This window comes from Enterobacter oligotrophicus, from assembly GCF_009176645.1.
In the GTDB taxonomy this organism is placed as follows: domain Bacteria; phylum Pseudomonadota; class Gammaproteobacteria; order Enterobacterales; family Enterobacteriaceae; genus Enterobacter; species Enterobacter oligotrophicus.
Genome location: NZ_AP019007.1, coordinates 1,999,684 through 2,051,708 on the forward strand (window position 1 = coordinate 1,999,684; position 52,025 = coordinate 2,051,708).

Here is a 52,025-nt window from a genome sequence, read left to right on the forward strand (position 1 = left end):
GTGGCTATTGCCCGTTCACTGTGCATGAAACCTAAAATTATGCTTTTTGATGAGCCGACATCAGCGCTGGACCCGGAAATGGTAAAAGAGGTGCTGGATACGATGATTGGGTTGGCACAATCCGGGATGACAATGCTGTGCGTGACACATGAGATGGGGTTTGCCAGAACGGTAGCTGACCGGGTGATATTTATGGATCGCGGAGAAATTGTCGAACAGGCTCCACCGGATGAGTTCTTTGCGCATCCGAAGTCAGAACGTACGCGGGTCTTTTTATCGCAGGTGATCCATTAGTCGTTTGCTCTTGCCGGGTGAGGGCTTCGCCTTACCCGGCCTACCGTTTATGCAGCTTGTGCGGCGTAGAAACGCAAAAAGGCCATCCTTTCGGATGGCCTTCTCACTTATTTGATGTCTGGCAGTTCCCTACTCTCACATGGGGAGACCCCACACTACCATCGGCGCTACGGCGTTTCACTTCTGAGTTCGGCATGGGGTCAGGTGGGACCACCGCGCTAAAGCCGCCAGACAAATTCTTTTACTTCTTGCCGAACTTTAACCTAAGTATAAAGTGGTGCTGATACCCAGAGTCGAACTGGGGACCTCACCCTTACCAAGGGTGCGCTCTACCAACTGAGCCATATCAGCACACTAAATTTGATGCCTGGCAGTTCCCTACTCTCACATGGGGAGACCCCACACTACCATCGGCGCTACGGCGTTTCACTTCTGAGTTCGGCATGGGGTCAGGTGGGACCACCGCGCTACAGCCGCCAGGCAAATTCTGTTATCTGTATCAGGCTGAAAATATCGTCTCTCACCGCCAAAACACCTTCGGCGTTGTAAGGTTAAGCCTCACGGTTCATTAGTATCGGTTAGCTCAACGCATCGCTGCGCTTATACACCCGACCTATCAACGTCGTCGTCTTCAACGTTCCTTCAGGACTCTCAAGGAGTCAGGGAGAACTCATCTCGGGGCAAGTTTCGTGCTTAGATGCTTTCAGCACTTATCTCTTCCGCATTTAGCTACCGGGCAGTGCCATTGGCATGACAACCCGAACACCAGTGATGCGTCCACTCCGGTCCTCTCGTACTAGGAGCAGCCCCCCTCAGTTCTCCAGCGCCCACGGCAGATAGGGACCGAACTGTCTCACGACGTTCTAAACCCAGCTCGCGTACCACTTTAAATGGCGAACAGCCATACCCTTGGGACCTACTTCAGCCCCAGGATGTGATGAGCCGACATCGAGGTGCCAAACACCGCCGTCGATATGAACTCTTGGGCGGTATCAGCCTGTTATCCCCGGAGTACCTTTTATCCGTTGAGCGATGGCCCTTCCATTCAGAACCACCGGATCACTATGACCTGCTTTCGCACCTGCTCGCGCCGTCACGCTCGCAGTCAAGCCAGCTTATGCCATTGCACTAACCTCCTGATGTCCGACCAGGATTAGCTGACCTTCGTGCTCCTCCGTTACTCTTTGGGAGGAGACCGCCCCAGTCAAACTACCCACCAGACACTGTCCGCAACCCGGATTACGGGTCCACGTTAGAACACCAGCCATTAAAGGGTGGTATTTCAAGGGCGGCTCCACGCAGACTGGCGTCCACGCTTCAAAGCCTCCCACCTATCCTACACATCAAGGACCAGTGTTCAGTGTCAAGCTATAGTAAAGGTTCACGGGGTCTTTCCGTCTTGCCGCGGGTACACTGCATCTTCACAGCGAGTTCAATTTCACTGAGTCTCGGGTGGAGACAGCCTGGCCATCATTACGCCATTCGTGCAGGTCGGAACTTACCCGACAAGGAATTTCGCTACCTTAGGACCGTTATAGTTACGGCCGCCGTTTACCGGGGCTTCGATCAAGAGCTTCGCCTTACGGCTGACCCCATCAATTAACCTTCCGGCACCGGGCAGGCGTCACACCGTATACGTCCACTTTCGTGTTTGCACAGTGCTGTGTTTTTAATAAACAGTTGCAGCCAGCTGGTATCTTCGACTGATTTCAGCTCCACCCGCAGGGGCTTCACCTACATATCAGCGTGCCTTCTCCCGAAGTTACGGCACCATTTTGCCTAGTTCCTTCACCCGAGTTCTCTCAAGCGCCTTGGTATTCTCTACCTGACCACCTGTGTCGGTTTGGGGTACGATTTCGTGTTACCTGATGCTTAGAGGCTTTTCCTGGAAGCAGGGCATTTGTTACTTCAGCACCGTAGTGCCTCGTCATCACACCTCAGCGTTAAAAGGTACCGGATTTACCTGGAACCTCCGCCTACATGCTTAAACCGGGACAACCGTCGCCCGGCTAACATAGCCTTCTCCGTCCCCCCTTCGCAGTAACACCAAGTACAGGAATATTAACCTGTTTCCCATCGACTACGCCTTTCGGCCTCGCCTTAGGGGTCGACTCACCCTGCCCCGATTAACGTTGGACAGGAACCCTTGGTCTTCCGGCGAGCGGGCTTTTCACCCGCTTTATCGTTACTTATGTCAGCATTCGCACTTCTGATACCTCCAGCAACCCTCACAGGCCACCTTCAACGGCTTACAGAACGCTCCCCTACCCAACAACGCCTAAGCGTCGCTGCCGCAGCTTCGGTGCATGGTTTAGCCCCGTTACATCTTCCGCGCAGGCCGACTCGACCAGTGAGCTATTACGCTTTCTTTAAATGATGGCTGCTTCTAAGCCAACATCCTGGCTGTCTGTGCCTTCCCACATCGTTTCCCACTTAACCATGACTTTGGGACCTTAGCTGGCGGTCTGGGTTGTTTCCCTCTTCACGACGGACGTTAGCACCCGCCGTGTGTCTCCCGTGATAACATTCTCCGGTATTCGCAGTTTGCATCGGGTTGGTAAGCCGGGATGGCCCCCTAGCCGAAACAGTGCTCTACCCCCGGAGATGAGTTCACGAGGCGCTACCTAAATAGCTTTCGGGGAGAACCAGCTATCTCCCGGTTTGATTGGCCTTTCACCCCCAGCCACAGGTCATCCGCTAATTTTTCAACATTAGTCGGTTCGGTCCTCCAGTTAGTGTTACCCAACCTTCAACCTGCCCATGGCTAGATCACCGGGTTTCGGGTCTATACCCTGCAACTTAACGCCCAGTTAAGACTCGGTTTCCCTGCGGCTCCCCTATTCGGTTAACCTTGCTACAGAATATAAGTCGCTGACCCATTATACAAAAGGTACGCAGTCACCCCATAAAGAGGCTCCCACTGCTTGTACGTACACGGTTTCAGGTTCTTTTTCACTCCCCTCGCCGGGGTTCTTTTCGCCTTTCCCTCACGGTACTGGTTCACTATCGGTCAGTCAGGAGTATTTAGCCTTGGAGGATGGTCCCCCCATATTCAGACAGGATACCACGTGTCCCGCCCTACTCTTCGAGTTCACAGCATGTGCATTTTCGTGTACGGGACTATCACCCTGTACCGTCGGACTTTCCAGACCGTTCCACTAACACACAAACTGATTCAGACTCCGGGCTGCTCCCCGTTCGCTCGCCGCTACTGGGGGAATCTCGGTTGATTTCTTTTCCTCGGGGTACTTAGATGTTTCAGTTCCCCCGGTTCGCCTCGTTAACCTATGTATTCAGTTAACGATAGTGTGTCGGAACACACTGGGTTTCCCCATTCGGACATCGCCGGGTCAAAGGTTCATATCACCTCGCCGGCGCTTTTCGCAGATTAGCACGTCCTTCATCGCCTCTGACTGCCAGGGCATCCACCGTGTACGCTTGGTCGCTTAACCTCACAACCCGAAGATGTTTCACTTCTGATTGCGAAAATTTGAGAGACTCGAACACACATAACATGTGTGTCGTTTCAATTTTCAGCTTGATCCAGATTTTTAAAGAGCAAATATCTCAAACGTAACTCAGTGAGTCAGTTTTGAGATATCGGTTGGTTGTGTCTTTCACTCACACCCAGCAAGTGGCGTCCCCTAGGGGATTCGAACCCCTGTTGCCGCCGTGAAAGGGCGGAGTCCTAACCGCTAGACGAAGGGGACACGGAGTGTCTCGACTTCGCAGCCGTCTTGCTTCTCTACATTCATCAGACAATCTGTGTGAGCACTACAAAGGCAGGTTCTTTAAGGTAAGGAGGTGATCCAACCGCAGGTTCCCCTACGGTTACCTTGTTACGACTTCACCCCAGTCATGAATCACAAAGTGGTAAGCGCCCTCCCGAAGGTTAAGCTACCTACTTCTTTTGCAACCCACTCCCATGGTGTGACGGGCGGTGTGTACAAGGCCCGGGAACGTATTCACCGTGGCATTCTGATCCACGATTACTAGCGATTCCGACTTCATGGAGTCGAGTTGCAGACTCCAATCCGGACTACGACGCACTTTATGAGGTCCGCTTGCTCTCGCGAGGTCGCTTCTCTTTGTATGCGCCATTGTAGCACGTGTGTAGCCCTACTCGTAAGGGCCATGATGACTTGACGTCATCCCCACCTTCCTCCAGTTTATCACTGGCAGTCTCCTTTGAGTTCCCGGCCTAACCGCTGGCAACAAAGGATAAGGGTTGCGCTCGTTGCGGGACTTAACCCAACATTTCACAACACGAGCTGACGACAGCCATGCAGCACCTGTCTCAGAGTTCCCGAAGGCACCAAAGCATCTCTGCTAAGTTCTCTGGATGTCAAGAGTAGGTAAGGTTCTTCGCGTTGCATCGAATTAAACCACATGCTCCACCGCTTGTGCGGGCCCCCGTCAATTCATTTGAGTTTTAACCTTGCGGCCGTACTCCCCAGGCGGTCGACTTAACGCGTTAGCTCCGGAAGCCACGCCTCAAGGGCACAACCTCCAAGTCGACATCGTTTACGGCGTGGACTACCAGGGTATCTAATCCTGTTTGCTCCCCACGCTTTCGCACCTGAGCGTCAGTCTTTGTCCAGGGGGCCGCCTTCGCCACCGGTATTCCTCCAGATCTCTACGCATTTCACCGCTACACCTGGAATTCTACCCCCCTCTACAAGACTCCAGCCTGCCAGTTTCGAATGCAGTTCCCAGGTTGAGCCCGGGGATTTCACATCCGACTTGACAGACCGCCTGCGTGCGCTTTACGCCCAGTAATTCCGATTAACGCTTGCACCCTCCGTATTACCGCGGCTGCTGGCACGGAGTTAGCCGGTGCTTCTTCTGCGGGTAACGTCAATTGCTGCGGTTATTAACCACAACACCTTCCTCCCCGCTGAAAGTACTTTACAACCCGAAGGCCTTCTTCATACACGCGGCATGGCTGCATCAGGCTTGCGCCCATTGTGCAATATTCCCCACTGCTGCCTCCCGTAGGAGTCTGGACCGTGTCTCAGTTCCAGTGTGGCTGGTCATCCTCTCAGACCAGCTAGGGATCGTCGCCTAGGTGAGCCGTTACCCCACCTACTAGCTAATCCCATCTGGGCACATCTGATGGCAAGAGGCCCGAAGGTCCCCCTCTTTGGTCTTGCGACATTATGCGGTATTAGCTACCGTTTCCAGTAGTTATCCCCCTCCATCAGGCAGTTTCCCAGACATTACTCACCCGTCCGCCGCTCGCCGGCAAAGTAGCAAGCTACTTCCCGCTGCCGCTCGACTTGCATGTGTTAGGCCTGCCGCCAGCGTTCAATCTGAGCCATGATCAAACTCTTCAATTTAAGTTTGATGCTCGTGAATTAAACTTCGTAATGAATTACGTATGTTCACTCAGAGACTTGGTATTCATTTTTCGTCTTGCGACGTTAAGAATCCATGTCACTTTGAGTGCCCACACAGATTGTCTGATAAATTGTTAAAGAGCAGTTGCGACGCGCTTCAGCGCTCTGTCGCGAGGTGGCGTATATTACGCTTTCCTCTTTCAGAGTCAACCCTGATTTTCAGGATTTTTTCTCTTCAGCCGACCAGTCTGTCTGTGAAGTGATTCACATCCGCCGTGTCGATGGAGGCGCATTATAGGGGGCCGAATTTTTAGCACAAGCATTTTTTGGATCTTTTTTTCTGGTTGCTGATTTTCCGCGCTTTTCGCTGAAATCCCGCCCGATCTGCTCAAATATTGACGTATTTCACCTTGCCTCGATCCAATAATATGATCAAAGTCTTCTGTGTAGCGTTCATCTGTCGAGGTAGATATGTCTGCAGTATTACGTCCCTATAAAGATCTGTTCCCCCAAAAAGGCGATCGCGTGATGATCGACGCCAGCAGCGTGATCATTGGTGATGTCCGAATGGCCGATGATGTCAGTATCTGGCCACTCGTTGCGATCAGGGGAGATGTTAACTATGTGGCGATTGGTGCGCGCACCAATATTCAGGATGGTAGCGTTCTGCACGTCACCCACAAATCCTCATACAACCCGGAAGGTAATCCACTGATCATCGGAGAAGAGGTTACCGTCGGCCATAAAGTGATGCTTCACGGCTGCACAATTGGTAACAGGGTTCTTGTTGGTATGGGATCGATTTTGCTGGATGGCGTCGTAGTAGAAGATGACGTGATGATCGGCGCAGGCAGCCTTGTTCCACAAAACAAACGGCTTGAGAGCGGATATCTCTATTTAGGCAGCCCGGTGAAACAGATCCGCCCCTTAAAAGAGGCGGAAATTGCAGGGTTGAAATACTCGGCGAGCAACTACGTGAAATGGAAGAATGACTATCTGGATCAGGACAACCAGAGCCAGCCCTGATCGTCTTCCTGCTGATCGCGAATTAAATCGCTGGCTTCTTCTTCAAGATCCCAGCGATTCTCACAAAATACCTCTAGCGGATTTGAACCGCCAAAGCGACGCAGCAGCGTCTCCCCGCTAATCGCGCAGGTAAGTTGCATCCCGTGAACCAGCACCGGGAAACAGACCGCTTTCTTGCCCTCATCCCAGGTTTCTCTGTCCGGAAAATGTATCGCCTGGTTCATGCAGCGAGTTCCTGTTTCAGCTTTTCAATCACCGGTTCAACCGCCGGCAATACGCCGTGCCAGAGCAATACCGCATGTGCCGCCTGCCCCACCAGCATACCCAGACCATCGGCCAGATGTTTCGCACCGTGCTGCTCGCACCAGTTCAGGAAAGGCGTCTTCCCTTTCTGATAAAACATATCGTAGAAGTAGACGTGGGCACTCGCCAGAGAAGGCGGGATCGCAGGGATTTCACCATTAATGCCGCTGGAGGTAGCGTTAATGACAAGATCAAATTCATGATCCGCAAGATCATCAAGCGCTACCGCACTTACGCTGCCGGTGTGAGCGAACAATGCCGCAAGTTCTTCTGCTCTGGAGAAAGTGCGGTTGGTGATAGTAACTGCACAATCAAGAGACAAAAGTGGGAGCAATACACCGCGTGACGCTCCGCCCGCCCCAATGAGCAAGATCCGAAAGCCTGGTTTAATAAATAACAGTCTTTCCAGATCGCTGAGTAAACCAATCCCGTCTGTGTTGTCGCCCAGAAGGCGACCATCTTCAAGCCGCTTAAGCGTATTCACGGCACCGGCAAGAGAAGCACGCTCGGTCAGTTCATCCGCACGTTCGAAGGCTTCTTCTTTAAAAGGCACCGTCACATTGGCCCCTTTGCCGCCCGCAGCGAAGAAGGCATCCAGCGTTGGAATAAATGCATCAACCGGTGCCAGAACACGGCCATAGGGATGATTAATCTTCAGCTGTTCAGCGAACAGTTGATGGATCAACGGTGATTTACTGTGTGCTATAGGGTTACCGAAAACGGCATAAGTTTCCATCATACTACCCCTGGCGAAAACGTTCGCCGGTTAAGGCGTCGCGAATTTCCGACGGATTCAGGCGTCCCCCGGTTTCCCCTACTGCTACCGGGAAATCCTCACCAAACTGCGCCAGCACCTCTTCGGTTGTCCGGCAAGGAGGCAATCCGGACAGGTTAGCGCTGGTTGAGACCAGTGGTTTACCAAACGCCTGGCACAGTTTCACCACCAGCGGGTGATCGGTAACCCGAACTGCGAGAGAATCAAAACGCCCGGTTAACCAGCGCGGCGTTGTCGGCTGCGCCGGGAAAACAAAGGTCACAGGCCCAGGCCACGCAGAGAAAATCGTCTCCCGCTGCGCCGGTGTCAGCATCGAATCATCAATATAAGGTTTAAGCTGCTCATAACTGGCCGCAATCAAAATCAACCCTTTTTCGACGGGTCGCTGTTTGAGGGCAAGTAAACGACTCACAGCCGTTTCGCTGTCCGGGTCGCAACCGACTCCGAATACAGCTTCAGTTGGATAGGCGATGACTTCTTCATTTTTCAAAACGTCCACCACATGCGCGATGGAGTCTGATGGCAGGTTATTATTCACTGGTTTGATCCGCCGATACCGGCTTTCCACATTGTTTACTGGCGCAAAAGCGCTTTATGCCTTGCGCCGTTTTCTTCTCTATTAGCAGCGGATAATCGCAATGAGGGCAGACACCCGCTACCGGTTTGAAATTGATAACGAACTGACATTCAGGATAGCGATCGCAAGAATGGAAGGTCTTACCGTAACGTGAACGACGCTGCACCAGTTGGCCGCGCTGACATTGAGGGCAAGAAATTGCCGTTTCATCTGGCTTATCAATTTGTTCTGTATGTTCGCATTCCGGGTAACGGCTGCATCCGATAAACATACCGAAGCGCCCCTGCCGTAGTGCTAATTCGCCCCCGCAGAGAGGACAAAGCTGTCCCTCCAGAATTTTAACGATATGCCCGTCCGCCTGGCTTTTCAGGGGACGGACATAATCACATTCCGGATAGTGTGAACAACCGAGAAACGGACCGTGTTTCCCGGACCGAATAACAAGTTCAGCCCCGCACTGTGGGCAGGGCTCGTTTTTATGCACCGTGAACAGTGCTGATTTGGCCATAACAACTCTTGGTCCTGCACATTGAATTAGTGCAGCATACCTTCATTCACTTCAAAGAGTAATTCTTCCATTTGCTGATAGGCATTTTCACAGCCAGGAATATTGAACAGAACCATCAGAATCACCCATTTGAGATCTTCCAGTTCAAATTCTGCCGTATCCAGCGCCATGACGCGCTCTATCACCATTTCTCGCGTTTCGAGGTTTAGCACCTGAATCTGCTCAAGGAATAAAATAAAGCCCCGGCAGCTGGCATCCAGCCGTTCACACTCTTCAGCGGTATAGATGCGCACAGATAATGGATCAGAAGCAAGGAGCATCGGTTCGGCGAGGCCGTCCTGATAATCAGCCAGCTTATCCAGCCACATCAACGCATTATAAATATCTTCCCGCTCAAATCCTGCATCGGTAAGATCCCGTGTCAATTTGTCCTGATCCACGTGCATTTCTGCTTCGTTGTGGATGTAAGTTTCAAACAAATACATCAGTACGTCGAACATGGCTTGCCCTCCTTAATCGGACATAGCCGCCGGGTACAGCTGCGATCCATCCTGCTAACTCCAGTTCGAGTAGCTGTACTACCGTTACTGGCACAGGTTGGCCGGCACGTTCAGCGACAACGTCAACAGGTGTTACCTCATCTCCTACGTTAGCCAGGAGCTTGGGAAATGGCAATGCCACTGCCTTCTGATCTGATGAATAATGTCGCTTTTCGGGATCATCCGGCAACCAGTGCAACCCATATTGCAAATTTTCCAGAATGTCTTCTTTACATGTGACAGGTGTTGCTCCTTGCTTTATCAGCCAGTGCGGCCCTTCACATCCGGGATTTCCTATCGGGCCAGGCAGTGCAAATACCTCACGCCCCTGCTCCAGGGCACATCTTGCGGTAACAAGCGATCCGCTGCGTATGGCTGCCTCAACAACCAGCACTCCCTGGCTCAACCCACTAATGATGCGGTTACGGTGTGGAAAGTTGCCCGGCCTGGGCTGCATTGACAGGGAGAACTCAGAAACCACCGCGCCTCCGGCCGCTATAATCTGTTCAGCCAGAGCTTGATGTCGGCGCGGGTAAATACTAAACAAGCCGTTGCCCAACACAGCCACACTGCATCCTTTTACTGATAGCGCCGCGTTGTGGGCGACACCGTCAATACCACAGGCCAGCCCACTGGTTATGGTAAAACCGCATTGCGACAGCTGTTCACTCAGGATTTTCCCCCAACGTTCACCGTACCAGGAAGGTGCACGGCTGCCCACTACGGCAAGCTGCAGACTGTTAAGCGCATCGACATTCCCCCTCACAAAGAGCGCTCCGGGGTAATCAGGGACAGTACGTAATATTCGCGGGAAGCGTGGGTGATCGGCACGGAGAAGGTGATTCCCCGGCTGTTCCAGCCATTTCAGGCTCCGTTCAAGCTCACTTTCACTGAGCGAGAAGAACCTTGCGGCATGCTTCGCTGTAAGCCCTGCTTCTTTTACAGAATCGGTATCAACCGTTGTCTTACAAAGCAATTTTTGCGCGGCTTCCAGCATCACATCACCACATAATGAACCGATGTTGATAAGCCGTAACCATATCTCTGTGGACGTCATCCTTTTCCCTGCCATAAGCAGCCTCAGCAATCTTTGCGATTGGTCACTGATGCTGTCAATCGATGGGGGATTTGTCTAGAATAGAGATAATATTCTTATCAACTCCTGAACACGACTCTGGAAATTTATGGCAGTTTTGCAAGTGTTACATATTCCGGACGAGCGCCTTCGCATCGTCGCTGAACCGGTTAAAGAAGTGAATGCAGAAATTCAGCGTATCGTCGATGATATGTTCGATACCATGTATGCCGAAGAAGGCATTGGCCTCGCGGCAACACAGGTAGACATTCACAAGCGTATTATCGTGATCGACGTTTCTGAGAATCGCGATGACCGCCTGGTGCTGATCAACCCTGAACTGCTTGAGAAAAGTGGTGAGACTGGTATTGAGGAAGGCTGTCTGTCCATTCCAGAACAACGTGCGTTAGTGCCGCGCGCTGAAAAAGTGAAGATTCGCGCACTCGATCGTGACGGTAACCCGTTTGAACTGGAAGCAGACGACCTGCTGGCGATTTGTATTCAGCATGAGATGGATCACCTGGTCGGTAAACTGTTTATCGATTACCTCTCTCCGCTGAAACAGCAACGTATTCGTCAAAAAGTAGAGAAACTGGATCGTTTGCGCTCTCGCGCATAACATCCCCCCGGATACAAGGAACAACGTGTCTAAAACACTACGTATTATCTTCGCGGGTACTCCTGATTTTGCAGCGCGTCATCTTGACGCGCTGTTATCGTCTGGTCACCAGGTGGTTGGCGTGTTTACCCAGCCGGATCGTCCTGCTGGTCGCGGTAAAAAACTGATGCCGAGCCCGGTAAAAATAATGGCAGAAGAGCATGGTTTACCTGTTTTCCAGCCTGCGTCCCTGCGTCCTGAAGAAAACCAAAAATGGATTGCTGAGCTGAATGCCGACGTAATGGTGGTGGTGGCTTACGGTTTAATTTTGCCAAAAGCCGTGCTTGATATGCCGCGTCTGGGTTGTGTCAACGTGCATGGTTCACTTCTCCCACGCTGGCGCGGTGCTGCGCCGATCCAGCGCGCTTTGTGGGCGGGCGATGCTGAAACTGGCGTCACAATCATGAAGATGGACGTAGGTTTAGATACCGGTGACATGCTGTATAAACTGTCCTGCCCTATTACTGCAGACGATACCAGCGCCACGCTGTACGACAAGCTGGCTGGTCTTGGTCCGCAGGGTCTTATTGAGACATTAAAGCAGCTTGCCGATAACACCGCGAAACCTGAAGTCCAGGATGAAGAGCGGGTGACTTATGCCGAAAAGCTGAGTAAAGAAGAAGCCCAAATCGACTGGTCGCTGTCTGCGGTTCAGCTGGAACGTTGCATTCGCGCCTTTAACCCGTGGCCGATGAGCTGGATGATGATTGATGAGCAGCCAGTGAAAATCTGGAAAGCCTCCGTTATTGATGCTCCCGTGACTGCGGCTCCTGGCACGATCATTGATGCGAACAAACAGGGTATCCAGGTCGCCACCGCGGAAGGGATTTTGAATCTTGAATCCCTACAGCCCGCGGGTAAGAAAGCGATGAGCGCACAAGACCTGTTAAACTCCCGTCGCGAATGGTTTATCCCTGGCAACCGTCTTGCCTGAACCCATTGACTTTTAAGGCCCGGTGTTTCCGGGCATTTTTATTTTTACGGCTATGAAAAAACAAAATTTACGCAGTCTGGCGGCACAGGCCGTTGAAAAAGTGGTCGAGGAAGGTCAGTCCCTGAGCAATGTCCTGCCCCCACTGCAGCAAAAAGTGTCCGATAAAGATAAAGCACTGCTTCAGGAGCTGTGCTTCGGGGTACTTCGCACTCTGTCTCAGCTCGAATGGCTGATTAGTAAGCTGATGTCGCGCCCGATGACGGGCAAACAGCGTACTGTGCATTATTTGATTATGGTTGGCTTCTATCAGCTTCTTCATACCCGCATTCCACCTCACGCAGCGCTGGCAGAAACAGTGGAAGGTGCCGTTGCCATTAAACGTCCTCAACTCAAGGGCTTGATCAACGGAGTATTACGCCAGTTCCAGCGTCAGCAGGAGGAGCTTTTAGCTGAATTTGCTCAGACCGAAAAACGTTTTCTGCACCCGGAATGGCTGCTGAACCGCCTGAAAAAAGCCTGGCCACAGCAGTGGCAGGAAATTGCTGAAGCCAATAATCAGCGTCCGCCAATGTGGCTGCGCGTTAACCGTAATCATCATACCCGCGATGCGTGGCTGGCTCTGCTGGAAGAGGCTGGTATGAGTGGATTCACCCATGAAGCCTACCCTGATGCCGTGCGTTTAGCCTCTCCTGCCGCCGTGCATGCACTTCCAGGTTTTGAAGACGGCTGGGTGACAGTACAAGACGCCTCAGCACAAGGCTGTATGCAATGGCTTGAGCCGAAAAATGGCGAACAGATCCTTGACCTTTGCGCCGCGCCTGGCGGGAAAACGACGCATATTCTGGAAGTAGCTCCGCAGGCTAACGTGATGGCGGTTGATGTCGACGAGCAGCGCTTGTCTCGCGTTTACGATAACCTTAAACGTCTGGGAATGAAGGCGCAGGTCAAACAGGGCGATGGACGCAAACCTGCAGACTGGTGTGGCGAGACGCAGTTCGACCGTATTTTGCTGGATGCCCCATGCTCTGCAACCGGTGTAATTCGCCGCCACCCGGATATTAAGTGGCTGCGCCGCGATCGCGACATTAAAGAACTTGCCCAGTTGCAATCCGAGATCCTGGATGCCATTTGGCCGCACCTGAAACCTGGCGGCACGCTGGTCTATGCGACCTGCTCAGTTCTCCCGGAAGAGAACAGTCTGCAAATCGCGTCGTTCCTGAAACGAACACCCGATGCGTCATTGCATGATACCGGCACACCAGAATGTCCGGGCCAGCAAAACCTGCCTGGTGCCGAAGAGGGTGATGGCTTCTTTTACGCTAAGCTAATCAAAGCGTGATGTTGAAAACAGGTCACAAGAGATGAAGATTATCATTCTGGGTGCAGGACAGGTTGGCGGAACCCTGGCGGAAAATCTGGTCGGGGAAAACAACGACATCACCATTGTGGATACGAATGGCGATCGATTGCGTGTGTTACAGGACAAATTTGACCTTCGCGTCGTGCAGGGCCACGGTTCACATCCACGCGTGCTTCGTGAAGCGGGTGCCGATGATGCCGATATGCTGGTCGCAGTGACCAGCTCTGACGAGACCAATATGGTCGCATGTCAGGTTGCCTACTCGCTTTTCAACACGCCAAACCGTATTGCCCGTATCCGTTCCCCGGACTACGTCCGGGACGCAGAGAAACTGTTTAACTCTGAAGCGGTGCCTATCGATCACCTTATCGCGCCAGAACAACTGGTTATAGACAGTATTTACCGCCTGATTGAATACCCTGGAGCTTTGCAGGTGGTTAACTTTGCCGAAGGCAAAGTCAGCCTGGCCGTCGTGAAAGCCTATTACGGCGGACCATTGATCGGTAATGCCCTGTCCACAATGCGTGAGCACATGCCGCATATTGATACGCGCGTTGCAGCTATTTTTCGCCATGACAGACCTATCCGCCCTCAGGGATCAACGATTGTAGAAGCGGGCGATGAGGTATTCTTTATCGCGGCGTCACAGCATATTCGAGCTGTAATGAGTGAACTTCAGCGCCTCGAAAAGCCGTATAAACGCATCATGCTGGTTGGCGGGGGCAACATTGGCGCGGGGTTGGCACACCGACTGGAAAAAGACTACAGCGTGAAGTTGATCGAGCGCGATCAACAACGCGCGTCAGAACTGGCTGAAAAACTACAGAACACGATCGTCTTCTATGGCGACGCATCGGATCAAGAGTTACTGGCAGAAGAGCATATCGATCAAGTTGATCTCTTCATTGCTGTTACTAACGATGACGAAGCGAATATTATGTCCGCCATGCTCGCCAAGCGAATGGGGGCAAAAAAGGTGATGGTACTTATTCAGCGCCGTGCCTACGTTGACCTCGTTCAGGGCAGCGTAATCGATATCGCTATTTCACCTCAGCAAGCAACAATTTCTGCACTGCTAAGCCATGTTCGTAAAGCGGATATTGTTGGTGTTTCATCGTTACGCCGTGGTGTCGCTGAAGCCATTGAAGCGGTGGCACACGGCGATGAAACCACGTCACGCGTTGTTGGGCGGGCCATTGATGAAATAAAGCTACCACCGGGAACTATTATTGGCGCGGTGGTTCGCGGCAATGACGTCATGATTGCCAATGATAATTTGCGTATCGAGCAAGGTGACCACGTCATTATGTTCCTTACGGATAAAAAGTTTATTACCGACGTCGAACGTTTATTCCAGCCCAGCCCATTCTTCCTGTAATGATTTGGGTGCTCGTAAAGAGCGCCCAATTATTAACCCTTTAATTTTCATGCCTTTTATTTTTCATAACGATTATTTATCCCCAATGGCAATTAGCTAATCATTTGTTAAACTTATAGTCGTCAGCTGGCACAAGGAGAACATAATGAGTTTTATTAAAGAATTTCGCGAATTTGCGATGCGCGGGAATGTGGTGGATTTGGCAGTGGGTGTCATTATTGGTGCGGCGTTCGGTAAGATCGTATCATCATTAGTAGCCGACATTATCATGCCACCGTTAGGGCTATTAATTGGGGGCATTGATTTCAAACAATTCGCCTTCACGCTGCGTGAGGCTCAAGGGGATATCCCGGCGGTCGTCATGCATTATGGCGTATTCATTCAGAACGTATTTGATTTCGTGATTGTAGCGTTCGCTATTTTTATGGCTATTAAGCTCATCAACAAACTTAACCGTAAAAAAGAAGAGCCGGCTGCAGCGCCCGCACCGACTAAAGAAGAAGTCTTGCTGAGCGAAATTCGCGATCTGTTAAAAGAGCAGAATAATCGCTCTTAATCAGCCGTTGAAAGCAGGAAGGCCAGTGGTAAATAAGCGATTCGCTTGCTTGCCACTGGCCTCCCAGTTACCCCGTTTTGCATGTTTGCCTTTACGCAGATAACTTCCTTTCCCCTTTTTGCTTTTCTCAACGCGCTGTCTGAAAAGCGGGTCGTGAAGTAGAGCCTCAATGGCATTGTCCTTAATTTGTCCCTTCGTGTGCTGATAGCGACTCATAATATCTCCTGGGTTTAGTTTACGTCGTCGGAAGTCTAGACCTGGGCGGACTTAAAATCAACAGCCCCGGTTTTCACCACTGGCCCCCTGTTCAAGGGCTTCCAGAATAGAGCAGTAAATACTGCTATGTGCCGTTCCGCAACAGGCATCATTTAAGCGCTGCAGTGAGCGCTGCATCGTTTGAAGTTCCTGAATCCGCGCTTCCACTTCATCCAGCCTGGCCTGGACAATACTTTTGGACTCCTGGCAGGTATGGTGCTCTGGATCGATGCGGATCGATAATAGCTCACGGATCGAATCCAGCGTGAAGCCTAGCTGACGTGCATGGCGGATAAATCTCAGGCGCTGTAAATCATTGTCGGTATAGAGTCGGAACCCACCCTCGGTTCGTACCTCATGATCGATCATCGCCTGTTTTTCGTAGTAACGGATAGTATCCGGCGTTACGTTTGCCAGCTTTGCAAGTTCACCAATACGGTACATGGTTACTCCTCATTAATCTTCTGCATTAACCTTTCGCTGTACTCTCCACGCAGAAAGTCAGTATTCATACCCGCCTGCCGTAGCTTAAGCTCAACGAGCGCCAGGCGACGGCTAAGTTCTTTGTGTCGTGGATCATCTTCACGAATGCCTTTAAGCAGGTCTGCAAGTTCCACTGCTTCTTTGCGCTGTTCAAGTTCCGGTGGCAGGCAACCGGCATTTTTGAGTAAGCGATAACCCGCTCGTAGTTCAGGCGCGATAAAGGAGTCATCATCAAGCACTAATGGCTCGCCGCTACCCGGAAGGTTATCGAAATCGCCTTTTCGTTGGGCATCGCTGATATGGCGTTCTGCCCACTGGTCGAGCAACCACATGATGGACTCCAGGGGATGAACAGAAAAGATACAGATATTGTAGAGATGTAGGGATTCTGCGGATATAAAAAAACCCGCCGAAGCGGGTTTTTTTACGTTACTACAGATTACTCTGCAGCAGCTTCTGCTTTCTCTGAACGATCAACCAGCTCGATGTAAGCCATCGGCGCATTGTCGCCTGCACGGAAGCCACACTTCAGAATGCGAGTGTAACCACCGGCACGGCTCGCGAAACGCGGGCCCAGTTCGTTAAACAGTTTTGCCACGATCTCGTTATCACGAGTACGGGCGAATGCCAGACGACGATTAGCAACGCTGTCAGTCTTGGCAAGAGTAATCAGCGGCTCAACTACGCGACGCAGCTCTTTCGCTTTAGGCAGGGTCGTCTTGATGATCTCATGACGAACCAGTGAACCTGCCATGTTGCGGAACATAGCCTGGCGATGGCTGCTGTTGCGGTTCAGTTGACGACCACTCTTACGATGGCGCATGACCTTATCCTTCTCAGTAAAACCTTAACCTGTGATCCGGTTACTCGTCAGCAATGCTTGCTGGTGGCCAGTTTTCCAGGCGCATGCCCAGAGACAGACCACGTGAAGCCAGCACGTCTTTAATCTCGGTAAGAGATTTTTTACCCAGGTTCGGCGTTTTCAGCAACTCAACCTCGGTACGCTGTACCAGATCACCGATATAGTGGATAGCTTCTGCCTTGAGGCAGTTAGCAGAGCGGACAGTCAATTCCAGATCGTCAACAGGGCGCAGCAGGATCGGATCGAATTCTGGTTTCTCTTCTTTCACTTCCGGCTGACGTACATCACGTAAGTCAACGAAAGCTTCCAGTTGTTCTGCCAGGATGGTTGCCGCACGACGAATCGCCTCTTCAGGATCGATTGTGCCGTTGGTTTCCATTTCGATGACCAGCTTGTCCAGGTCGGTACGCTGTTCTACACGCGCTGCTTCAACATTGTAGGCAATACGCTCTACAGGGCTGTAGCATGCGTCGACCAGCAGACGGCCGATTGGGCGCTCATCTTCTTCCGAATGAATTCGGGCAGAAGCCGGCACATAACCACGACCGCGCTGAACTTTGATACGCATGCTAATAGCCGCGTTCTCATCGGTCAGGTGGCAGATCACGTGCTGCGGCTTGACGATTTCAACATCACCGTCGTGGGTGATGTCGGCTGCAGTCACAGGGCCAATGCCAGATTTATTCAGAGTAAGAATAACTTCATCTTTACCCTGAACTCTCACCGCCAGCCCTTTCAGGTTGAGCAGGATTTCAAGGATATCTTCCTGAACGCCTTCTTTGGTGCTGTACTCATGAAGTACACCATCAATCTCAACCTCGGTCACCGCGCAACCCGGCATCGATGAGAGCAGAATACGGCGCAGTGCGTTACCCAGAGTATGGCCAAAGCCACGCTCTAAAGGCTCAAGGGTCACCTTGGCGTGCGTCGAACTCACTTGCTCGATATCTACCAGGCGCGGTTTTAGAAACTCTGTCACAGAACCCTGCATTGTGTCCTCTCTTTGGTACTAAGCTTTACTTGGAGTAAAGCTCGACGATCAGGTGTTCGTTAATGTCCGCAGACAGATCAGAACGTTCTGGCTGACGCTTGAACGTACCTTCCATCTTGCCAGCATCAACTTCCAGCCAGGTTGGCTTTTCACGCTGCTCAGCCAGCTCCAGAGCGGCTTTCACGCGAGATTGCTTTTTCGCTTTCTCACGAATGCTAACAACGTCATTCGCTTTAACCTGATAAGAAGCGATGTTAACAACACGACCGTTTACCATGATTGCTTTATGGCTAACCAGCTGGCGTGATTCAGCACGAGTCGCGCCGAAGCCCATACGGTAAACAACGTTGTCCAGACGACCTTCCAGCAGGGCCAGCAGGTTTTCACCTGTGTTGCCTTTCAGACGTGCTGCTTCTTTATAATAGTTACGGAACTGACGCTCCAGCACACCGTACATACGGCGAACTTTTTGCTTTTCACGCAACTGCACACCATAGTCAGACAGACGCGGTTTACGCGCACCGTGCTGGCCAGGAGCTTGTTCAATTTTACACTTGGTATCGATCGCGCGAACGCCAGACTTAAGGAATAAGTCGGTGCCCTCACGACGGCTCAGCTTGAGCTTAGGACCCAAATATCTTGCCATTTTCTATCTCCAACTAACCTAAAAAACGAGCGTTATACGCGACGTTTTTTCGGCGGACGACAACCGTTATGAGGGATCGGAGTCACATCAGTAATATTCGTGATGCGGAAACCAGCGGCGTTCAGAGCGCGAACAGTAGATTCACGACCCGGACCCGGACCTTTAACCATAACTTCCAGATTCTTGATGCCGTATTCTTTTACGGCTTCAGCGCAACGCTCTGCTGCAACCTGAGCTGCAAACGGAGTGGATTTGCGAGAACCACGGAAACCGGAACCACCGGCTGTTGCCCAACCCAATGCGTTACCCTGACGATCAGTAATGGTAACGATGGTGTTGTTGAAAGAAGCATGGATATGAGCCACGCCGTCAGAGACTTGTTTTCTTACACGTTTACGTGCACGAATTGGTGCCTTTGCCATTATTCAATCACCCCGATTATTTCTTGATCGGTTTGCGCGGACCCTTACGGGTACGTGCGTTGGTCTTAGTACGCTGACCGCGCACTGGCAGACCACGACGATGACGCAAACCGCGATAGCAACCAAGATCCATCAGGCGCTTGATGCTCATGCTGATTTCACGGCGCAGATCACCTTCAACGACAAATTTGGCAACTTCGTCACGCAGCGTGTCGATTTGTCCTTCAGACAGCTCACTGATCTTAACATCTTCAGCGATACCCGCTGCAGCCAGGATGGCTTTAGAACGGGTCTTGCCGATGCCGTAGATCGAAGTTAATGCGATCACAGCATGTTTCTGATCAGGAATGTTAATGCCTGCTATACGGGCCACTATGCACTCCTACTATTTAATATGTACGCACCATGCTGAAAAGCCCGTTTTCAGGATACTCAAATGGAAACGTACAGACATACAAAAGATTGGCTGGCTAATCTAGCCAGCTCAACCCAACTTTGCAAGAAAAATATGCGAAATAATCAGCCTTGGCGCTGTTTATGCTTCGGCTCGGCACTGCAAATCACACGGATGACACCATCACGCTTAACGATTTTGCAGTTACGGCATAATTTCTTGACGGAAGCACGAACTTTCATTTTTACTCTCCGTAACTTCTCAGGCGACCAATTAGCGGCCGTAGCCTTTCAGGTTCGCCTTCTTCAATGCAGACTCATACTGACTGGACATCATCAGAGTTTGCACTTGAGCCATAAAGTCCATAATCACGACAACAACGATAAGCAGTGAGGTCCCACCGAAGTAGAACGGTACTTTCATTGCATCACGCATGAACTCCGGGATCAGGCAGATAAAAGTAATATAAAGCGCACCAACCAAAGTCAGGCGTGTCATTACTTTATCGATATACTTCGCCGTTTGCTCTCCCGGACGAATTCCTGGTACAAATGCACCGGACTTCTTCAGGTTATCTGCTGTTTCACGCGGGTTGAAAACCAACGCCGTGTAGAAGAAACAGAAGAAGATGATCGCAGACGCATAGAGTAACACATAAAGTGGTTGCCCAGGCTGCAAATACAGCGAAATTGTTGTCAGCCAGTTCCAACCAGTACCGCCCCCGAACCATGACGCGATGGTTGCCGGGAACAGAATAATACTGGAAGCGAAGATAGCCGGGATAACCCCCGCCATGTTCACTTTCAGCGGTAAATGTGTGCTCTGTGCAGCATAGACACGACGACCTTGCTGACGTTTGGCGTAGTTCACCACAATGCGGCGTTGACCACGTTCAACAAAGACAACAAAGAACGTCACTGCAAATACTAATACTGCAACCAACAGCAACAGGAGGAAGTGCAGGTCGCCTTGACGCGCTTGCTCGATAGTGTGGGCGATGGCTGGCGGGAGACCCGCAACAATACCGGCGAAAATAATGATTGAGATACCGTTACCGATACCACGTTCAGTAATCTGTTCGCCGAGCCACATCAGGAACATCGTCCCTGTGACCAGACTTACAACAGCGGTGAAATAGAATGCAAAGCCTGGATTAAGAACCAGGCCCTGCATACCAGGCATATTCGGAAGACCGGTAGCAATACCGATCGACTGGAATATTGCCAGCACCAGAGTGCCGTAACGGGTGTACTGGCTAATCTTACGACGTCCAGATTCCCCTTCTTTCTTCAGTTCTGCCAGGGCCGGATGAACGACCGTCAGCAGCTGGATAATAATCGAAGCCGAAATGTACGGCATGATACCCAGCGCGAAGATAGAAGCACGGCTGAGAGCACCACCAGAGAACATGTTAAACATCTCAATGATGGTGCCTCGCTGTTGCTCAAGCAGTTTGGCAAGTACAGCGGCATCGATACCAGGGATCGGAATAAAAGAGCCAATACGGAACACAATCAGCGCGCCGATAACAAACAGCAGTCTGCGTTTCAGCTCGCCAAATCCACCTTTGGCACTTTGAAAATCTAATCCCGGTTGCTTAGCCATCTGCTACTTATTCCTCAATTTTACCGCCAGCAGCTTCGATAGCAGCACGAGCACCTTTAGTAACACGCAGGCCACGAACAGTTACCGGAGTAGAAACTTCACCAGACAGGATCACTTTCGCGAACTCGATCTGGATACCGATAATGTTAGCTGCTTTCAGCGTGTTCAGGTCTACAACGCCGCCTTCAACTTTCGCCAGGTCAGACAGACGGACTTCCGCTGTGATCGCTGCTTTGCGAGAGGTGAAGCCGAACTTCGGCAGACGACGGTACAGTGGCATCTGGCCACCCTCGAAACCGCGACGTACGCCACCGCCAGAACGAGAGTTCTGACCTTTGTGACCACGACCACCGGTTTTGCCGAGGCCAGAACCGATACCACGACCCAGGCGTTTACCCGCCTTTTTAGAGCCTTCGGCCGGAGACAGAGTATTTAAACGCATCTCTTACTCCTCAACTTTAACCATGAAGTAAACCGCGTTGACCATACCACGAACAGCAGGAGTATCCTCGCGCTCAACGGTATGACCAATACGACGCAGACCCAGGCCAAGCAGCGTTGCCTTGTGTTTCGGCAGACGACCGATTGCACTGCGGGTTTGAGTGATTTTAATAGTCTTTGCCATGGTCAATTACCCCAGAATTTCTTCAACGGATTTACCACGCTTGGCAGCGACCATTTCTGGAGAATTCATATTTTCCAGGCCATCAATAGTTGCACGAACCACGTTGATCGGGTTGGTGGAACCATATGCTTTAGCCAGAACGTTATGAACCCCAGCAACTTCCAGAACGGCGCGCATTGCACCACCGGCGATGATACCGGTACCTTCTGAAGCTGGCTGCATGAATACACGAGAACCCGTGTGAACACCTTTAACCGGGTGTTGCAGGGTGCCGTTGTTCAGCGCGACGTTAATCATATTGCGACGGGCTTTTTCCATCGCTTTCTGGATCGCTGCTGGAACTTCACGCGCTTTACCGTAACCAAAACCAACGCGACCGTTACCATCGCCAACAACAGTCAGAGCTGTGAAGGAGAAAATACGACCACCTTTAACGGTTTTAGATACGCGGTTTACCGCGATCAGCTTTTCCTGCAGTTCGCCAGCCTGTTTTTCGATGTGAGCCATCTTACACCTCTACCTTAGAACTGAAGGCCAGCTTCACGGGCAGCATCTGCCAGTGCCTGGACACGACCATGATATTGGAACCCGGAACGGTCAAAGGAAACATTGCTGATGCCTTTTTCCAGAGCGCGTTCAGCAACAGCTTTACCTACAGCTGCAGCGGCGTCTTTGTTACCGGTGTACTTCAATTGTTCTGAGATAGCTTTTTCTACAGTAGAAGCAGCTACCAGAACTTCAGAACCGTTCGGTGCAATTACCTGTGCGTAAATATGACGCGGGGTACGATGTACCACCAGGCGAGTTGCACCCAGCTCTTTGAGCTTGCGGCGTGCGCGGGTCGCACGACGGATACGAGCAGATTTCTTATCCATAGTGTTACCTTACTTCTTCTTAGCCTCTTTGGTACGCACGACTTCGTCGGCGTAACGAACACCCTTGCCTTTGTAAGGCTCAGGACGACGGTAGGCGCGCAGATCTGCTGCAACCTGACCGATCAGCTGTTTATCAGCGCCTTTCAGCACGATTTCTGTCTGAGTCGGACATTCTGCAGTGATACCGGCTGGCAGCTGATGCTCAACAGGGTGTGAGAAGCCCAGAGACAGGCCTACTGCATTCCCTTTGATCGCTGCACGATAACCTACACCAACCAGCTGAAGCTTTTTAGTGAAGCCTTCGGTAACACCAACAACCATTGAGTTCAGCAGGGCACGCGCGGTACCAGCCTGAGCCCATCCATCCACGAAACCATCACGTGGACCGAAGGTCAGAGCGTTATCTGCATGTTTAACTTCAACAGCATTGTTGAGGGTACGAGTCAGCTCGCCGTTTTTACCTTTGATCGTAATAACCTGACCGTCGATTTTTACATCAACGCCGGCAGGAATAACGACCGGTGCTTTAGCAACACGAGACATTCTTTCCTCCGATTAGGCTACGTAGCAGATAATTTCGCCACCAAGACCAGCCTGGCGCGCTGCACGATCAGTCATAACACCTTTAGAGGTAGAAACAACTGCGATACCAAGACCAGCCATTACTTTTGGCAGCTCATCTTTTTTCTTATAGATGCGCAGGCCTGGGCGGCTGACACGCTGAATGCTTTCTACAACAGCTTTACCCTGGAAATACTTGAGAGTAAGTTCCAGTTCCGGCTTGGTGTCGCCTTCAACTTTAAAATCTTCGATAAAACCTTCTTCCTTCAGCACGTTGGCAATTGCCACTTTCAGCTTGGCGGAAGGCATGGTGACCGCAACTTTGTTCGCGGCCTGACCGTTACGGATACGGGTCAGCATATCCGCGATCGGATCTTGCATGCTCATCTGTCTTTACTCCCGTGATTCAATTGGTAATTACCAGCTAGCCTTTTTCAAGCCTGGCACTTCACCGCGCATAGCGGCTTCACGCAGTTTGATACGGCTCAACCCAAACTTGCCCACATAACCATGTGGACGACCTGTTTGACGACAGCGGTTACGCTGACGAGACGGGCTGGAATCACGCGGCAGAGACTGCAGCTTGAGAACAGCATTCCAACGATCTTCGTCGGAAGCGTTCACATCAGAAATGATCGCTTTCAGTTCAGCGCGTTTAGCGAAGAATTTATCAGCTAAAGCTACGCGCTTTACTTCGCGTGCTTTCATTGATTGCTTAGCCATTCAGTAACCCTACCTTACTTGCGGAACGGGAAGTCAAAGGCAGCCAGCAGAGCACGGCCTTCTTCGTCAGATTTCGCAGTAGTGGTAATGGTAATATCCAAACCACGCACGCGGTCGACTTTATCGTAGTCGATTTCTGGGAAGATGATCTGCTCACGGACACCCATGCTGTAGTTACCACGACCGTCGAAAGACTTAGCGGACAAGCCACGGAAGTCACGGATACGTGGAACAGCAATAGTGATCAGGCGCTCAAAGAACTCCCACATGCGTTCGCCACGCAGAGTTACTTTACAGCCGATCGGATAGCCCTGACGGATTTTGAAGCCTGCAACTGATTTGCGTGCTTTGGTGATCAACGGTTTTTGACCGGAGATTGCTGTCAGGTCAGCTGCTGCGTTATCCAGCAGTTTCTTGTCAGCGATCGCTTCACCAACACCCATGTTCAGGGTGATCTTCTCGACCCGAGGGACTTGCATGACAGAATTGTAGTTAAACTCAGTCATGAGTTTGTTAACTACTTCGTCTTTGTAGTAATCATGCAGTTTCGCCATCGTACTACTCCAAATTACTTGATAGTTTCGCTGTTAGACTTGAAGAAACGGACTTTTTTGCCGTCTTCGAATCTAAAGCCTACACGGTCAGCCTTGCCGGTAGCCGCATTGAAGATTGCAACGTTAGAAACCTGAATAGCAGCTTCTTTTTCAACGATGCCGCCTGGTTGGTTCAGGGCCGGAACCGGCTTCTGATGTTTCTTAACCAGGTTGATACCTTCAACGACGAGTTTGCCGGAAGACAGAACATTTTTTACTTTACCGCGTTTACCTTTATCTTTACCGGTTAACACGATAACTTCGTCATCACGACGGATTTTCGCTGCCATGATTCGCTCCTTAGAGTACTTCTGGTGCCAGAGAGATAATTTTCATGAACTTCTCAGTACGAAGTTCACGAGTTACCGGCCCAAAGATACGCGTGCCGATAGGCTGCTCGCTGTTATTGTTTAAAATAACGCATGCATTACCATCGAAGCGAATGACAGAACCGTCAGGGCGACGAACACCCTTCTTGGTGCGCACCACTACCGCCTTCAGCACATCACCTTTTTTGACCTTACCACGTGGAATTGCTTCTTTGATGGTGATCTTGATGATGTCGCCTACGCCTGCGTAGCGACGGTGCGAGCCACCCAGAACCTTGATACACATTACGCGACGTGCACCGGAGTTGTCGGCGACGTTCAGCATAGTCTGTTCTTGGATCATTTTAGTGCTCCGCTAATGTCAACTACTACCTGAGACTCTAAAATCAGAGCCGTTAAAAAGCCCCATATCGAGGGCGCGGCATTATAACACCGCTTCTGCAATATGGGTAGAAAAAATAAACGGCTCATCGCTGAGCCGTTTATTCGTATTGAGAAGGCGTACTGTATTACAGAACCGCTTTCTCTACAACGCGAACCAGCGTCCAGGACTTAGTCTTGGACAGTGGACGGCATTCACGGATTTCAACCTTGTCGCCGATACCACATTCGTTGTTCTCGTCATGTACATGCAGTTTGGTCGTACGCTTGATGAATTTACCGTAGATCGGGTGTTTCACAATACGTTCGATAGCTACAACAATGGATTTCTCCATTTTGTCGCTAACAACACGACCTTGCAGAGTACGGATTTTATCGGTCATTACGCACCCGCCTTCTGAGTCAGTAAAGTCTTAACGCGTGCAACATTGCGACGCACTTGCTTCAGCAGGTGAGTCTGTTGCAGCTGGCCACTTGCAGCCTGCATACGCAGGTTGAACTGCTCACGCAGCAGGTTCAGCAGCTCAGCGTTCAGCTCTTCAACGCTTTTTTCACGCAGCTCTTTTGCTTTCATTACATCACCGTCTTAGTTACAAAGGTGGTTTTGATAGGCAGTTTCGCTGCTGCCAGGCCGAAGGCTTCACGGGCCAGCTCTTCCGGAACACCGTCCATTTCATAAAGGACTTTGCCCGGTTGGATCAAGGCAACCCAGTACTCCACGTTACCTTTACCTTTACCCATACGAACTTCCAGTGGCTTCTCGGTGATCGGTTTGTCCGGGAATACACGGATCCAGATCTTACCTTGACGCTTAACTGCACGGGTCATTGCACGACGTGCTGCTTCGATCTGACGTGCAGTCAGACGACCACGGCCAACAGCTTTCAGACCGAAAGTGCCGAAGCTAACATCCGTACCCTGCGCCAGACCACGGTTGCGGCCTTTGTGCACTTTACGGAATTTTGTACGCTTTGGTTGTAACATCAGCGACGCTCCTTATTTACGGCCTTTACGCTGCTGCTTTTTAGGTTGAGCAGCCGGTTTTTCCGGTTGTTCAACAGCAGCCATACCACCCAGGATCTCACCTTTGAAGATCCATACCTTAACGCCGATTACACCGTAAGTGGTGTGCGCTTCAGAGGTGTTGTAGTCGATGTCAGCACGCAGAGTGTGCAGCGGTACGCGACCTTCACGGTACCATTCGGTACGTGCGATTTCCGCGCCGCCCAGACGGCCGCTAACTTCAACTTTGATACCTTTAGCGCCCAGACGCATTGCGTTCTGTACAGCACGCTTCATAGCACGACGGAACATAACACGACGTTCCAGCTGTGAAGTGATGCTGTCAGCAACCAATTTAGCGTCCAGTTCAGGCTTACGAACTTCAGCGATATTGATCTGTGCAGGAACGCCAGCGATATCCGCTACGACCTTGCGCAGTTTTTCTACGTCTTCGCCTTTCTTACCGATAACGATGCCAGGACGAGCGGTGTGAATAGTCACACGGATGCTCTTAGCTGGACGCTCGATAACGATACGAGATACAGACGCTTTAGCCAGTTCCTTAGTCAGGTACTGACGTACTTTAAAATCGCTGTCCAGGTTGTCAGCGAATTCTTTGGTGTTCGCAAACCAGGTAGAGTTCCATGGTTTTACAATACCCAGGCGAATACCATTAGGATGTACTTTCTGACCCATTGCTAGTCTCCAGAGTCTCAGCGATCGGACACAACCACAGTAATGTGGCTGGTGCGCTTCAGGATGCGATCTGCACGACCTTTCGCACGCGGCATAATGCGCTTCATGCTTGGGCCTTCATCTACGAAAATTTTCGCGACTTTCAGATCGTCGATGTCAGCGCCATCGTTGTGTTCAGCGTTAGCAATGGCAGATTCCAGTACTTTCTTGACCAATACCGCAGCTTTCTTGTTGGTATAGGTCAGGATGTCCAGGGCCTGCGACACTTTCTTACCGCGAATCAGGTCAGCAACAAGGCGAACCTTCTGTGCAGAAGAACGAGCATGGCGATGTTGAGCTAAAGTTTCCATCTCTTCCTCCTACCTTATTTCTTCTTCGCTTTTTTATCAGCAGCGTGGCCGCGATAAGTACGAGTCGGTGCGAATTCACCCAGTTTGTGACCAACCATTTCGTCGGTAACAAAGACTGGAACGTGCTGACGACCATTATGGACAGCGATGGTCAAACCGATCATGTTAGGAAAGATCGTTGAACGACGGGACCAAGTGCGCAGGGGCTTCTTGTCTCCGCTTTCCACCGCTTTCTCTACCTTCTTCAGCAAGTGCAGGTCAATAAAAGGACCTTTCTTGAGAGAACGTGGCATGGCTTATCCTCTAAAATTATTTGCTACGGCGACGTACGATAAATTTATCAGTACGCTTGTTGCTGCGGGTCTTCTTACCTTTGGTCTGAACGCCCCACGGAGTTACCGGGTGCTTACCAAAGTTACGACCTTCACCACCACCATGTGGGTGGTCGACTGGGTTCATCGCAGTACCGCGAACGGTAGGACGAACACCACGCCAGCGTGCAGCACCAGCTTTACCCAGAACGCGCAGCATATGCTCAGCATTGCCAACTTCGCCCAGAGTAGCGCGGCAGTCTGCTTCGACTTTACGCATTTCACCAGAACGCAGACGCAGGGTGACATAAGCACCGTCACGCGCAACGATCTGAACGTAAGTACCCGCGGAACGCGCCAGCTGACCGCCTTTACCTGGTTTCATTTCTACGTTATGAACGGTAGAACCAACCGGGATATTGCGCATCGGCAGGGTGTTGCCTGCTTTGATTGCAGCATCAACGCCAGACTGAATCTGGTCGCCAGCTTTCAGGCCTTTAGGGGCCAGGATGTAACGGCGTTCGCCATCTTTGTACAGAACCAGCGCGATGTTCGCGGAACGGTTCGGATCGTACTCAAGACGCTCAACAACTGCTGGGATACCGTCTTTGTTGCGTTTGAAGTCAACAATACGATAAGCCTGCTTGTGGCCACCACCGATGTGACGAGTGGTGATACGGCCATTGTTGTTACGACCACCGGATTTGCTGTTTTTTTCCAGCAACGGAGCAAAAGGTTTGCCCTTGTGCAGCTCAGGGTTAACCACTTTAACTACGTGGCGACGACCCGGAGATGTCGGTTTACATTTAACAACTGCCATTGTATTACTCCTCCGACTTACTCAGCGCCGCCAACGAAGTCCAGATTCTGGCCTTCTTTCAGGGTGACGTAAGCTTTTTTCCAGTCGCTACGACGACCGATACGCTGTCCGTGACGTTTAACTTTCCCTTTAACTACCAGGGTGTTAACGACTTCGACTTCGACTTCAAACAGTTTCTGCACAGCAGCTTTGATCTCTGCTTTGGTCGCGTCTTTAGCAACTTTGAGAACGATGGTGTTTGTTTTTTCCATCGCAGTAGACGCTTTTTCAGAAACGTGCGGTGCGCGCAGCACCTTCAGCAGACGTTCTTCACGAATCATGCCAGCATCTCCTCAACTTGCTTAACAGCATCAGCAGTCATTACGACTTTGTCGAAGGCGATCAGGCTAACCGGGTCGATACCAGTTGCATCGCGTACGTCAACCTTGTGCAGGTTACGTGCGGCCAGGAACAGGTTCTCGTCCAGCTCACCGGTGATGATCAGCACATCTTCCAGAGCCATGTCTTTCAGTTTCTGTGCCAGCAGCTTAGTTTTAGGCGCTTCAACAGAGAACTTCTCGACAACGATCAGACGATCCTGACGTACCAGTTCGGACAGGATGCTTTTCAGCGCGCCGCGGTACATCTTTTTGTTAACTTTTTGACTGTGGTCCTGTGGACGCGCAGCGAAGGTCACGCCACCTGAACGCCAGATCGGGCTCTTGATAGAACCTGAACGCGCACGGCCGGTACCTTTCTGACGCCATGGCTTTTTGCCAGAACCAGTTACTTCAGCACGAGTCTTCTGAGCACGAGTACCCTGACGAGCACCAGCTGCATAAGCAACAACAACCTGGTGAACCAGCGCTTCGTTGAAATCACGACCGAAGGTAGTTTCGGAAACAGTCAGCGCGCTCTGCGCGTCTTTCAATACTAATTCCATTGCTATCCCCTTACGCCTTCACAGCTGGTTTAACGATCAGGTCGCTACCGGTTGCACCCGGAACTGCACCTTTAACCAGCAGCAGGTTGCGCTCAGCGTCAACACGTACTACGTCCAGGCTCTGAACGGTTACACGTTCGTTACCCAGCTGACCTGCCATTTTCTTGCCTTTGAACACTTTGCCCGGAGTCTGGTTCTGACCGATAGAACCCGGAACGCGGTGAGACAAGGAGTTACCGTGAGTAGCGTCCTGGGTACGGAAGTTCCAGCGCTTAACGGTACCAGCAAAACCTTTACCTTTAGAGGTACCGGTTACGTCAACTTTTTTAACGTCAGCAAACAGCTCAACGCTAATGTCCTGACCTACGGTGAACTCTTCGCCTTCAGCAAGACGGAATTCCCACAGACCACGGCCAGCTTCTACGCCAGCTTTAGCGAAGTGACCCGCTTCTGGTTTGGTTACACGGTTAGCTTTTTTAGCACCAGTGGTCACCTGAACAGCACGGTAGCCATCGTTAGCCAGATCTTTAACCTGAGTAACGCGGTTTGCTTCAACTTCGATTACGGTTACTGGGATAGAAACGCCATCTTCAGTGAAGATGCGGGTCATTCCCACTTTTTTACCGACTAAACCAATCATTGTATCAACCTCTCAATCGCTCGATGACCTGATTAACCCAGGCTGATCTGCACGTCTACACCGGCAGCCAGATCCAGACGCATCAGAGCATCAACGGTTTTCTCAGTTGGCTCAACGATGTCAACCAGACGCTTGTGAGTGCGGATTTCGTACTGATCGCGCGCGTCTTTGTTAACGTGCGGGGAGATCAGAACGGTGAAGCGCTCTTTGCGGGTCGGCAGCGGGATCGGACCACGGACTTGCGCACCAGTGCGCTTAGCAGTCTCGACGATTTCCGCGGTTGATTGATCGATCAGACGATGATCAAACGCTTTCAGGCGGATACGGATTCTTTGGTTCTGCATGAGACCAGAGCTCCAATTATTTTATAAACGAAAATGATTACTCCTCAAACCCATTACGATTGATGGGAGAGTGTAACCGTTCTTACGTAGCTCCCCAATTGGGAGCATTGTTGAGTAACAAAATGAGTTACCCTGGTTCAGATTGAACCCGCCGTCAATTACGACAAGCCCGCGCATTATACGTAAATCTGAGCCATACGCAAGCCTTGTAGAGAAATTAAGCACTACAGACGCGCAATGCGTGAAGGCTCGCAATATTTTCAGTAACGTAACCTGATTCACTTCTTTCTCTGAAGCCGTTACGCATTTTCATTTTTTGCAAATTGCCGGGGGATGGTAATGTGGGGAGTATGCACTCGAACCCTTTTCGAGGCTTACAGTATGCTTACCACCCTCCCCTTTCTGCTGGTCTATTTTTCTCTGTCAGGTTTATTGGTCCGTGAAGATATCCGCTCCGGTATCCTCCCGGATAAATTTCTCTGCCCGCTGCTGTGGGCTGGGCTGCTCTATCAGCTATGCAGCCACCCTGATTTTCTCCCCAGTGCAGTGGTTGGCTCAATGGCGGGATATCTGGGATTTGCCGCTATCTATTGGGGCTATCGGCTTATACGTCATCGTGAAGGGATGGGATATGGCGATGTAAAATACCTGGCGGCGCTGGGAGCCTGGCATGGCTGGTGTGTTTTGCCGCTTCTGGCATTGGTTGCCGCGCTCATGGCAACGCTGTACCTGTTAATTCTCTCTTTGCTGAACCCTGAAAAAAGGACATTAAAAAACCCACTGCCTTTTGGACCATTCCTGGCGGCAGCGGGTTTAAGTGTCGGCTGGCAAAACTTAATTAATCTTCCACTTTGATTTGCGACTGAAGATAGTTTTGCAGGCCAATTTTGCCGATGAGATCCAACTCGGTTTCCAGCCAGTCGATATGCCCTTCCTCATCGGCCAGGATTTGGATCATCATATCTCGGCTTACATAGTCATGAACGCTGTCTGCATAGGCGATAGCTTCACGAAGATCCTTCGCCCCTTCGAGTTCTAACGTAAGATCGGAGCGCAGCATCTCTTCGACATCTTCACCGATGCCAAGTTTTCCGAGGTCCTGCAGGTTTGGGATGCCTTCGAGAAATAAAATACGCTCGATATATTTATCGGCATGTTTCATTTCATCGATGGACTCATGGTATTCAACGTCGTTGAGGCGAGTCAGGCCCCAGTTTTTGAACATTCTTGCATGAAGAAAATACTGATTGATTGCGACAAGCTCATTTCCCAATAATTTATTGAGATAACTTATGATTTTAACATCACCTTTCATTATATAGTCCCTCCGCTTCCACTCATTGAAGCGTAGATCGGGCTACAGGGATGTCAAAAAAAAGATAGGAGCTTAGGCGATCTCTTTGAACTCCGGAATTTGCATCAATTCGTCCTGCATGATCTCACGCGCTGCGCGAACACACTTACCGCATTGATTTCCCACCGGAACAAACTTGCGAAGCTGCTGGAATGACTGAGGCTGGAACTGGCGAACGGCCTGACGTATTTTTTTGTCACTCACACCATTGCATAAACAGACGTACATAAACACTCCCGTTCAAAATATGCGCAAAGTGTAAGTGAGAATGGTTATGATTACAATAGCACAGCATCCAGGATACGGGGCGGGGACAAGCAAAAAATGCGAAAATTTGTGACAAGCACAGTATAAGAGAAAACAAAAAAGGACGCCGAAGCGTCCTTTTTTAATTCAGGGATAATTAATTAGCCCAGAACTTTAGCAACAACGCCCGCGCCAACAGTACGGCCGCCTTCACGGATTGCGAAACGCAGACCGTCGTCCATCGCGATTGGGTGGATCAGAGTCACAACCATCTTGATGTTGTCGCCTGGCATTACCATCTCTACGCCTTCTGGCAGTTCGATGGTACCGGTCACGTCAGTTGTACGGAAGTAGAACTGTGGACGGTAGCCTTTGAAGAACGGAGTATGACGGCCGCCTTCGTCTTTGGACAGGATGTACACTTCAGATTCGAACTTGGTGTGTGGCTTGATTGAGCCTGGCTTCGCCAGTACCTGACCACGTTCGATTTCTTCACGTTTGATACCACGCAGCAGAACACCAACGTTCTCACCGGCACGGCCTTCGTCCAGCAGTTTGCGGAACATTTCAACGCCAGTACAGGTAGACTTTGCAGTCTCTTTGATACCAACGATTTCAACTTCTTCGCCAACTTTGATGATACCGCGCTCTACACGACCGGTAACAACGGTACCACGACCGGAGATGGAGAATACGTCTTCGATTGGCAGCAGGAATGGCTTGTCAATTGCACGCTCTGGTTCCGGGATGTAAGAATCCAGGTAGCCAGCCAGTTCGATGATTTTCTCTTCCCACTGTGCTTCGCCTTCCAGCGCTTTCAGTGCAGAACCACGAACGATTGGGGTGTCGTCGCCTGGGAAATCGTACTGAGACAGCAGTTCACGAACTTCCATCTCTACCAGTTCCAGCAGCTCTTCGTCATCAACCATGTCGCATTTGTTCAGGAACACGATGATGAAAGGAACGCCTACCTGACGACCCAGCAGGATGTGCTCACGGGTCTGAGGCATTGGGCCGTCAGTCGCAGCAACAACCAGGATCGCGCCGTCCATCTGCGCAGCACCGGTGATCATGTTTTTAACATAGTCGGCGTGGCCTGGGCAGTCTACGTGTGCGTAGTGGCGAGTCGGGGTGTCATATTCAACGTGAGAGGTGTTGATGGTGATACCACGAGCTTTTTCTTCTGGCGCATTATCGATCTGGTCGAATGCACGAGCAGAACCACCGTAGGTTTTAGCCAGAACGGTAGTGATTGCAGCAGTCAGGGTAGTTTTACCATGGTCAACGTGGCCGATAGTACCGACGTTGACGTGCGGTTTTGTACGTTCAAATTTTTCTTTAGACACGGCTATATTCCTTACTATAGTGCCCCCTCTCAGAGAGGGCACGGGACTTTGGTTTTAACCCTGCGGTTTATTTACCACGGGCTTCGATAACGGCCTGAGCAACGTTGTTAGGCGCATCATCATACTTCAGGAATTCCATGGTGTATGATGCACGACCTTTGGTCAGAGAACGCAGCTGAGTTGCATATCCGAACATTTCAGACAGCGGAACTTCAGCGTGGATCTTAACGCCAGTTACTTCGGATTCCTGACCACGCAGCATACCGCGACGACGGCTCAAGTCACCGATAACGTCACCGGTGTTCTCTTCAGGAGTTTCTACTTCAACCTTCATGATTGGTTCAAGCAGAACTGGTTTCGCTTTCTTAAAGCCTTCTTTAAAGGCAATAGACGCAGCCAGTTTAAACGCCAGTTCAGAGGAGTCAACGTCGTGGTAAGAACCGAAGTGCAGACGGATACCCATGTCAACAACCGGATAACCAGCCAGAGGACCGGCTTTCAGCTGCTCCTGGATGCCTTTATCAACGGCAGGGATGTATTCACCAGGAATTACACCACCTTTGATGTCGTTGATGAACTCGTAACCTTTAGGGTTAGAGCCCGGCTCCAGTGGGTACATATCGATCACAACGTGACCGTACTGACCGCGACCACCAGACTGCTTAGCGTGTTTACCTTCAATGTCGGTAACTTTCGCGCGAATCGCTTCGCGGTAAGCAACCTGAGGTTTACCCACGTTCGCTTCAACGTTGAACTCACGCTTCATACGGTCAACGATGATGTCCAGGTGCAGTTCACCCATACCCGCGATGATGGTCTGGTTAGATTCTTCATCAGTCCATACGCGGAATGATGGGTCTTCTTTCGCCAGACGGCCCAGAGCCAGACCCATTTTTTCCTGGTCAGCTTTGGTTTTTGGTTCAACCGCGATGGAGATTACCGGCTCAGGGAATTCCATACGCTCCAGAATGATCGGGTGATCCGGGTCACACAGGGTGTCACCAGTGGTCACGTCTTTCAGACCGATAGCTGCAGCGATGTCGCCCGCACGAACTTCTTTGATCTCTTCACGTTTGTTAGCGTGCATCTGTACGATACGGCCAAAACGTTCACGCGCCGCTTTCACGGAGTTCAGGATGGTGTCACCGGAGTTAACCACACCAGAGTAAACGCGGAAGAAGGTCAGGTTACCCACGAATGGGTCGGTAGCAATTTTGAACGCCAGTGCAGAGAACGGCTCGTCATCACTTGCGTGACGCTCAGCCGGAGTATCTTTACCGTCGTCCAGGATGCCGTTGATCGCAGGAACGTCAACCGGGGATGGCAGGTAGTCAACTACCGCATCCAGCATCGCCTGAACACCTTTGTTCTTGAACGCAGAACCACAGGTTACCAGGATGATTTCGTTGTTCAGAACGCGCTGACGCAGAGCTTTTTTGATCTCTTCTTCAGTCAGTTCTTCACCACCCAGGTATTTTTCCATCAGCTCTTCAGAGGCTTCAGCTGCGGATTCGATCAGGTTCTGGTGCCATTCGTCAGCCAGGTCCTGCATATCAGCCGGGATATCTTCGTATTCGAAGGTAACGCCCTGGTCTGCATCGTTCCAGTTGATGGCTTTCATTTTCACCAGGTCGATAACGCCGGTGAAGCCTTCTTCAGCACCAATTGCCAGCTGCAGCGGAACAGGGTTCGCGCCCAGACGGGTTTTGATCTGACCAACAACTTTCAGGAAGTTAGCACCCATACGGTCCATTTTGTTAACGAACGCGATGCGTGGAACTTTATATTTGTTCGCCTGACGCCATACGGTTTCAGACTGTGGCTGAACACCACCAACTGCGCAATAAACCATTACCGCGCCGTCAAGAACACGCATGGAACGTTCTACTTCGATGGTGAAGTCAACGTGCCCTGGGGTGTCGATGATGTTTACGCGATGCGGTTCGTACTGCTTAGCCATACCTGACCAGAATGCAGTAGTCGCTGCGGAGGTGATAGTAATACCACGCTCCTGCTCCTGTTCCATCCAGTCCATGGTGGCTGCGCCGTCATGAACTTCACCGATTTTATGGTTTACACCGGTGTAGAACAGAATACGTTCGGTAGTAGTGGTTTTACCGGCGTCGATGTGCGCACTGATACCGATGTTACGGTAGCGTGCGATGGGTGTTGTACGAGCCATTTGATTCCTCGTTTATATCTTTAGGCGTTCAGTTAAGTAACCCAGAGCGGGCGGCTTCTCTGAAGCGCCCGCCTGGTGACTACGACTCCGAAGGGATTACCAACGGTAGTGTGCGAACGCCTTGTTGGCTTCTGCCATACGGTGAACGTCTTCACGTTTCTTAACTGCAGTACCTTTGTTTTCTGCAGCATCAGAAAGTTCGTTCGCCAGACGCAGAGCCATGGATTTATCACCGCGTTTACGAGCAGCTTCAACGATCCAACGCATTGCCAGAGCATTACGACGAACCGGACGAACTTCAACTGGAACCTGATAAGTAGAACCACCAACGCGGCGAGACTTAACTTCTACAGTCGGGCGCACGTTGTCGAGAGCGACTTCGAAGGCTTCCAGTTCATTTTTACCAGAGCGCTGAGCCAGGGTCTCAAGCGCGCTGTATACGATGGCTTCTGCAGTAGATTTTTTACCATCTACCATCAGGATATTTACAAATTTTGCCAGCAGTTCTGATCCGAATTTCGGATCTGGAAGAATTTTACGCTGACCAATGACGCGACGACGTGGCATGGGAATACTCCGTTGTTAATTCAGGATTGTCCAAAACTCTAAGAGTTTAGTGTGACATTAAGATAAATCAGTTTGGCCTTACTTAACGGAGAACCATTAAGCCTTAGGACGCTTCACGCCGTACTTGGAGCGAGCCTGCTTACGGTCTTTAACACCAGAGCAGTCAAGCGCACCACGAACAGTGTGGTAACGAACACCCGGAAGGTCTTTAACACGACCGCCACGGATCAGGATCACGGAGTGCTCCTGCAGGTTGTGACCTTCACCACCGATGTAGGAAGTCACTTCAAAACCGTTAGTCAAACGCACACGGCATACTTTACGCAGTGCGGAGTTTGGTTTCTTAGGAGTGGTGGTATATACACGAGTACATACGCCACGTTTCTGCGGGCAGGCTTCCAGCGCAGGCACGTTGCTTTTTGCAACTTTGCGAGCGCGTGGTTTGCGTACCAGCTGGTTAACTGTTGCCATTAAATAGCTCCTGGTTTTAGCTTTTGCTTCGTAAACACGTAATAAAACGGCCTCATACAATATGAGGACGCGAAATTTTAGGGCTACGTCGAAAAGGTGTCAAGAAATATACAGCGATCTCAAATCACCAGTTCATTTGACTGGTATGCGTCACAGTAAGATTAACGAAATCAGTATAGCCAACCACGTTAATTTTGGCTGAAATTTGACCAGAAAGACCCCGCGCATCCAGATCGTCTTTCAGCGCTGAGACGGTTATGGGGGCATTGCTGAGGATTTCAACAAAGCGGCTGCCTTCAAGCGCAGCCAGCACGCCGTCCTGAATGAGCAGCAGGTCATCCCCTTCGCGCAACATTCTCAGTAACGCATCGGTATCACATTGCCACGGTGAATGGCTCAGGGTATGGAGCATGACGGCCTCAGAAAGTCAGAACAGTGTCGTAGTGAGAGAGTTTCTCGCGCAGCGTCGCAGAGGCAAGAATTGTCACATCCAGCACGAAACGCGTCTTATCATCTAACCCGCGCGCAGCCAGAGAGTCGGCGCAGAGATAAAAGGTGTCAATGTCGTAAAGCGGCAGAACCTTAAACGTCGCGATGTAATCTCGGGCGAGAATGGCCTGCGGCTGCTGACCAGCCAGAAGCTGCAACACCCCGTCACCAATAAAGAAAACACCGATATCTTCCGTTAATGCGGAGGTCGCAAGTAGCGCATCCAGCCCTTCTCTGCCAGACGCACTGCCGTGCGGCGCAGAGGAAAAAACAAACGCCACGCGCTTCATCAGAATTGCACCACTCTGTCACAGGTCAATGCAGCCTGCGCCAGCGCGCCCAGGCCACTCATCGAAAATCCGGGCTGCAGGTTGGAACCGGATAAACCAGGACGTTCAGCTTCGGAAGCGTCCGTCACACCGCGACGCAGTGCCGCCGCCACGCAAATTTGCAGCTCAACGCCTTGCTTTTCGTGCAACGCTTGCCAGGCGCGCACCAGGTCAAATTCATCACTCGCTGGTGACGTAAACCGGTTTGCGTTATAGACCCCTTCACGATAGAAGAAGACGCTCACCAGCTCGTGTCCAGCCTCAATGAGGGCATGTGCAAACTGCAGCGCGCTGCTGGCCTGCTGAGTGCCATAGGCCGGGCCTGTCACCACCAACGCAAAACGCATTACTTGTCTTGCCCCAGGAAATCGCCGCTTTTGAACTGGCGAATGTAGAGGTAGACCGTGTGTTTGGAGATATTCAGGCGATCGGCCACCTGGTTGATGGCATCTTTAATATCGAAAATCCCTTTCTCATAGAGATTCAGTACGATCTGACGATTCTTGGCGTTGTTCGAGACGTTGCGATCGGCATTCACCTCTTCGATTGTGAATTCAAGCGTCTGGGTCACCAGATCTTCAACGGAAGACGCAAAGTTGACTGACGAGCCAACGTCTGGCGTTTCTGGTGGAATAAAGGTGCTCATGATTTGCGAGAACGGCACGTCAAGGTTCATGTTGATGCACAGCAGCCCGATCACACGGTGCTCGCGGTTTCGGATAGCGATGGTTTCTGATTTCATCAGCACGCCACTTTTGGCGCGAGTGAAATAACATTTGGAGACGCTGCTGTCCGCGCCGGTCATGTCATGCAGCATACGCAATGCAAGGTCGGTGATGGGCGAACCAATTTTACGGCCGGTGTGCTCACCATTAGCGATGCGGATGGCGGAACACTTAAGATCCTGCAGGGAGTGCAATACGATTTCGCAGTGGGACCCAATGAGCATCGCTAACCCGTCCACTACCGCCTCGTAGGATTTGAGAATATCGAAGTCGGTCTGGTCGAAAGGACGTTGATCCAGTAAATCAAGCTCACTGGTTTCGTTGGTTAAAAGCGACCTGGACATGAAAAAAACACTCCTTTTCAGGAGCCTGTCGTTACGTTTTCAGGGCAGGCTCATTATCTACACGGACAACTAAATTAATACAGCGTGTATAACGCTTTCCAGTGTTAATTATATCTGCCCCACAATAAAAAAAACCGCCGCCTTTAAGGCGGCGGTTTCTGTGACATTACTTCTTGGCAGCAGCGGCTTTGTTGTCAGCCGGCGCATCTGCTTTCGCATCCGCTTTCGGTGCTGGTTTTATGTCCAGCAGTTCTACGTCGAAGACCAGCGTAGAGTTGGCCGGGATACCCGGAACGCCAGTTTTGCCGTAAGCCAGATCCGGTGGAATGACCATCTTGATCTTGCCGCCTTTCTTGATGTTTTTCAGACCTTCAGTCCAGCCTGGGATCACACCATCCAGACGGAAAGAGAGCGGCTCACCACGGGTGTAAGAGTTATCGAACTCTTTACCGTCGATCAGCGTACCTTTGTAGTTAACCACAACGGTATCGCTGTCTTTTGGCGCGTCGCCAGTACCTTCTTTCTCTACTTTATACACCAGGCCAGTAGAAGAGGTTTTTACACCCTTCTCTTTAGCAAAGGTATCACGGTAGGCTTTGCCTTTCGCTTCGTTGTCTTTAGCATCTGCTTCCATTTTGGTCTGAGCAGCGCCTTTCACGCGGGCTTCAAACGCCTGCAGAGTCTGTTCGATTTCCTGGTCAGACAGTTTGCTCTTGTCTGCAAACGCATCCTGAACACCCGCGATCAGCTGAGCCTTGTCCAGTTTGATGCCCAGTTTTTCCTGCTCTTTCAGAGAGTTTTCCATGTAACGGCCCAGAGATGCGCCCAGTGCGTAGGCGGATTTCTGGTCGTCATTTTTGAACGCCGCTTTGCTGTCTGCAGTCGCAGCAGGCTTCGCAGCGGTATCAGCAGCGAAAGACAGCGGTGCGTTCAGCGCGACAGCCATCGTGGTCGCCAGCAGCGTTACTTTAAACAGTGATTTCATCCATATCTCCAGGGCCTGGGGACTCTCACCCCAGCATTAAACGTAAATGAGTGACGTACTATAAATCGTTGCGGAAGAAATCTACAGACAGACTCCCCCGATTATCGCCACTTTTCAGACTATTTTTGTTTAAATAAGTTTCTTGCCAGGAGGGCGGATACTGCACTTAAGGATAAACTCAGTTAAACTTCGCCGCCGCTGGCCTGTTATGGCTACTGAGAAATGAACGAGGTGAATGATGAAGGACACAATGACAGAAGCGAGACTGGCTGAACTGGAAAGCCGCCTGGCTTTTCAGGACATCACCATCGAAGAACTGAACCAGACCGTGACCGCGCATGAACTTGAAATGGCGAAACTGCGTGACCACCTGCGTCTGTTGACGGAAAAGCTGAAAGCCACACAGACGTCAAACATTGCGTCTCAGTCAGAAGAGACGCCACCACCTCATTACTGAGGCGTAAAAAAAGCGGGAATATCCCGCTTTTTTATTTTCCGCATAACGGAATTAGTGGCAACCGCAACCGCCATGACCGCCGCAACCACCTTTACCGTGGTCATGACCATGGTCGTGATCGTGGCCGTGACCACCGCAGCAGCCGTCGTGGCCGTGATCGTGGTCATGGTCGTGACCGTGCGCACCGTGAACATGGCCGTGAGCCAGTTCTTCTTCGGTCGCTTCACGGATCGCAACAACTTCTACGTTGAATTTCAGGTTCTGACCAGCCAGCATGTGGTTGCCGTCAACCACAACGTGGTCGTCTTCAACTTCAGTAATTTCAACCGGCACAGGACCCTGGTCAGTTTCAGCCAGGAAGCGCATGCCAACCTGCAGTTCGTCAACGCCCATGAACACGTCTTTAGGAACGCGCTGAACCAGGTTGTCGTCATACTGACCGTAAGCGTCATTCGCGCCTACAGCAACGTCAAATTTGTCGCCAACGTCGTGACCTTCCAGCGCAGTTTCCAGGCCGGAAATCAGGGAACCGTGACCATGCAGGTAGTCCAGCGGCGCACTCACCGGAGACTCATCAACCAACACACCGTCTTCTGTACGTACCTGATAGGCCAGGCTGACCACCAGGTCTTTTGCTACTTTCATGATATCTCCTGAGCGTGGGAAAATTGCTGGCGCAGATTGTAGCGGAAATCTGCACCCGTGTACCCTTTAGCTTAAAAAAACTCAGGGCATATCGCTAGTCCGGATGAAAAATGCCGATCACTTGCTCTTCTTTGCGAACGTGATCGCGGGCTTCTTTGTCGGCCTCACGCATCTGGTGACCGCACTTAACACACTCAACGATATCGATATTATTTTCGCGCCACATGGCCAGAGTATCTTGTGCCTGGCAGGACGGGCACTTTGCACCCGCGATAAAGCGTTTACGTACAGCCATCTTTCGTTACCCTTTATTCAAATTCATCCCAGCCGTCGAGCTGGCGTCGTTCCTGTTGCATCTCACGCTGGAAAATCTCTTCCAGCTCACGACGCGCCTCCCGCACGCGGGAGATCTGCGCCGTATCGGTATGTACCGGCATCAGCTCACGCAGCATTCGCATATCCAGCCGGCGGAAATGCATCTGGGCGCGCTGAGCCTGGTGCGGATGCATACCCAGTGAAATCAGCGCCTTACGCCCCAGTTCCAGCGCACTGGAGAAGGTCTCGCGGGAGAAGTGTTTCACACCCGCCTGCAAAAGTTCGTGAGCTTCAACACGTCCACGCGCACGCGCCAGGATATGCAGGTGCGGGAAATGCTGCTGGCACAGCTCCACCAGCTTCATCGTGTCTTCCGGATCATTACAGGTGATGACGATTGACTCCGCCGCTTCCGCCCCGGCTGAGCGCAACAGTTCAAGCTGCGTCGCATCGCCGTAGTAAACCTTATAGCCATATTTACGCATCAGGTTCACCGCGCTGATATCACGCTCCAGCACCGTAATACGCATCTTATTCGCCATCAGCAAACGCCCGATAACCTGCCCGAAGCGGCCAAAACCCACCACGATCACCTGCGGCTTATCATCTTCCACCCACGGCGTTTCGTCTTCATCATCTGCCGGGTTTAACCGGCGTGACAGCAGTTTGTCGACCAGCTTCATCAGCAGTGGCGTGGTCATCATCGACAGCGTGACCGTTACCAGCAACAGCGCCATCTGGTCATCTTTGAACAGTTTCTGCGACGACGCGGTAGAGAACAGCACAAACGCAAACTCTCCCCCCTGGCTTAACACGCTGGCAAACTGCATGCGTTCCGAACTGCGTAGCCCGTAAACACGAGCCAGCACATAGAGAACCAGCGTTTTCACCGCCACCAGCACGGCAACGCTGACGATAACCCACAGAAGATGGGTATAGAGCACACCCAAATTCAACGCCATCCCCACCGAAATAAAGAACAGCCCTAACAGCAGCCCTTTAAACGGATCGATAGCAATCTCCAGTTCATGACGATATTCGCTCTCGGCAAGCAGTACCCCGGCAATGAACGTGCCAAGCGCCATCGACAGCCCCAGCGCATCCATAAACAGCGCGGAGCCGAGCACCAGCAGCAGCGTGGCGGCAGTAAACACCTCACGCACGCCCGACGCGGCGATAAAGCGGAACACCGGACGCAGTAAAAAACGTCCGCCAATCAGCATCCCCGCGAAGGCCAGCACCTTCATGGAGACTTTCACCCAGTCGAAATGATCGTCGCCGGAGCCCGCCAGCAGCGGCACCAGCGCTAACGCCGGGATCACCGCTAAATCCTGGAACAACAGCACCGAAAAGCCCAGTTGTCCCGCCTCGTTACGGTTCATCCCTTTGTCGCGCATCATCTGCAGCGCCATCGCCGTCGAGGACATCGCAAGGCCAATCCCACCAATGACCGCCGCCTGCCACGAGAAGTCCGTCAACATCAACAGCCCCGCCAGAATCGCGGCGCTAAACAGCACCTGCGCGGCACCGACGCCAAAGATAGACTGCCGAAGCTGCCACAGCTTGGACGGGTTCAGTTCAAGGCCGATGATAAACATCAGGAACACGACACCAAGCTCAGAGAAGTGGAGGATTTCATCCACATCGCTGATAAACCCTAGCCCCCAGGGTCCAATGGCGATCCCCGCCAGCAAATACCCCAGCACCGCGCCAATGCCAATCCGCGCGGCCAGCGGCACGGCCACAACCGCTGCAAATAAAAACAACACCCCGGCAAGGAGCAAATTCGATCCTTCCATTAACGACCTCCTGCCGAAATCGGTGACGCCAGCCACTCGCCATAGGCTCTGGCATGGCTCGCCAGCGCTTCAGGCTGCTGACGACGCGCCCAGTAAACAATAATCGGATTCATCCAGTGCATACGGCACATCGCCGCCGTCAGCTCAAAAGGGCGCAGGATATCGCTCATCGGATAGCGGTTCAGCCCGTCGTGACGGTAAGCGCTCTCTGGCTCACCGGTCGTGATGACGCTACGCCAGTACTTTCCCGCCAGCTGGTTGCCCCCTACCCCGCTGGAGAAACCCCGGCTCAGCACGCGGTCGAGCCACTCTTTGAGCAGCGCCGGACAGCTATAGGTATAGAGCGGATGCTGGAACACAATGACGTCATGCTGACGCAGCAGTTCCTGCTCGTAAGGAATATCAATAAAGAAATCAGGATAGTGCGCGTAGAGATCGTGCACCGTCACGTTGCTGAGCTGTGTAGCCGGTTTAAGCAGTACCCGGTTCGCCACCGAGTCCTGAGATTCCGGATGGGCATACAGCAGCAGCACTTTTGCTGTCTGAGACATCATTCCCCTCCCGGTTCTGTTTCTGTTTTTGTGTATCGTCGTTGTTTTGGGCTACCATGGCGGCCCGGTGCGGAAAATGGCCCACACCTTACATTATCATAATGACAAATTAACATAGTCGGAACATACGGCGCTTCTATGATTGTTTTCTCCTCGTTACAAATTCGTCGCGGCGTGCGCGTCCTGCTGGATAACGCCACTGCCACCATCAATCCGGGTCAAAAGGTCGGGCTGGTCGGCAAAAATGGCTGCGGTAAATCCACCCTGCTGGCACTGCTGAAAAACGAGATTAGCGCGGATGGCGGTAACTTTACCTTTCCGGGGAACTGGCAGCTCGCATGGGTAAACCAGGAGACGCCGGCCCTGAGCGAACCGGCGCTCGACTATGTTATCGACGGCGACCGTGAATACCGCAAACTGGAAGCGGAACTCAACGCCGCCAACGAACGCAACGACGGTCACGCCATTGCCACCGTTCATGGCAAGCTGGACGCCATTGACGCCTGGACCATTCGCGCCCGCGCCTCCAGCCTGCTGCACGGCCTGGGCTTCAGCAACGAGCAGCTCGAACGCCCGGTCAGCGATTTCTCCGGCGGCTGGCGCATGCGTCTTAACCTGGCGCAGGCGCTGATCTGCCGTTCTGATTTATTGCTGCTCGATGAACCGACGAACCACCTCGATCTCGATGCGGTTATTTGGCTGGAGAAGTGGCTCAAGAGCTATCAGGGCACTCTGATTCTGATCTCCCACGACCGTGATTTCCTCGACCCGGTGGTGGATAAAATCATTCATATCGAACAACAAACGATGTTCGAGTACACCGGCAACTACAGCTCCTTCGAGCGCCAGCGTGCGACGCGCCTTGCCCAGCAGCAGGCAATGTACGAAAGCCAGCAGCAGCGCGTGGCGCACCTGCAGAGTTTCGTTGACCGTTTCAAAGCCAAAGCCTCAAAAGCCAAGCAGGCCCAGAGCCGCATCAAGATGCTGGAACGCATGGAGATGATTGCTCCGGCGCACGTGGATAACCCGTTCCACTTCAATTTCCGCGAGCCGGAAAGCCTGCCGAATCCACTGCTGAAGATGGAAAAGGTCAGCGCGGGCTATGGCGATCGCATTATCCTCGACTCCATTAAACTTAACCTGGTACCGGGTTCACGTATCGGTCTGCTGGGGCGTAACGGTGCCGGTAAGTCCACATTGATTAAACTGCTGGCAGGCGAGCTTAACCCGGTCAGCGGCGAAATTGGTCTGGCGAAGGGCATTAAACTCGGTTACTTCGCCCAGCATCAGCTGGAATTTTTACGCGCGGATGAATCTCCCATCCAGCACCTGGCGCGTCTGGCTCCGCAGGAGATGGAGCAGAAACTGCGTGACTACCTCGGCGGCTTTGGCTTCCAGGGTGATAAGGTCACTGAAAACACCGAGCGCTTCTCTGGCGGTGAAAAAGCCCGTCTGGTGCTGGCGTTAATCGTCTGGCAGCGCCCGAACCTGCTGCTGCTCGATGAACCGACCAACCACCTCGATCTCGATATGCGTCAGGCGCTGACCGAAGCGCTGATTGAGTTCGAAGGCGCGCTGGTTGTCGTTTCGCACGATCGTCACCTGATCCGCTCCACCACCGACGATCTCTACTTAGTGCATGACGGCAAAGTCGAGCCGTTCGACGGCGACCTGGAAGACTATCAGCAGTGGCTGACGGACGTGCAGAAGCAGGAAAACCAGCCGGACGAGTCAGCGAAAGATAACGCCAACAGTGCGCAGGCGCGTAAAGATCAGAAGCGTCGTGAAGCGGAGCTACGCACCCAGACGCAGCCGCTGCGTAAAGAGATTGCCCGCCTTGAAAAAGAGATGGAAAAACTCAACGCCACGCTTGCCACCGTTGAAGAGAAGCTGGGCGACAGCGACCTGTACGATCAGAGCCGCAAAGCTGAACTGACGGAGTGCCTGCAAACCCAGGCGAAAACCAAATCCAGCCTCGAAGCGTGTGAAATGGCGTGGCTGGACGCGCAGGAACAGCTGGAAGCGATGCTGCAGGCCGACTAACACGCCGGGAGGAGTATGAGTTTCGATATCACGAGCGACATTACATTCCGTAAGCTCAGCATCTTCATGACGTTCATGGAGAAAGGCAATATCGCGCGTACTGCCGAAACTCTGGGCCTGAGCGGCGTCAGCGTCCATCGTGCGCTGCATACGCTGGAAGAAAACGTGCGCTGCCCGCTCTTCACCCATAAGGGTCGCAACCTGATTGCGCTTCCCTCCGCGTGGACACTGCTGGAGTATTGCCAGGAAGTGATGCAGGTGATGGAGCGCGGGCTGGAAGAATCGCGCAAAATCGCCGGTATCGGACAGGGGCGCTTGCGCGTCGGTACGCTCTACTCGCTTACGCTGGAAACCGTGCCGCGGCTGATCATGGGCATGAAACTGCGTCGCCCGGATCTGGAGATGGATCTGACGATGGGCTCCAATGACACGTTGCTGCATATGCTCGACGACGGCTCGCTGGACGCGATTTTAATCTCCATCTCCGAAAGCGATATCGACCGCAACAGCCTCGAAGTTTTGCCCCTGTTTCACGACGACATATTCCTTGCCGCACCCGCTTCTGCCGCGCTGAATACCAGCGGACTGGCCGATCTGCGTGATTACAAAGATCAGAAATTTGTCTCCCTGGCGGAAGGCTTCGCCACTTACGCAGGCTTCCAGGAAGCGTTCCATATCGCCGGTTTTGAGCCGGAGATCGTCACCCGCGTGAATGACATCTTCTCGATGCTGAGCCTGGTGCAGGCGGGCGTTGGCTTTACGCTGATGCCGGGCAGGATGAAGAAGGTGTATGAGAATTCGGTGCAGCTATTGAAGCTGGCGCAGCCGTACCAGATGCAGCAGCTTATCGCGATTGTCTTTGCCCGCAACCGCGAGCAGGACCCGAGCCTGCGAGCATTAGCCGCCGAGGGGCGGATGTACGCCCGCAGTTTGCAGGAGGGTGCCTGACTCCTTGCCGGGTGGCGACGCGATGCGTCTTACCCGGCCTACAAATCCATTCCACCGAACCTGCAGGCCCGGTCAGCGCAGCGCCACCGGACAAAAAAACTCACCGCTGAAGCCGACCCGCCAGGTGCACCGCGACGTCCACCCCGCTGCGTTCCAGCGAAATCGCCTCTCCTTCCCATGCAGCCTGACGCGTCAGGCAGGTCAGTACACCTCCGGGCGGCATCTCAATCGCCAGCCTCGCTTCGCGTTCATTCGCAGAAATCACCGCCTCCTGCCAGCGCACCGTGCGCGCCATGTTCATCGCCAGGTCGTCAGCGATTCTTTCCGGCTGCCAGAGCACGCGCCCGGTGCTGCCGCTCAGATACGCACAGCGTGGACGAGAAAGCGTGACGGAATTAAATGCATCGACCAGTTTCTGCGCGGGCTCCGCCAGCAGTTCACAGTGCGACGGCACGCTGACCGCCAGGCGATGCGCCTTACTCGCGCCTTTCGCCAGGGCACGTGATGCCACCTGCGCCATTCCTTCATCACTTCCGGCAATCACAATCTGCGTTTCGGCATTCAGGTTGGCGATATGTGTTCCGGTGCCTTCGATAAGCTGTTCCACCTGCGGCAGGGTTAAGCCCATGATTGCCGTCAGACCGTAACCGTGCGGGTACGCCTGCTCCATCAGATCGCCGCGCAGCGCCACCAGCGTAAGCGCGTCCGTAAAGTCCAGCGCACCGGCGACGACCGCCGCAGGGTATGCCCCAATGGACAGCCCGCTGACAATATCCGGCGACACGCCACGTCGTTCCAGCTCACGCGCCCAGGCCACGCCTGCAATCAGCAGTGAAAGCTGTACCGCACGGGTGTGCGCCAGCGAGGCTGTGCTGTCCAGCGTATCGACTTCAGCACCCAGCACGTCGCGCGCCTGAGCCAGCTCCGTTCCCGGCAGGTTCTGCAGCATACCTTCGTGCTGCGTGCCCTGCCCCGGAAAGGTAAACAGTATTTTCATCACTCCTCCCTGTGCCACGGGTCCGTCACCAGACGTGGCCCACGGCCGGTTTTCAGCAGCGTTTTGCCGTCGCGCAGCCACTCCGCCAGCGCGAATCCACCTTCGGGTGTGTCCACCTGCGTATCCGCCCGGCACAACGCGCGGCTGAGCTGAGACTGCCAGCCAGAAAAGGCGTCAGCGGCAATCGGCAGTGGGGCGCGGATCAGCAGATCAAGATCGCTGTCGGCATGAATAACCGGAATACCGGTCGCCAGCGCGTAGCCGGTGCTGCCGGTAATGCCCCACGTCCACGGCCACGCCTGCTGAGAAAGCTGTAACGCCACCTGAACCGGTGGCTGAGTCACAAAGGGTGAACGCAGCAGAACGGCTGTTACGCTCAGATCTTCCGGTGAAACCACACGCAACACGTTTTCAGGTTTCACCCATCCGGCCGCCCGCTGGTCGCGACGCAATCCACGCACACCAACGGGAATACGGCCTTCATTATCAACATCACGCCGCACTACCACCGGCAAGCCGGTATGCCACGCCGCATCCACCCAGGATTCGGTGATACCTTCCAGCGCGTCACGCGCGTTAAGCCAGATGAGGTCGTGCGGGCGTAATGTTGTGGTCATGATTACATTCCTGAAGTCAGCGAGATAAACAGCGGCAGCGACAGGATACACAGTACGGAGCTTAACAGCAGCACGGCTTCTGCATCTGGCGACTGCACGCCAAAGCGGTTACCGAATACCACGCCGAAGAAGCCCGCAGAGAGCGCAATCATCAGAATAGCGGTGATCGCCACGGAGCCGTGCAGACCGAAGATTAAAACGATACCCCAGGCAATGGCTGGCTGAATCAGCAGCTTGGCAATGGTTGAAGTGATAACCATGGTGTTGATCTGCAGCTTACGGGCAGAGAGGATCACCCCGGTCAGGAACAGCGCCGCAGCGGTCGCAGACAGTCCCAGCGGTTTAATGGCAGCAAGCACCAGCTCCGGCATTTTGATGCCAATGGCGGACAAAATCACACCCAGCAGCGGCCCCATCACGATCGGTTTTTTAATCGAGCGCCACATCAGCACCGGCAGCATGGAGAGCGTAGAACCCGAGTTATTCCCCTCAGCACGCGCTTTCTCACGCTCCAGGATCAGCAGGCAGAACGGCGTCATCAGTACCGAACCGCAGGCAATGGAGACCGCCACAGACAGCGACGTGGAAGACCCTTCACCCAGTACGCTACCCAGAATCGGCAGACCGAGCGCCGCATAGTTCGGCAGAGCAACCGTCAGGGTCAGCACCGCTGCATCCTGCGGAGATTTTTTAAAGACTTTGGTGGCGAGGAAGTAGATTGCCGCATAGGTAATCCACATCGCCAGCGTCAGCACCAGGATCAGCGGCGACTGCGCCACAATGCCGGTCCACGGGGTCTGCACGGTCGCGCTGAACAGCGCAGCAGGCAGGGCAAAATCCATCACGAAAATATTGAGCAGGGAAACATTTTTGTTATCGACCATCTTTGCCTTACCGGCCCAGAATCCCAGCAGCATGATGACGAAAATCGGTGCAAGAGCATGAACAATTACGTAAGTCATAAATCACCTGTGATTAAAAAGAAGTAGCACTGGCGCGATGATTATTATTTTCAGGATGCAGGTTCCCACGCAGGCGCAGCCTTCGCGCCCGCGGGGTAATGCATCTGGCAGGTCTCTTTTTACTTACCAGCTTGCTCGCATACGTTCGCGTACGAGGGCAGAGCTGCGGCGGTTGTCAGCACCCAGACGGGTTTTCAACGTGGTGTCCTGACGAGCGTCATTGATGGCCTGTTGCAGGGTGGTTTTCACCTGCGTCAGATCGTTTTCAGACGGGGCATCCGGGTTGCTGATATCCAGCAGGTTAGAAAGCAGCCCCAGCGTGGCGTAGTTGCTGATGTCATAGGCCATTGGCGGAATGGTCGCCGCCAGTTTTTCCAGCGCCTCGACGGTACGCAGCGTAATGCGCGCCGCAGACTCTTTGCCCATCGCGTGGATCAGCACACCTTTGTCGTTGAACGCGATCAGACGGTTGGCCTGGTAGCCGTGCGCCAGAAACGCGCCAGACATCGCTTTGCCGACGATAAGCCCAATCACCGGGTGACCGGCCAGACGCGCGTTAGCATACGCAGCGGCGGCACCGGCCAGCGCCTGGTGGATACCAAACGCCTCTTCGCGACGGCCATAGGCCTGGCTTGGGACGTCGATCACCGCCACAATCGGGCGTTTCACGGATTTGTCAGCATCGGCAGCCACGGTTTCGCTGACCACTTTTGCCAGGGTCCAGCCCTCCAGCAGGCCGACTTCACCTTTCGCCGCGCGCGGGAAGTGGTTGTTGGCATCCGGTACGACGGCAACAAAACGCACCGTTTCACCGTTAAGCTCGCCATCGGCCGCCTGCACGGACGGACATAATCCCTCCAGACGTTTGGCGTTCGGGGCGAGGGTTTCCAGCCAGAGTTCGCCACGGCTTACTGAGTTAGTCATCATTTCACCTCCCGTGCAAAGAGCGCGTTAATCTGTTCGGCATCGGCCTGTTTGCGGGTGTCGAAATTCGTCAGACGCTTCAGGTAATCGTCATAGTTATCGGTGCGATGTTTTGCCGGTACACCTTTAGCAATCGCCTCGTTCATCGCCTGTTTCACGGCGTTAACACCGTCGCCCACCAGCGCATCTACCAGACCACTCTGATAGCGTACTTCGCCGCCGGTCATGCTCCAGATAAACGGGCGGTCGCGGGAGTCATACTCTTCAATGCCCGCTTCCTGCTCGATAACCTGCGGACCGTTGAGGCCGAGACGCGCTTCACGGGTCACAATCAGGTAGCTGCAGAGCGCCGCCGCGATGGACATCCCGCCGAAGCAGCCCACGGTCCCGGCGACAATCCCGACCACCGGGGTATAGCGACGCAGGTCAACAATCGCGGCGTGGATATCGGCAATCGCCGCCAGGCCGAGGTTGGCTTCCTGCAGACGCACGCCGCCGGTTTCGAGGCACAGCACCGCCTGAGTCGGAATGCCGTTACGGTTATCTTCTGCCGCCAGCTCCAGCGCCGCCGCCATTTTCGCGCCGGACACTTCGCCCATGCTGCCGCCCTGGAACGCGCCTTCAATCGCCACAACCACCGCAGGCTGACCGTTGAGGGTGCCTTTGGCGACAACCATGCCGTCATCCGCCTGCGGGACAATACCCTGAGGCCCAAGCCACGGGGAGATAATGCCTTCAAACGGCCCCAGCAGTTCACGATAGCTGCCGTCATCCAGCAGCGCCTGCGCACGCTGGCGCGCTTTCAATTCGATAAAGCTGCTGTCATCACGCATGGCTCACCCCTTCAAAAACCTGTTCGATACGAATGCGTGCCACGCCCGGCGTTGCGCCGAAATCGTGGATGGTCAGTTTGCCCGCAGGCAAGCTGCTGACGGTCTGCAGGCGGTTGAACAACGCCTCCCAGCGACCACGGCTGTTATCGACGGAGGTGGTGATATCAATGGTTAAGGTCTGGCCCGGTTCGGCGGTGAATAGCACCTCCATATCCCCGGAGCCGACTACCCCTGCCATCGCCCTGCCGCTTAATGCGCGGCTGGCTGGCACGGTTAATGTGATTTTTTCCATAACATCCTCTTAATGCTTTGAATATGGCGTTTCGACGCGGTCAAGAAACAGCGTGGCGGCAAGCAGATCGGCGGCTCCGCCGGGAGAAGCATTCAGCGCCAGCATCTCGCGATCCAGCCTCGTCAGCGCCTGCTGGCCTGCAAACGTTGCGCACCCTCCGGCGTTGAGCACCGCGCGGGCACCGTCCTGCATGGCATCCAGCCCCTCCATTCCGGCGCGAGACAGCACGCAGGTATCGGTGAGCGAGGTCATGATCGCCATCAGCGCGTCGAGCCTCGCCTGCGCTTCACTGCTGCCGTTGAGACGGCTCAGGCGAAGCTGCGGCAACGCGCGTTGCATGATGTGCGGGAACGCCTGCTGCGCCTCTTCGCGTGCGCCCGGCACGCGGTAGCGGTGCGTAGCGCGCAGCCCTTTACTGAACACTTTTGGAGCCGCATCGTCCGGCAGTTTCGCCAGCTGTGCGGCGGTGTTGGCAACGGCTTGCGCACGGGCGTCACCGCCCAGCATTGCCACGGCGCTCACCAGCAATCCCAATGCCCAAATCGCGCCACGGTGCGTGTTGACGCCACCGGTTGCCGCCATCATCTGCTTTTCGCCTTCGCGTCCGAGCCGCCCGACGGTTTGTCTGAGCGCGATATCTGCGGGACGCTGCCAGCTCTGTTGCGCCAGCGCCTGAAACGTGGGGGTCAGGCTGTGCGCGGAGCGCTCCATCAGCGCAAGTGATAAATCGTGGTGCGCGCCGTTCCCCCGACTGTCCACCAGACCGGGTTTCGGGCTTAATCGTGCTTCGTCAATCAGACATTGCGTGGCGGTTCGCGCCAGCCATTCGGCACCGCCTTCAACCTGAATCCGGGGCAGAAGTTTCATTACCAGCTCCGGAATTTCGCAGGTGGGTTGTAAAGACCGCCGGACCATTCCACCAGGTCAGACACGCTGCCTGCTGCCAGCAGAGAACGCGTTGCGTCGGTACGGCGAATCCCCATATCTTCCGGGTACACCACTTTTCCGCTCTGGCGCAGTTCCGCCACGCGTCTGGCGTCGACGCCCAGACCGATATCGGTGATACCCGCAACAGCCGCGACCATGGCACGACGCTCCTCAAGGTCTTTCGCGCGGTAGAGGTAAGCAATCCCCTCTTCCGTCAGCACGTGAGTCACGTCATCGCCGTAGATCATCACCGGCGCGAGCGGCATGCCGGAGGCTTTCGCCACGTCGATGGCATCCAGTTTTTCCACAAAGGTTGGCTTCACGCCCGCCTGGAAGGTTTCCACCATCTGCACGACCAGTTTTTTACCGCGCTGCATTGGGTCAGGCTCGGTGATCATGTTGAGCCAGGCCGGAGTAGCATGACGACGACCATGCGGGTCATGGCCCATGTTTGGTGCGCCGCCGAAGCCGGAGAGACGACCGCGCGTCACCGTTGAAGAGTTAGCGTAACCATCCACCTGCAGC

General features: G+C 52.9%; 71 protein-coding genes, 2 tRNA genes and 4 rRNA genes (2 of these 77 only partly in view). 11 read left to right on the top strand and 66 right to left on the bottom strand.

Annotated features, from left to right (window positions below):
• Positions 1-294, top strand: partial view of an amino acid ABC transporter ATP-binding protein gene (locus EoCCA6_RS09590; RefSeq protein WP_152082477.1) — the final stretch only. Its footprint begins 465 nt before the window's first position; only the last 294 of its 759 coding nucleotides appear in the window; its start codon lies beyond the left edge, outside the window; it ends in the stop codon at positions 292-294.
• 116 nt (positions 295-410) lie between these two features.
• On the opposite strand, the gene rrf (EoCCA6_RS09595) is transcribed toward EoCCA6_RS09590, so the two are convergent.
• The 6 genes from rrf (EoCCA6_RS09595) to EoCCA6_RS09620 form a co-directional block, all read right to left on the bottom strand.
• A 5S ribosomal RNA gene (gene rrf, locus EoCCA6_RS09595) occupies positions 411-526 on the bottom strand.
• 43 nt (positions 527-569) lie between these two features.
• Positions 570-645, bottom strand: a tRNA-Thr gene (locus EoCCA6_RS09600).
• A 14-nt stretch (positions 646-659) separates the two neighbouring features.
• Positions 660-775: ribosomal RNA gene (gene rrf / locus EoCCA6_RS09605) — 5S ribosomal RNA — on the bottom strand.
• A gap of 66 nt (positions 776-841) precedes the next feature.
• Positions 842-3,746: ribosomal RNA gene (locus EoCCA6_RS09610) — 23S ribosomal RNA — on the bottom strand.
• A 183-nt stretch (positions 3,747-3,929) separates the two neighbouring features.
• A tRNA-Glu gene (locus EoCCA6_RS09615) sits at positions 3,930-4,004 on the bottom strand.
• A gap of 87 nt (positions 4,005-4,091) precedes the next feature.
• A 16S ribosomal RNA gene (locus tag EoCCA6_RS09620) occupies positions 4,092-5,633 on the bottom strand.
• Together the 16S, 23S and 5S rRNA genes with 2 tRNA genes alongside form the textbook arrangement of a ribosomal RNA operon.
• A gap of 471 nt (positions 5,634-6,104) precedes the next feature.
• Between EoCCA6_RS09620 and EoCCA6_RS09625 the strand changes: the two genes are divergently transcribed.
• Positions 6,105-6,659: a gamma carbonic anhydrase family protein gene (locus tag EoCCA6_RS09625; protein ID WP_152082478.1), complete on the top strand. Its 555-nt coding sequence runs from the start codon at positions 6,105-6,107 to the stop codon at positions 6,657-6,659.
• On the opposite strand, the gene EoCCA6_RS09630 is transcribed toward EoCCA6_RS09625, so the two are convergent.
• From EoCCA6_RS09630 to dprA, 6 genes are read right to left on the bottom strand one after another with little or no spacing between them, the layout of a single operon-like run.
• Positions 6,635-6,883 carry a DUF1488 family protein gene (locus EoCCA6_RS09630; protein ID WP_152082479.1) on the bottom strand — a complete coding sequence of 83 codons (249 nt, stop codon included), beginning with the start codon at positions 6,881-6,883 and terminating at the stop codon, positions 6,635-6,637. The genes EoCCA6_RS09625 and EoCCA6_RS09630 overlap by 25 nt on opposite strands.
• Positions 6,880-7,698, bottom strand: coding sequence for a shikimate dehydrogenase (gene aroE / locus EoCCA6_RS09635; protein ID WP_152084431.1), 819 nt, complete (start codon positions 7,696-7,698; stop codon positions 6,880-6,882). The genes EoCCA6_RS09630 and aroE overlap by 4 nt, the downstream gene beginning before the upstream one ends.
• 4 nt (positions 7,699-7,702) lie before the next feature.
• Positions 7,703-8,275 (bottom strand): L-threonylcarbamoyladenylate synthase type 1 TsaC, encoded by a 573-nt coding sequence (gene tsaC / locus EoCCA6_RS09640; protein WP_152082480.1) that lies wholly within the window; start codon positions 8,273-8,275, stop codon positions 7,703-7,705.
• Entirely contained in the window at positions 8,268-8,822 is a 555-nt protein-coding gene (locus tag EoCCA6_RS09645) for a DNA topoisomerase family protein (RefSeq protein WP_152082481.1), read from the bottom strand. The genes tsaC and EoCCA6_RS09645 overlap by 8 nt, the downstream gene beginning before the upstream one ends.
• 26 nt (positions 8,823-8,848) lie before the next feature.
• On the bottom strand, positions 8,849-9,322 hold the full coding sequence (smg, locus tag EoCCA6_RS09650) for a DUF494 family protein Smg (RefSeq protein ID WP_152082482.1): 474 nt from the start codon (positions 9,320-9,322) through the stop codon (positions 8,849-8,851).
• On the bottom strand, positions 9,294-10,418 hold the full coding sequence (gene dprA, locus EoCCA6_RS09655; RefSeq protein WP_152082483.1) for a DNA-protecting protein DprA: 1,125 nt from the start codon (positions 10,416-10,418) through the stop codon (positions 9,294-9,296). The genes smg and dprA overlap by 29 nt, the downstream gene beginning before the upstream one ends.
• Before the next feature lie 127 nt (positions 10,419-10,545).
• Between dprA and def the strand changes: the two genes are divergently transcribed.
• The 5 genes from def to mscL all read left to right on the top strand — a co-directional run bounded on the left by def (position 10,546) and on the right by mscL (position 15,322).
• On the top strand, positions 10,546-11,055 hold the full coding sequence (gene def / locus EoCCA6_RS09660) for a peptide deformylase (protein ID WP_152082484.1): 510 nt from the start codon (positions 10,546-10,548) through the stop codon (positions 11,053-11,055).
• Positions 11,056-11,080: 25 nt separating this feature from the next.
• Positions 11,081-12,028: a methionyl-tRNA formyltransferase gene (gene fmt / locus EoCCA6_RS09665; protein ID WP_152082485.1), complete on the top strand. Its 948-nt coding sequence runs from the start codon at positions 11,081-11,083 to the stop codon at positions 12,026-12,028.
• A 52-nt stretch (positions 12,029-12,080) separates the two neighbouring features.
• Positions 12,081-13,367, top strand: a complete 1,287-nt coding sequence (rsmB, locus tag EoCCA6_RS09670) for a 16S rRNA (cytosine(967)-C(5))-methyltransferase RsmB (RefSeq protein WP_152082486.1) — start codon at positions 12,081-12,083, stop codon at positions 13,365-13,367.
• 22 nt (positions 13,368-13,389) lie between these two features.
• Entirely contained in the window at positions 13,390-14,766 is a 1,377-nt protein-coding gene (trkA, locus tag EoCCA6_RS09675; RefSeq protein WP_152082487.1) for a Trk system potassium transporter TrkA, read from the top strand.
• Between the two features lie 145 nt (positions 14,767-14,911).
• Positions 14,912-15,322 carry a large-conductance mechanosensitive channel protein MscL gene (mscL, locus tag EoCCA6_RS09680; protein ID WP_152082488.1) on the top strand — a complete coding sequence of 137 codons (411 nt, stop codon included), beginning with the start codon at positions 14,912-14,914 and terminating at the stop codon, positions 15,320-15,322.
• On the opposite strand, the gene EoCCA6_RS09685 is transcribed toward mscL, so the two are convergent.
• The 31 genes from EoCCA6_RS09685 to rpsJ form a co-directional block, all read right to left on the bottom strand.
• Positions 15,323-15,538: an alternative ribosome-rescue factor A gene (locus EoCCA6_RS09685; RefSeq protein ID WP_152082489.1), complete on the bottom strand. Its 216-nt coding sequence runs from the start codon at positions 15,536-15,538 to the stop codon at positions 15,323-15,325.
• A gap of 57 nt (positions 15,539-15,595) precedes the next feature.
• Complete coding sequence (gene zntR, locus EoCCA6_RS09690; protein WP_152082490.1) at positions 15,596-16,021, bottom strand: Zn(2+)-responsive transcriptional regulator; 426 nt, start codon at positions 16,019-16,021, stop codon at positions 15,596-15,598.
• Positions 16,022-16,023: 2 nt separating this feature from the next.
• Positions 16,024-16,392, bottom strand: a complete 369-nt coding sequence (locus tag EoCCA6_RS09695; RefSeq protein WP_152082491.1) for a DnaJ family domain-containing protein — start codon at positions 16,390-16,392, stop codon at positions 16,024-16,026.
• 107 nt (positions 16,393-16,499) lie between these two features.
• Positions 16,500-16,883, bottom strand: coding sequence for a 50S ribosomal protein L17 (rplQ, locus tag EoCCA6_RS09700; protein WP_001216368.1), 384 nt, complete (start codon positions 16,881-16,883; stop codon positions 16,500-16,502).
• A 40-nt stretch (positions 16,884-16,923) separates the two neighbouring features.
• Complete coding sequence (locus EoCCA6_RS09705; RefSeq protein WP_002919219.1) at positions 16,924-17,913, bottom strand: DNA-directed RNA polymerase subunit alpha; 990 nt, start codon at positions 17,911-17,913, stop codon at positions 16,924-16,926.
• A 25-nt stretch (positions 17,914-17,938) separates the two neighbouring features.
• On the bottom strand, positions 17,939-18,559 hold the full coding sequence (rpsD, locus tag EoCCA6_RS09710) for a 30S ribosomal protein S4 (protein ID WP_004868345.1): 621 nt from the start codon (positions 18,557-18,559) through the stop codon (positions 17,939-17,941).
• Positions 18,560-18,591: 32 nt separating this feature from the next.
• Positions 18,592-18,981, bottom strand: coding sequence for a 30S ribosomal protein S11 (gene rpsK / locus EoCCA6_RS09715; protein ID WP_003031137.1), 390 nt, complete (start codon positions 18,979-18,981; stop codon positions 18,592-18,594).
• A 16-nt stretch (positions 18,982-18,997) separates the two neighbouring features.
• The gene (gene rpsM / locus EoCCA6_RS09720) at positions 18,998-19,354 is read right to left on the bottom strand and encodes a 30S ribosomal protein S13 (protein WP_013099021.1); all 357 of its coding nucleotides are present in this window, start codon (positions 19,352-19,354) and stop codon (positions 18,998-19,000) included.
• Positions 19,355-19,500: 146 nt separating this feature from the next.
• The gene (gene rpmJ, locus EoCCA6_RS09725; protein ID WP_000868187.1) at positions 19,501-19,617 is read right to left on the bottom strand and encodes a 50S ribosomal protein L36; all 117 of its coding nucleotides are present in this window, start codon (positions 19,615-19,617) and stop codon (positions 19,501-19,503) included.
• 31 nt (positions 19,618-19,648) lie between these two features.
• Positions 19,649-20,980 (bottom strand): preprotein translocase subunit SecY, encoded by a 1,332-nt coding sequence (gene secY, locus EoCCA6_RS09730; protein WP_003863305.1) that lies wholly within the window; start codon positions 20,978-20,980, stop codon positions 19,649-19,651.
• A gap of 7 nt (positions 20,981-20,987) precedes the next feature.
• The gene (rplO, locus tag EoCCA6_RS09735; RefSeq protein ID WP_061706984.1) at positions 20,988-21,422 is read right to left on the bottom strand and encodes a 50S ribosomal protein L15; all 435 of its coding nucleotides are present in this window, start codon (positions 21,420-21,422) and stop codon (positions 20,988-20,990) included.
• Between the two features lie 3 nt (positions 21,423-21,425).
• Entirely contained in the window at positions 21,426-21,605 is a 180-nt protein-coding gene (gene rpmD, locus EoCCA6_RS09740; RefSeq protein ID WP_003863301.1) for a 50S ribosomal protein L30, read from the bottom strand.
• 6 nt (positions 21,606-21,611) lie between these two features.
• Positions 21,612-22,112, bottom strand: a complete 501-nt coding sequence (gene rpsE / locus EoCCA6_RS09745) for a 30S ribosomal protein S5 (protein ID WP_003863299.1) — start codon at positions 22,110-22,112, stop codon at positions 21,612-21,614.
• A gap of 14 nt (positions 22,113-22,126) precedes the next feature.
• Positions 22,127-22,480 carry a 50S ribosomal protein L18 gene (rplR, locus tag EoCCA6_RS09750; RefSeq protein ID WP_003863297.1) on the bottom strand — a complete coding sequence of 118 codons (354 nt, stop codon included), beginning with the start codon at positions 22,478-22,480 and terminating at the stop codon, positions 22,127-22,129.
• Positions 22,481-22,489: 9 nt separating this feature from the next.
• Positions 22,490-23,023 carry a 50S ribosomal protein L6 gene (rplF, locus tag EoCCA6_RS09755; protein WP_152082492.1) on the bottom strand — a complete coding sequence of 178 codons (534 nt, stop codon included), beginning with the start codon at positions 23,021-23,023 and terminating at the stop codon, positions 22,490-22,492.
• 12 nt (positions 23,024-23,035) lie between these two features.
• Positions 23,036-23,428, bottom strand: coding sequence for a 30S ribosomal protein S8 (gene rpsH / locus EoCCA6_RS09760; RefSeq protein ID WP_006178918.1), 393 nt, complete (start codon positions 23,426-23,428; stop codon positions 23,036-23,038).
• A 30-nt stretch (positions 23,429-23,458) separates the two neighbouring features.
• Positions 23,459-23,764 carry a 30S ribosomal protein S14 gene (gene rpsN, locus EoCCA6_RS09765; protein WP_003863291.1) on the bottom strand — a complete coding sequence of 102 codons (306 nt, stop codon included), beginning with the start codon at positions 23,762-23,764 and terminating at the stop codon, positions 23,459-23,461.
• 14 nt (positions 23,765-23,778) lie between these two features.
• Positions 23,779-24,318 (bottom strand): 50S ribosomal protein L5, encoded by a 540-nt coding sequence (gene rplE, locus EoCCA6_RS09770; protein ID WP_001096206.1) that lies wholly within the window; start codon positions 24,316-24,318, stop codon positions 23,779-23,781.
• A gap of 14 nt (positions 24,319-24,332) precedes the next feature.
• Positions 24,333-24,647: a 50S ribosomal protein L24 gene (gene rplX / locus EoCCA6_RS09775; RefSeq protein WP_003863287.1), complete on the bottom strand. Its 315-nt coding sequence runs from the start codon at positions 24,645-24,647 to the stop codon at positions 24,333-24,335.
• Positions 24,648-24,657: 10 nt separating this feature from the next.
• Positions 24,658-25,029, bottom strand: a complete 372-nt coding sequence (gene rplN / locus EoCCA6_RS09780; protein ID WP_002919748.1) for a 50S ribosomal protein L14 — start codon at positions 25,027-25,029, stop codon at positions 24,658-24,660.
• A gap of 166 nt (positions 25,030-25,195) precedes the next feature.
• Positions 25,196-25,450, bottom strand: coding sequence for a 30S ribosomal protein S17 (gene rpsQ / locus EoCCA6_RS09785; protein WP_008503489.1), 255 nt, complete (start codon positions 25,448-25,450; stop codon positions 25,196-25,198).
• Positions 25,450-25,641, bottom strand: a complete 192-nt coding sequence (gene rpmC / locus EoCCA6_RS09790; protein WP_003863282.1) for a 50S ribosomal protein L29 — start codon at positions 25,639-25,641, stop codon at positions 25,450-25,452. The genes rpsQ and rpmC overlap by 1 nt, the downstream gene beginning before the upstream one ends.
• Positions 25,641-26,051: a 50S ribosomal protein L16 gene (gene rplP / locus EoCCA6_RS09795; RefSeq protein WP_002919759.1), complete on the bottom strand. Its 411-nt coding sequence runs from the start codon at positions 26,049-26,051 to the stop codon at positions 25,641-25,643. The genes rpmC and rplP overlap by 1 nt, the downstream gene beginning before the upstream one ends.
• A 12-nt stretch (positions 26,052-26,063) precedes the next feature.
• Positions 26,064-26,765: a 30S ribosomal protein S3 gene (gene rpsC, locus EoCCA6_RS09800; RefSeq protein ID WP_000529945.1), complete on the bottom strand. Its 702-nt coding sequence runs from the start codon at positions 26,763-26,765 to the stop codon at positions 26,064-26,066.
• Positions 26,766-26,782: 17 nt separating this feature from the next.
• Positions 26,783-27,115, bottom strand: coding sequence for a 50S ribosomal protein L22 (gene rplV / locus EoCCA6_RS09805; RefSeq protein ID WP_002919773.1), 333 nt, complete (start codon positions 27,113-27,115; stop codon positions 26,783-26,785).
• A 14-nt stretch (positions 27,116-27,129) separates the two neighbouring features.
• On the bottom strand, positions 27,130-27,408 hold the full coding sequence (gene rpsS, locus EoCCA6_RS09810; RefSeq protein WP_001138117.1) for a 30S ribosomal protein S19: 279 nt from the start codon (positions 27,406-27,408) through the stop codon (positions 27,130-27,132).
• A 16-nt stretch (positions 27,409-27,424) separates the two neighbouring features.
• Positions 27,425-28,246: a 50S ribosomal protein L2 gene (gene rplB, locus EoCCA6_RS09815; RefSeq protein ID WP_000301859.1), complete on the bottom strand. Its 822-nt coding sequence runs from the start codon at positions 28,244-28,246 to the stop codon at positions 27,425-27,427.
• Positions 28,247-28,263: 17 nt separating this feature from the next.
• Positions 28,264-28,566 carry a 50S ribosomal protein L23 gene (gene rplW / locus EoCCA6_RS09820; protein WP_000617546.1) on the bottom strand — a complete coding sequence of 101 codons (303 nt, stop codon included), beginning with the start codon at positions 28,564-28,566 and terminating at the stop codon, positions 28,264-28,266.
• Entirely contained in the window at positions 28,563-29,168 is a 606-nt protein-coding gene (gene rplD / locus EoCCA6_RS09825; RefSeq protein WP_000424395.1) for a 50S ribosomal protein L4, read from the bottom strand. Before rplD ends, rplW begins: the two co-directional genes overlap by 4 nt.
• 10 nt (positions 29,169-29,178) lie before the next feature.
• Positions 29,179-29,808 carry a 50S ribosomal protein L3 gene (gene rplC, locus EoCCA6_RS09830; protein WP_006178923.1) on the bottom strand — a complete coding sequence of 210 codons (630 nt, stop codon included), beginning with the start codon at positions 29,806-29,808 and terminating at the stop codon, positions 29,179-29,181.
• 32 nt (positions 29,809-29,840) lie between these two features.
• On the bottom strand, positions 29,841-30,152 hold the full coding sequence (gene rpsJ / locus EoCCA6_RS09835) for a 30S ribosomal protein S10 (protein ID WP_001181005.1): 312 nt from the start codon (positions 30,150-30,152) through the stop codon (positions 29,841-29,843).
• Positions 30,153-30,533: 381 nt separating this feature from the next.
• Here rpsJ and EoCCA6_RS09845 point away from each other — a divergent pair, with 381 nt between their 5' ends.
• On the top strand, positions 30,534-31,007 hold the full coding sequence (locus EoCCA6_RS09845; RefSeq protein WP_152084432.1) for a prepilin peptidase: 474 nt from the start codon (positions 30,534-30,536) through the stop codon (positions 31,005-31,007).
• Here EoCCA6_RS09845 and bfr read toward each other — a convergent pair.
• The 11 genes from bfr to fkpA form a co-directional block, all read right to left on the bottom strand.
• The gene (gene bfr / locus EoCCA6_RS09850) at positions 30,991-31,467 is read right to left on the bottom strand and encodes a bacterioferritin (protein WP_152082494.1); all 477 of its coding nucleotides are present in this window, start codon (positions 31,465-31,467) and stop codon (positions 30,991-30,993) included. The genes EoCCA6_RS09845 and bfr overlap by 17 nt on opposite strands.
• A gap of 72 nt (positions 31,468-31,539) precedes the next feature.
• Positions 31,540-31,734: a bacterioferritin-associated ferredoxin gene (bfd, locus tag EoCCA6_RS09855; RefSeq protein WP_003863268.1), complete on the bottom strand. Its 195-nt coding sequence runs from the start codon at positions 31,732-31,734 to the stop codon at positions 31,540-31,542.
• 179 nt (positions 31,735-31,913) lie between these two features.
• Positions 31,914-33,098: an elongation factor Tu gene (gene tuf / locus EoCCA6_RS09860; protein WP_152082495.1), complete on the bottom strand. Its 1,185-nt coding sequence runs from the start codon at positions 33,096-33,098 to the stop codon at positions 31,914-31,916.
• Positions 33,099-33,165: 67 nt separating this feature from the next.
• A complete protein-coding gene (gene fusA, locus EoCCA6_RS09865) occupies positions 33,166-35,280 on the bottom strand; it encodes an elongation factor G (protein ID WP_152082496.1) in 2,115 nt (704 codons plus the stop codon).
• A gap of 96 nt (positions 35,281-35,376) precedes the next feature.
• Complete coding sequence (rpsG, locus tag EoCCA6_RS09870) at positions 35,377-35,847, bottom strand: 30S ribosomal protein S7 (RefSeq protein ID WP_003861706.1); 471 nt, start codon at positions 35,845-35,847, stop codon at positions 35,377-35,379.
• A 96-nt stretch (positions 35,848-35,943) separates the two neighbouring features.
• Positions 35,944-36,318 carry a 30S ribosomal protein S12 gene (gene rpsL, locus EoCCA6_RS09875; protein WP_000246815.1) on the bottom strand — a complete coding sequence of 125 codons (375 nt, stop codon included), beginning with the start codon at positions 36,316-36,318 and terminating at the stop codon, positions 35,944-35,946.
• 124 nt (positions 36,319-36,442) lie between these two features.
• Positions 36,443-36,730, bottom strand: a complete 288-nt coding sequence (tusB, locus tag EoCCA6_RS09880) for a sulfurtransferase complex subunit TusB (RefSeq protein WP_152082497.1) — start codon at positions 36,728-36,730, stop codon at positions 36,443-36,445.
• 7 nt (positions 36,731-36,737) lie between these two features.
• A complete protein-coding gene (gene tusC / locus EoCCA6_RS09885) occupies positions 36,738-37,097 on the bottom strand; it encodes a sulfurtransferase complex subunit TusC (protein WP_152082498.1) in 360 nt (119 codons plus the stop codon).
• Complete coding sequence (gene tusD, locus EoCCA6_RS09890; protein ID WP_152082499.1) at positions 37,097-37,483, bottom strand: sulfurtransferase complex subunit TusD; 387 nt, start codon at positions 37,481-37,483, stop codon at positions 37,097-37,099. The genes tusC and tusD overlap by 1 nt, the downstream gene beginning before the upstream one ends.
• Entirely contained in the window at positions 37,483-38,205 is a 723-nt protein-coding gene (locus EoCCA6_RS09895) for a helix-turn-helix transcriptional regulator (protein ID WP_003861697.1), read from the bottom strand. Before EoCCA6_RS09895 ends, tusD begins: the two co-directional genes overlap by 1 nt.
• Before the next feature lie 166 nt (positions 38,206-38,371).
• Positions 38,372-39,190 carry an FKBP-type peptidyl-prolyl cis-trans isomerase gene (gene fkpA / locus EoCCA6_RS09900; protein ID WP_152082500.1) on the bottom strand — a complete coding sequence of 273 codons (819 nt, stop codon included), beginning with the start codon at positions 39,188-39,190 and terminating at the stop codon, positions 38,372-38,374.
• Between the two features lie 238 nt (positions 39,191-39,428).
• On the opposite strand from fkpA, the gene EoCCA6_RS09905 reads away from it, so the two are divergent.
• The gene (locus tag EoCCA6_RS09905) at positions 39,429-39,647 is read left to right on the top strand and encodes a protein SlyX (protein ID WP_152084433.1); all 219 of its coding nucleotides are present in this window, start codon (positions 39,429-39,431) and stop codon (positions 39,645-39,647) included.
• Between the two features lie 51 nt (positions 39,648-39,698).
• Here EoCCA6_RS09905 and slyD read toward each other — a convergent pair whose 3' ends face one another.
• From slyD to kefG, 4 genes are all read right to left on the bottom strand, one after another.
• The gene (slyD, locus tag EoCCA6_RS09910; protein WP_152082501.1) at positions 39,699-40,292 is read right to left on the bottom strand and encodes a peptidylprolyl isomerase; all 594 of its coding nucleotides are present in this window, start codon (positions 40,290-40,292) and stop codon (positions 39,699-39,701) included.
• Between the two features lie 94 nt (positions 40,293-40,386).
• Positions 40,387-40,587 (bottom strand): YheV family putative zinc ribbon protein, encoded by a 201-nt coding sequence (locus tag EoCCA6_RS09915; RefSeq protein WP_003861689.1) that lies wholly within the window; start codon positions 40,585-40,587, stop codon positions 40,387-40,389.
• Between the two features lie 13 nt (positions 40,588-40,600).
• Positions 40,601-42,406 carry a glutathione-regulated potassium-efflux system protein KefB gene (gene kefB / locus EoCCA6_RS09920; RefSeq protein ID WP_152082502.1) on the bottom strand — a complete coding sequence of 602 codons (1,806 nt, stop codon included), beginning with the start codon at positions 42,404-42,406 and terminating at the stop codon, positions 40,601-40,603.
• A complete protein-coding gene (gene kefG / locus EoCCA6_RS09925; RefSeq protein ID WP_152084434.1) occupies positions 42,406-42,957 on the bottom strand; it encodes a glutathione-regulated potassium-efflux system ancillary protein KefG in 552 nt (183 codons plus the stop codon). Before kefG ends, kefB begins: the two co-directional genes overlap by 1 nt.
• A gap of 138 nt (positions 42,958-43,095) precedes the next feature.
• Between kefG and EoCCA6_RS09930 the strand changes: the two genes are divergently transcribed.
• Together EoCCA6_RS09930 and EoCCA6_RS09935 are read left to right on the top strand one after the other, a co-directional pair.
• Positions 43,096-45,000, top strand: coding sequence for an ABC transporter ATP-binding protein (locus tag EoCCA6_RS09930; protein ID WP_152082503.1), 1,905 nt, complete (start codon positions 43,096-43,098; stop codon positions 44,998-45,000).
• Positions 45,001-45,015: 15 nt separating this feature from the next.
• A complete protein-coding gene (locus EoCCA6_RS09935) occupies positions 45,016-45,948 on the top strand; it encodes a LysR substrate-binding domain-containing protein (RefSeq protein WP_152082504.1) in 933 nt (310 codons plus the stop codon).
• A 100-nt stretch (positions 45,949-46,048) separates the two neighbouring features.
• Here EoCCA6_RS09935 and mdcH read toward each other — a convergent pair whose 3' ends face one another.
• The 8 genes from mdcH to mdcA all read right to left on the bottom strand — a co-directional run.
• Positions 46,049-46,945 (bottom strand): malonate decarboxylase subunit epsilon, encoded by an 897-nt coding sequence (mdcH, locus tag EoCCA6_RS09940; RefSeq protein WP_152082505.1) that lies wholly within the window; start codon positions 46,943-46,945, stop codon positions 46,049-46,051.
• Entirely contained in the window at positions 46,945-47,562 is a 618-nt protein-coding gene (locus tag EoCCA6_RS09945; protein WP_152082506.1) for a malonate decarboxylase holo-ACP synthase, read from the bottom strand. Before EoCCA6_RS09945 ends, mdcH begins: the two co-directional genes overlap by 1 nt.
• Before the next feature lie 2 nt (positions 47,563-47,564).
• Positions 47,565-48,524, bottom strand: coding sequence for an AEC family transporter (locus EoCCA6_RS09950; RefSeq protein ID WP_024907941.1), 960 nt, complete (start codon positions 48,522-48,524; stop codon positions 47,565-47,567).
• A 123-nt stretch (positions 48,525-48,647) separates the two neighbouring features.
• Complete coding sequence (gene mdcE / locus EoCCA6_RS09955) at positions 48,648-49,448, bottom strand: biotin-independent malonate decarboxylase subunit gamma (protein WP_152084435.1); 801 nt, start codon at positions 49,446-49,448, stop codon at positions 48,648-48,650.
• The gene (locus tag EoCCA6_RS09960; RefSeq protein WP_152082507.1) at positions 49,448-50,281 is read right to left on the bottom strand and encodes a biotin-independent malonate decarboxylase subunit beta; all 834 of its coding nucleotides are present in this window, start codon (positions 50,279-50,281) and stop codon (positions 49,448-49,450) included. The genes mdcE and EoCCA6_RS09960 overlap by 1 nt, the downstream gene beginning before the upstream one ends.
• Positions 50,274-50,573 carry a malonate decarboxylase acyl carrier protein gene (mdcC, locus tag EoCCA6_RS09965; protein WP_152082508.1) on the bottom strand — a complete coding sequence of 100 codons (300 nt, stop codon included), beginning with the start codon at positions 50,571-50,573 and terminating at the stop codon, positions 50,274-50,276. Before mdcC ends, EoCCA6_RS09960 begins: the two co-directional genes overlap by 8 nt.
• A 9-nt stretch (positions 50,574-50,582) precedes the next feature.
• Positions 50,583-51,440 (bottom strand): triphosphoribosyl-dephospho-CoA synthase, encoded by an 858-nt coding sequence (locus tag EoCCA6_RS09970; protein WP_152082509.1) that lies wholly within the window; start codon positions 51,438-51,440, stop codon positions 50,583-50,585.
• Positions 51,440-52,025: the 3' end of a malonate decarboxylase subunit alpha gene (mdcA, locus tag EoCCA6_RS09975; RefSeq protein ID WP_152082510.1), read on the bottom strand. It continues 1,070 nt past the right edge of the window; the window shows 586 of its 1,656 coding nt (coding positions 1,071-1,656); the start codon falls outside the window, past its right edge; the stop codon is at positions 51,440-51,442. Before mdcA ends, EoCCA6_RS09970 begins: the two co-directional genes overlap by 1 nt.

What these genes read in the sequence shown, in the direction of transcription:
- trkA (WP_152082487.1), top strand. Translation starts at nt 13,390, where the DNA reads ATGAAGATTATCATTCTGGGTGCAGGACAGGTTGGCGGAACCCTGGCG.
- rpsC (WP_000529945.1), bottom strand. Translation starts at nt 26,765, where the DNA reads ATGGGTCAGAAAGTACATCCTAATGGTATTCGCCTGGGTATTGTAAAA.
- bfd (WP_003863268.1), bottom strand. Translation starts at nt 31,734, where the DNA reads ATGTACGTCTGTTTATGCAATGGTGTGAGTGACAAAAAAATACGTCAG.
- mdcE (WP_152084435.1), bottom strand. Translation starts at nt 49,448, where the DNA reads ATGACTAACTCAGTAAGCCGTGGCGAACTCTGGCTGGAAACCCTCGCC.
- kefB (WP_152082502.1), bottom strand. Translation starts at nt 42,406, where the DNA reads ATGGAAGGATCGAATTTGCTCCTTGCCGGGGTGTTGTTTTTATTTGCA.
- smg (WP_152082482.1), bottom strand. Translation starts at nt 9,322, where the DNA reads ATGTTCGACGTACTGATGTATTTGTTTGAAACTTACATCCACAACGAA.
- rpsQ (WP_008503489.1), bottom strand. Translation starts at nt 25,450, where the DNA reads ATGACCGATAAAATCCGTACTCTGCAAGGTCGTGTTGTTAGCGACAAA.
- EoCCA6_RS09935 (WP_152082504.1), top strand. Translation starts at nt 45,016, where the DNA reads ATGAGTTTCGATATCACGAGCGACATTACATTCCGTAAGCTCAGCATC.
- rplE (WP_001096206.1), bottom strand. Translation starts at nt 24,318, where the DNA reads ATGGCGAAACTGCATGATTACTACAAAGACGAAGTAGTTAACAAACTC.
- rplX (WP_003863287.1), bottom strand. Translation starts at nt 24,647, where the DNA reads ATGGCAGCGAAAATCCGTCGTGATGACGAAGTTATCGTGTTAACCGGT.
- rpsE (WP_003863299.1), bottom strand. Translation starts at nt 22,112, where the DNA reads ATGGCTCACATCGAAAAACAGGCTGGCGAACTGCAGGAAAAGCTGATC.
- rpsH (WP_006178918.1), bottom strand. Translation starts at nt 23,428, where the DNA reads ATGAGCATGCAAGATCCGATCGCGGATATGCTGACCCGTATCCGTAAC.
- EoCCA6_RS09685 (WP_152082489.1), bottom strand. Translation starts at nt 15,538, where the DNA reads ATGAGTCGCTATCAGCACACGAAGGGACAAATTAAGGACAATGCCATT.
- rplQ (WP_001216368.1), bottom strand. Translation starts at nt 16,883, where the DNA reads ATGCGCCATCGTAAGAGTGGTCGTCAACTGAACCGCAACAGCAGCCAT.
- fkpA (WP_152082500.1), bottom strand. Translation starts at nt 39,190, where the DNA reads ATGAAATCACTGTTTAAAGTAACGCTGCTGGCGACCACGATGGCTGTC.
- EoCCA6_RS09630 (WP_152082479.1), bottom strand. Translation starts at nt 6,883, where the DNA reads ATGAACCAGGCGATACATTTTCCGGACAGAGAAACCTGGGATGAGGGC.
- EoCCA6_RS09705 (WP_002919219.1), bottom strand. Translation starts at nt 17,913, where the DNA reads ATGCAGGGTTCTGTGACAGAGTTTCTAAAACCGCGCCTGGTAGATATC.
- mdcC (WP_152082508.1), bottom strand. Translation starts at nt 50,573, where the DNA reads ATGGAAAAAATCACATTAACCGTGCCAGCCAGCCGCGCATTAAGCGGC.
- rsmB (WP_152082486.1), top strand. Translation starts at nt 12,081, where the DNA reads ATGAAAAAACAAAATTTACGCAGTCTGGCGGCACAGGCCGTTGAAAAA.
- rplD (WP_000424395.1), bottom strand. Translation starts at nt 29,168, where the DNA reads ATGGAATTAGTATTGAAAGACGCGCAGAGCGCGCTGACTGTTTCCGAA.
- kefG (WP_152084434.1), bottom strand. Translation starts at nt 42,957, where the DNA reads ATGTCTCAGACAGCAAAAGTGCTGCTGCTGTATGCCCATCCGGAATCT.
- EoCCA6_RS09945 (WP_152082506.1), bottom strand. Translation starts at nt 47,562, where the DNA reads ATGACCACAACATTACGCCCGCACGACCTCATCTGGCTTAACGCGCGT.
- secY (WP_003863305.1), bottom strand. Translation starts at nt 20,980, where the DNA reads ATGGCTAAGCAACCGGGATTAGATTTTCAAAGTGCCAAAGGTGGATTT.
- mscL (WP_152082488.1), top strand. Translation starts at nt 14,912, where the DNA reads ATGAGTTTTATTAAAGAATTTCGCGAATTTGCGATGCGCGGGAATGTG.
- dprA (WP_152082483.1), bottom strand. Translation starts at nt 10,418, where the DNA reads ATGACGTCCACAGAGATATGGTTACGGCTTATCAACATCGGTTCATTA.
- tusB (WP_152082497.1), bottom strand. Translation starts at nt 36,730, where the DNA reads ATGCTCCATACCCTGAGCCATTCACCGTGGCAATGTGATACCGATGCG.
- rpsG (WP_003861706.1), bottom strand. Translation starts at nt 35,847, where the DNA reads ATGCCACGTCGTCGCGTCATTGGTCAGCGTAAAATTCTTCCAGATCCG.
- tusD (WP_152082499.1), bottom strand. Translation starts at nt 37,483, where the DNA reads ATGCGTTTTGCGTTGGTGGTGACAGGCCCGGCCTATGGCACTCAGCAG.
- EoCCA6_RS09915 (WP_003861689.1), bottom strand. Translation starts at nt 40,587, where the DNA reads ATGGCTGTACGTAAACGCTTTATCGCGGGTGCAAAGTGCCCGTCCTGC.
- aroE (WP_152084431.1), bottom strand. Translation starts at nt 7,698, where the DNA reads ATGGAAACTTATGCCGTTTTCGGTAACCCTATAGCACACAGTAAATCA.
- EoCCA6_RS09625 (WP_152082478.1), top strand. Translation starts at nt 6,105, where the DNA reads ATGTCTGCAGTATTACGTCCCTATAAAGATCTGTTCCCCCAAAAAGGC.
- rplN (WP_002919748.1), bottom strand. Translation starts at nt 25,029, where the DNA reads ATGATCCAAGAACAGACTATGCTGAACGTCGCCGACAACTCCGGTGCA.
- rpmD (WP_003863301.1), bottom strand. Translation starts at nt 21,605, where the DNA reads ATGGCAAAGACTATTAAAATCACTCAAACCCGCAGTGCAATCGGTCGT.
- fusA (WP_152082496.1), bottom strand. Translation starts at nt 35,280, where the DNA reads ATGGCTCGTACAACACCCATCGCACGCTACCGTAACATCGGTATCAGT.
- rpmC (WP_003863282.1), bottom strand. Translation starts at nt 25,641, where the DNA reads ATGAAAGCAAAAGAGCTGCGTGAAAAAAGCGTTGAAGAGCTGAACGCT.
- EoCCA6_RS09695 (WP_152082491.1), bottom strand. Translation starts at nt 16,392, where the DNA reads ATGTGGTTGCTCGACCAGTGGGCAGAACGCCATATCAGCGATGCCCAA.
- EoCCA6_RS09950 (WP_024907941.1), bottom strand. Translation starts at nt 48,524, where the DNA reads ATGACTTACGTAATTGTTCATGCTCTTGCACCGATTTTCGTCATCATG.
- EoCCA6_RS09930 (WP_152082503.1), top strand. Translation starts at nt 43,096, where the DNA reads ATGATTGTTTTCTCCTCGTTACAAATTCGTCGCGGCGTGCGCGTCCTG.
- rplF (WP_152082492.1), bottom strand. Translation starts at nt 23,023, where the DNA reads ATGTCTCGTGTTGCTAAAGCACCGGTCGTTATTCCTGCCGGCGTTGAT.
- EoCCA6_RS09960 (WP_152082507.1), bottom strand. Translation starts at nt 50,281, where the DNA reads ATGCGTGATGACAGCAGCTTTATCGAATTGAAAGCGCGCCAGCGTGCG.
- def (WP_152082484.1), top strand. Translation starts at nt 10,546, where the DNA reads ATGGCAGTTTTGCAAGTGTTACATATTCCGGACGAGCGCCTTCGCATC.
- rplR (WP_003863297.1), bottom strand. Translation starts at nt 22,480, where the DNA reads ATGGATAAGAAATCTGCTCGTATCCGTCGTGCGACCCGCGCACGCCGC.
- EoCCA6_RS09845 (WP_152084432.1), top strand. Translation starts at nt 30,534, where the DNA reads ATGCTTACCACCCTCCCCTTTCTGCTGGTCTATTTTTCTCTGTCAGGT.
- EoCCA6_RS09970 (WP_152082509.1), bottom strand. Translation starts at nt 51,440, where the DNA reads ATGAAACTTCTGCCCCGGATTCAGGTTGAAGGCGGTGCCGAATGGCTG.
- rpsN (WP_003863291.1), bottom strand. Translation starts at nt 23,764, where the DNA reads ATGGCTAAGCAATCAATGAAAGCACGCGAAGTAAAGCGCGTAGCTTTA.
- rplB (WP_000301859.1), bottom strand. Translation starts at nt 28,246, where the DNA reads ATGGCAGTTGTTAAATGTAAACCGACATCTCCGGGTCGTCGCCACGTA.
- zntR (WP_152082490.1), bottom strand. Translation starts at nt 16,021, where the DNA reads ATGTACCGTATTGGTGAACTTGCAAAGCTGGCAAACGTAACGCCGGAT.
- mdcH (WP_152082505.1), bottom strand. Translation starts at nt 46,945, where the DNA reads ATGAAAATACTGTTTACCTTTCCGGGGCAGGGCACGCAGCACGAAGGT.
- rpsD (WP_004868345.1), bottom strand. Translation starts at nt 18,559, where the DNA reads ATGGCAAGATATTTGGGTCCTAAGCTCAAGCTGAGCCGTCGTGAGGGC.
- rplP (WP_002919759.1), bottom strand. Translation starts at nt 26,051, where the DNA reads ATGTTACAACCAAAGCGTACAAAATTCCGTAAAGTGCACAAAGGCCGC.
- rplC (WP_006178923.1), bottom strand. Translation starts at nt 29,808, where the DNA reads ATGATTGGTTTAGTCGGTAAAAAAGTGGGAATGACCCGCATCTTCACT.
- EoCCA6_RS09905 (WP_152084433.1), top strand. Translation starts at nt 39,429, where the DNA reads ATGAAGGACACAATGACAGAAGCGAGACTGGCTGAACTGGAAAGCCGC.
- EoCCA6_RS09645 (WP_152082481.1), bottom strand. Translation starts at nt 8,822, where the DNA reads ATGGCCAAATCAGCACTGTTCACGGTGCATAAAAACGAGCCCTGCCCA.
- rpsJ (WP_001181005.1), bottom strand. Translation starts at nt 30,152, where the DNA reads ATGCAGAACCAAAGAATCCGTATCCGCCTGAAAGCGTTTGATCATCGT.
- rpmJ (WP_000868187.1), bottom strand. Translation starts at nt 19,617, where the DNA reads ATGAAAGTTCGTGCTTCCGTCAAGAAATTATGCCGTAACTGCAAAATC.
- tusC (WP_152082498.1), bottom strand. Translation starts at nt 37,097, where the DNA reads ATGAAGCGCGTGGCGTTTGTTTTTTCCTCTGCGCCGCACGGCAGTGCG.
- rplW (WP_000617546.1), bottom strand. Translation starts at nt 28,566, where the DNA reads ATGATTCGTGAAGAACGTCTGCTGAAGGTGCTGCGCGCACCGCACGTT.
- slyD (WP_152082501.1), bottom strand. Translation starts at nt 40,292, where the DNA reads ATGAAAGTAGCAAAAGACCTGGTGGTCAGCCTGGCCTATCAGGTACGT.
- rplV (WP_002919773.1), bottom strand. Translation starts at nt 27,115, where the DNA reads ATGGAAACTTTAGCTCAACATCGCCATGCTCGTTCTTCTGCACAGAAG.
- rpsK (WP_003031137.1), bottom strand. Translation starts at nt 18,981, where the DNA reads ATGGCAAAGGCACCAATTCGTGCACGTAAACGTGTAAGAAAACAAGTC.
- rplO (WP_061706984.1), bottom strand. Translation starts at nt 21,422, where the DNA reads ATGCGTTTAAATACTCTGTCTCCGGCCGAAGGCTCTAAAAAGGCGGGT.
- EoCCA6_RS09895 (WP_003861697.1), bottom strand. Translation starts at nt 38,205, where the DNA reads ATGTCCAGGTCGCTTTTAACCAACGAAACCAGTGAGCTTGATTTACTG.
- rpsL (WP_000246815.1), bottom strand. Translation starts at nt 36,318, where the DNA reads ATGGCAACAGTTAACCAGCTGGTACGCAAACCACGCGCTCGCAAAGTT.
- rpsS (WP_001138117.1), bottom strand. Translation starts at nt 27,408, where the DNA reads ATGCCACGTTCTCTCAAGAAAGGTCCTTTTATTGACCTGCACTTGCTG.
- bfr (WP_152082494.1), bottom strand. Translation starts at nt 31,467, where the DNA reads ATGAAAGGTGATGTTAAAATCATAAGTTATCTCAATAAATTATTGGGA.